Consider the following 54,978-nt stretch of genomic DNA (forward strand, 5'->3'; position numbering starts at 1 on the left):
TTTTGTCTTTGCAGGGTGTTAATTGGTACTGCCTGGCTGGGCCTTTGGCTGGCCAGGCCGGCGCCTGCAGTGCCTCAAACGCGGCGCAGTCTTGTAGGCGTCAGCCATGCTGACTAACGTCACAACCGCTACAGTGCGTTTGCCCCTACCCATAGCTGCACGAATCCCCACGCAGGTATGCAAGCCCTCGGCGCATAGCTATCATGCCTGCCTCATTGTGAGTCGAGATTGGCATGCTGAAGTTGTTGAAGCTCCTCAAGGATGGTCGATTCCATTCTGGCGAGGCTCTAGGGGCTGCCCTGGGCGTCAGTCGCAGTGCTGTGTGGAAACAGTTGCAGCACCTAGAAGCTGAATTGAATCTGCCTGTGCACAAGGTGCGAGGCCGCGGTTACCGCCTGGCTGCGCCATTGTCGCTGCTGGATGCCGAGGCGATCGCGCAGGGCGCTGGGACGCGCTGCTGGCCGGCAATGATCCATGACGAAATCGACTCCACCAATGCGCAAGCGCTGCGGGCCATCAGTGAGGGTCAGCAAGCGCCCTTCCTGGTATTGGCCGAGCGGCAGTCAGCCGGCCGTGGTCGTCGTGGGCGGAACTGGTCCAGCCCTTTCGCAGAGAATCTCTACTACAGCCTGGTGCTGCGTATCGAGGGGGGCATGCGCCAACTCGAAGGGCTGAGTCTGGTCGTCGGGCTTGCGGTCATGCAGACCCTGCGTGGCGTAGGTGTGGCGGCCGCTGGCCTCAAATGGCCGAATGACGTGTTGGTGAATGATCGCAAGATCGCCGGCATTCTGTTGGAGTTGGTCGGTGATCCGGCCGATGTCTGCCATGTGGTGCTCGGTATCGGCGTCAACGTTAACATGATGGTCAACAATGAAGTGAGCCAGGCCTGGACCTCGATCAGGCTCGAAACGGGACAGCAGGTGGATCGAAACCGGCTGGTAGCCCTGTTGAATGACAACTTGTACGCCTATCTGGAGCGCCATCGCGAGTCGGGCTTCACGGCGTTGCAGGCCGAGTGGGAGCAAGGGCATCTGTGGCAAGGGCGTTCAGTTTCATTGATTGCAGGTGCCAATGCTGTCGAGGGTGTTGTGCTGGGTATTGATCGTCAGGGTGCGCTGCGTCTTGAGGTCGAAGGTGTTGAGAAGATCTTTAGTGGTGGTGAGCTCAGTTTGAGGTTGCGCGATGATTCTTGAGCTCGATTGCGGTAACAGCTTTATCAAATGGCGGGTTATCCGCAGTCAGGATGCCTCCATCGTGGGCGGCGGCGTCGTCGACGCCGTAGCGGCATTGATTGACGCCGTGCGTGCGCTCCCGGGGGCGACGCCTGCCCGCTGCCGGCTGGTCAGTGTGCGCACCGAAGACGAAACGACGTCGCTCAGTCATGAGTTGATCGACGCCTTCGGCTTGACGATAGTGCGCGCGCGTCCGGCCAGGGCGTTGGCTGGTGTGACCAATGGCTATGAGGATTACGAGCGCCTTGGCCTGGATCGCTGGCTGGCGTTGCTGGGCGGCTATCACCTGGCCAGGCGGGCCTGTGTGGTCATCGACCTGGGCACTGCCGTGACGGCCGACTTTGTGTGTGCTGCAGGTGAGCACCTGGGCGGGTTCATTTGCCCCGGGATGCCGCTGATGCGCAACCAGTTGCGCACGCACACGCGGCGTATTCGCTACGATGACGTGTCGGCAGAGCGAGCCTTGTCGAGCCTTGTGCCAGGTCGCTCTACAGTCGAGGCTGTCGAAAGAGGGTGTACGCTGATGTTGCATGGCTTCGTGCTGACGCAACTTGAGCAGGCGCGAGCGCTGTGGGGTGAAGACTTTACCGTGTTCGTTACGGGGGGGGGATGCCGGCTTGGTGCATAAGGTGGTGCCCCAGGCTCGAATCGTTCCTGACCTGGTGTTCGTTGGCCTGGCGATGGCCTGTCCGCTGGATTGAGGTGTTTATGCGCTGGTTGTTTCTATTGTTGCTGGTCCTCAACGTCGTCTATTACGTCTGGCATCAGCAGGAGGCGCCGCTGCGAGCGAAGGAAGTGACGTCGTTGTCACTCTACAAGGGGAGCCAGCAGGGCATTCGCCTGCTGAGCGAATCGCGTTCTGCGGCTGCCGAGCAGGGTGCGGAGTGTCTCTATGTAGGGGGGCTTGCCAGCCCTGAGATGCTCGACAGCCTGCGCCAGCGCCTGATCAGTCTGGATATTCGGGCGCGCAAGGTCGTTGGCAAGCTCGCGGATAGCCCGGGTTGGTGGTTGCAGGTTTCGCCGCAGAGCCGGCGTTTGCTGGACCAGGCGCTGCTGTCAGGACTTTCCCATGATTTCAAAGACTTAAAAGATAAAATAATGTTGTGCGAAGGCGTTGCAACTATCGAATAGTTTGCATAGAATGGCGCCCGCTCCACAGCGAAGACCACTAGGTGGTGCAGCAGTGAAGCAGTTGTCAAATTAGCTAACCTCAAGATTTTAATGAGAAAAAGCTTGACAGCAGGACGGCAAGAGTAGAAAATGCCGGCCACATTGGAGGGGTTCCCGAGCGGCCAAAGGGATCAGACTGTAAATCTGACGTCTACGACTTCGAAGGTTCGAATCCTTCTCCCTCCACCAGTTTTAGCGAGAGCCGCAAGCTCCGCGGGTATAGTTTAGTGGTAGAACCTCAGCCTTCCAAGCTGATGATGCGGGTTCGATTCCCGCTACCCGCTCCAGGTTTGCTGTTTTTGCACCGTGTTACGCTCTTGTAGCTCAGTTGGTAGAGCACACCCTTGGTAAGGGTGAGGTCAGCGGTTCAAATCCGCTCAAGAGCTCCATTTGACAAGGCAGATATGAAAATATCTGCCTTTGTTTTAATGGTCGGCTTGTATTGCGATCATTGCGACTGAAGGCGGCCTGCGTTTTGCTCGTATAGGTTGTCGTTCCATCGGTGCAGGTGAAGCGTTCGATGGCTGTCGAATAAGTAGTTGATATATCTCAATCGGCTCGGCATAATGGTCGGCCTGATAAGCTTTTAGGTCAGTAGCTCAATTGGCAGAGCGACGGTCTCCAAAACCGTAGGTTGGGGGTTCGATTCCCTCCTGACCTGCCAGATCCACCTTGTGTGTCTGGCTTTCTTTTCACAGGATCCTCCTAGATGACCTCCAAGTCTGACGCCCAAGACTCTCGTTTTGATCTGCTCAAGTGGCTGGCTGTTGTCGCTTTGGTGGTGGTAGGTGTTGTCGGAAATCAATATTACTCCGCTTCGCCGATTCTGTATCGCGTTATTGCACTCCTCGCTCTCGCTGCTGTAGCTGCATTCGTTGCGCTGCAAACCGGCAAGGGCAAGTCGTTCTTTGCGCTGGCAAAGGAAGCTCGCACCGAGATTCGTAAAGTCGTATGGCCAACCCGCCAAGAGACCATGCAGACCACCCTGATTGTGGTGGCTGTTGTCCTGGTCATGGCGCTGCTGTTGTGGGGTCTTGATTCCCTGCTCGGCTGGTTGATTTCCTTGATTGTTGGCTAAGGGTGTCCTGTGGCTAAGCGTTGGTATGTTGTGCATGCTTACTCCGGTTACGAGAAGCATGTGATGCGCTCGCTGGTCGAGCGCGTAAAGCTGGCTGGCATGGAAGATGGCTTCGGCGAGATTCTGGTCCCCACTGAAGAAGTGGTGGAGATGCGCAATGGCCAGAAGCGCAAAAGCGAACGTAAATTCTTCCCGGGTTACGTGCTGGTTCAGATGGACATGAACGAAGGGACTTGGCACTTGGTCAAGGATACTCCTCGGGTCATGGGCTTTATCGGTGGTACTGCAGACAAGCCTGCACCCATCACCGACAAGGAAGCCGAGGCCATTCTGCGCCGCGTTGCCGATGGCAGCGACAAGCCGAAGCCCAAGACGCTGTTCGAGCCGGGTGAAGTGGTTCGTGTTGTCGATGGTCCGTTCGCAGATTTCAACGGTACTGTCGAAGAAGTTAACTACGAGAAGAGCCGGCTCCAGGTGGCGGTGCTCATTTTCGGTCGCTCTACCCCGGTGGAGCTTGAGTTCAGCCAGGTCGAAAAGGTCTAGCGGAACGACGCATCCCATACCCCGCAGCCCTATGTGCTGCGGGGTTTTGTCGTCACTGGGATAAAACGCAAGTAATCCGGGGAGCCTCATGGCGCTTGTACCCGATATTGGAGTAGCTCATGGCTAAGAAGATTCAGGCTTACATCAAGCTGCAAGTAAAGGCCGGCCAGGCCAACCCAAGTCCACCCGTCGGCCCAGCACTGGGTCAGCACGGCGTGAACATCATGGAATTCTGCAAGGCCTTCAACGCCCGTACTCAGGGTCAAGAAGCCGGCCTGCCGACTCCTGTGATCATCACTGTCTACAGTGACCGTAGCTTCACCTTCGAAACCAAAAGCACCCCAGCTTCGGTTCTGCTGAAGAAAGCAGCTGGCCTGACCAGCGGTTCTGCGCGTCCGAACACCGTTAAAGTCGGTACTGTGACCCGTGCTCAGCTGGAAGAGATCGCAAAAACCAAAACTGCTGATCTGACCGCTGCTGACCTGGATGCGGCCGTGCGTACCATCGCCGGTTCCGCTCGCAGCATGGGCCTCAACGTGGAGGGTGTGTAATGGCTAAGCTGACCAAGCGCCAAAAGGCTATCGCTTCGAAAATCGAAGCGGGCAAAGTCTACAACTTCGAAGAAGCAGCAGTGCTGCTGGCCGAACTGTCCACCGTGAAGTTCAGCGAATCCTTCGACGTAGCCGTTAACCTGGGCGTTGACCCACGTAAATCGGACCAGGTCGTTCGTAGCGCTACCGTGCTGCCACACGGCACTGGCAAGACCGTACGTGTTGCCGTGTTCACCCAGGGCCCAGCTGCCGAAGCCGCTCTGGCTGCCGGCGCTGACCGCGTAGGCATGGACGATCTGGCTGCCGAAATGAAAGGCGGCGACCTGAACTATGACGTCGTCATTGCTTCCCCGGACGCAATGCGTGTTGTAGGTCAACTGGGTCAGGTTCTGGGTCCTCGCGGCCTGATGCCTAACCCTAAAGTCGGTACCGTGACTCCAGACGTAGCCACCGCGGTTAAAAACGCCAAGGCTGGTCAGGTTCGTTATCGCACCGACAAAAACGGCATCATCCACACCTCCGTTGGCAAAATCGGTTTCGAAGCCGGCAAGCTGAAGGAAAACGTTGAAGCCCTGATCGCTGATCTGAAGCGTATCAAGCCAGCTTCCTCGAAAGGTATCTACGTCAAGCGCGTTACCCTGAGCACCACCATGGGCCCAGGTCTGGTAATCGATCAAGGTTCCCTGAACGCGTAAGACTGTGATGGGCGCAAGCAATTGCGCCTGTCGGCAAAAATTGGGGTCCCTGCCTGGCGGGGGCTATCCAAGACCGTAGGCGGCGCAAGCCTTAAACCACAAGCCTACGCAGATGGTGCCCCTGGTTCTTCATTGAGCCAGACACCAAAACGACATTCGGCCTCGGCTGGATGAAACGGTAACAAGCAGGAGTTTTACCCGTGGCAATTAAACTCGAAGACAAGAAGGCCATCGTCGCTGAAGTCAACGAGGCTGCCAAAGTCGCTCTGTCTGCTGTCGTGGCTGATGCCCGTGGCGTGACTGTAGGCGCAATGACCGGACTCCGTAAAGAGGCTCGTGAAGCTGGCGTTTACGTACGTGTTGTACGTAACACCCTGCTCAAGCGCGCTGTTGCTGACACTGAATTCAGTGTCCTCAACGACGTGTTCACCGGCCCTACTCTGATCGCGTTCTCCAACGAACACCCGGGCGCTGCTGCTCGTCTGTTCGCTGAATTCGCCAAAGGTCAGAAAGAGTTCGAGATCAAGGCAGCTGCGTTCGACGGCAAGTTCCTTGCCGCAAACCAGATCGACGTGTTGGCTTCCCTGCCGACCCGCGACGAGGCTATTGCGAAGCTGATGAGCGTGATCCAAGGCGCGACCAGCAAGCTGGCTCGTACCCTGGCAGCCGTTCGCGACCAGAAAGAAGCTGCTGCTGCCTAAGGCACCGCACGCCCTTTCAAAATCATACGTTTAATTTGATGGCTGCGTAGGCTGTCACCCCAATACAGGATTTAAGTCATGTCTCTGACTAACGAGCAAATCATCGAAGCAATCGGCCAGAAAACCGTTCTGGAAGTTGTTGAGCTGATCAAAGCAATGGAAGAAACCTTCGGCGTTACCGCTGCTGTTGCCGCTGCTGGCCCAGCTGCTGCCGCTGCCGTTGTTGAAGAACAAACCGAGTTCAACGTTGTTCTGAAAGCCGCTGGCGAGAAGAAAGTAAACGTGATCAAGGCTGTTCGTGAACTGACCGGTCTGGGCCTGAAAGAAGCCAAGGAGAAGGTTGATACCGCTCCTCAGGTGATCCTGGAAGGCGTCGCTAAAGACGCAGCTGAAAAAGCTGCAGCGACCCTGACCGAAGCAGGCGCTGAAGTCGAAGTTAAGTAACTTTCGACTGTGCGTCTCCAGCCCGAGCGATAAGCGAAAGGCTGATGGCTGGTGGCTCTTGCCACCGGCCTTTTTCCGTTATTGGCAGCCGATCAGGTCGGCGCTGGTGACGAGCGGTAACCACCGATGACGGTGGCGCAAACCATGGGGTTTGCACGATTTTCTGGCTGCTCCCGTCGGGAGAAGCCAAACAAGCAGGTGACCAAGCTGGGGAACGCTGATGGCTTACTCATACACTGAGAAAAAACGTATCCGCAAGGACTTTAGCAAGTTGCCGGACGTCATGGATGTGCCTTACCTCCTGGCCATCCAGCTGGATTCGTATCGTGAATTCTTGCAAGCGGGAGCGACTAAAGATCAGTTCCGCGACGTGGGCCTGCATGCGGCCTTCAAATCGGTTTTCCCGATCATCAGCTACTCCGGCAATGCTGCCCTGGAGTACGTTGGCTATCGTCTGGGCGAACCGGCCTTTGATGTCAAAGAATGCGTATTGCGCGGCGTGACCTACGCGGTACCGCTGCGGGTAAAAGTCCGCCTGATCATTTTCGACAAAGAATCGTCGAACAAAGCGATCAAGGACATCAAAGAGCAAGAAGTCTACATGGGTGAAATCCCCCTGATGACTGAAAACGGTACCTTCGTAATCAATGGTACCGAGCGTGTTATCGTTTCCCAGCTGCACCGTTCGCCAGGTGTGTTCTTCGACCACGACCGTGGCAAGACGCACAGCTCGGGCAAGCTGCTGTACTCGGCGCGGATCATTCCTTACCGCGGCTCGTGGCTGGACTTCGAATTCGATCCGAAAGACTGTGTATTCGTCCGTATCGACCGTCGTCGCAAGCTGCCAGCCTCGGTACTGCTGCGCGCGCTGGGCTACACCACCGAAGAAGTGCTGAACGCGTTCTACACCACCAACGTATTCCACGTGCAGGGCGAAACGCTCAGCCTGGAACTGGTGCCTCAGCGCCTGCGCGGTGAAATCGCGGTCATGGATATCCATGATGAAACCGGCAAGGTGATTGTCGAGCAGGGTCGTCGTATTACCGCTCGCCACATCAACCAGCTGGAAAAATCCGGCGTCAAGTCGCTGGACGTGCCGATGGAGTACGTCCTGGGCCGCACCACCGCCAAGGCGATCGTGCACCCGGCGACCGGCGAGATCCTGGCCGAATGCAACACCGAGCTGACCACCGAAGCACTGGTGAAGATCGCCAAGGCCCAGGTCGTTCGCATCGAGACCCTGTACACCAACGACATCGATTGCGGTCCGTTCATTTCGGACACCCTGAAGATCGACTCCACCAGCAACCAACTGGAAGCGCTGGTCGAGATCTATCGCATGATGCGTCCTGGCGAGCCGCCAACCAAGGATGCCGCAGAGACCCTGTTCAACAACCTGTTCTTCAGCGCCGAGCGTTACGACCTGTCGGCCGTTGGTCGCATGAAGTTCAACCGTCGTATCGGTCGTACCGAGATCGAAGGTTCGGGCGTACTGAGCAAGGAAGACATCGTCGAGGTCCTCAAGACCCTGGTCGACATCCGTAACGGCAAAGGCATCGTCGACGACATCGACCACCTGGGTAACCGTCGCGTGCGTTGTGTCGGCGAGATGGCCGAGAACCAGTTCCGCGTTGGCCTGGTGCGTGTAGAGCGCGCGGTCAAAGAGCGTCTGTCGATGGCTGAAAGCGAAGGCCTGATGCCGCAGGACCTGATCAACGCCAAGCCGGTTGCGGCGGCGGTGAAAGAGTTCTTCGGTTCGAGCCAGCTGTCCCAGTTCATGGACCAGAACAACCCGCTCTCCGAGATCACCCACAAGCGTCGTGTCTCTGCACTCGGCCCTGGCGGTCTGACCCGTGAGCGCGCAGGCTTCGAAGTCCGTGACGTACACCCGACCCACTACGGCCGTGTGTGCCCGATCGAGACCCCTGAAGGTCCGAACATCGGTCTGATCAACTCCCTGGCAGCCTATGCCCGCACCAACCAGTACGGCTTCCTCGAAAGCCCGTACCGCGTGGTGAAAGAGGGTGTGGTTACCGACGACATCGTGTTCCTGTCGGCGATCGAAGAAGCTGATCACGTCATCGCCCAGGCTTCGGCCACGATGGACGAGAAGAAGCACCTGATCGACGAACTGGTAGCGGTCCGTCACCTGAACGAATTCACCGTCAAGGCGCCAGAAGACGTCACCTTGATGGACGTTTCGCCGAAGCAGGTAGTTTCGGTTGCCGCGTCGCTGATTCCGTTCCTCGAGCACGACGACGCCAACCGTGCGTTGATGGGTTCGAACATGCAGCGTCAGGCTGTACCGACCCTGCGTGCCGACAAGCCGCTGGTAGGTACCGGCATGGAGCGCAACGTTGCGCGTGACTCCGGCGTTTGCGTCGTGGCACGTCGTGGCGGCGTCATCGACTCGGTCGATGCCAGCCGTATCGTGGTTCGTGTTGCTGATGATGAAGTTGAAACCGGCGAAGCTGGTGTCGACATCTACAACCTGACCAAGTACACCCGTTCGAACCAGAACACCTGCATCAACCAGCGTCCGCTGGTGAGCAAGGGTGACGTGGTTCAGCGCAGCGACATCATGGCCGACGGCCCGTCCACCGATATGGGTGAGCTGGCTCTGGGTCAGAACATGCGCATCGCGTTCATGGCATGGAACGGCTTCAACTTCGAAGACTCCATCTGCCTGTCCGAGCGTGTGGTTCAGGAAGACCGCTTCACCACGATCCACATCCAGGAACTGACCTGTGTGGCCCGTGACACCAAGCTTGGCCCGGAAGAGATCACCGCGGACATTCCGAACGTCGGTGAAGCTGCGCTGAACAAGCTGGACGAAGCCGGTATCGTCTACGTAGGCGCTGAAGTCGGCGCTGGCGACATTCTGGTCGGCAAGGTCACGCCAAAAGGCGAAACCCAGCTGACGCCAGAAGAAAAACTGCTGCGTGCGATCTTCGGTGAGAAGGCCAGCGACGTCAAAGACACCTCCCTGCGTGTGCCTACCGGCACCAAGGGTACCGTCATCGACGTACAGGTCTTCACCCGTGATGGCGTCGAGCGCGACAGCCGTGCGCTGTCCATCGAGAAGATGCAGCTGGACGAGATCCGCAAGGACCTGAACGAAGAGTTCCGCATCGTTGAAGGCGCGACCTTCGAACGTCTGCGTAGCGCCCTGAACGGTCAGGTCGTCGAAGGTGGTGCTGGCCTCAAGAAAGGTTCGGTCATCTCCAACGAAGTCCTGGACGGTCTGGAGCACGGCCAGTGGTTCAAACTGCGCATGGCCGAAGACGCGCTGAACGAGCAACTCGAGAAGGCCCAGGCCTACATCGTTGATCGTCGCCGTCTGCTCGACGACAAGTTCGAAGACAAGAAGCGCAAGCTGCAGCAGGGCGATGACCTGGCACCGGGCGTACTGAAGATCGTCAAGGTCTACCTGGCAATCCGTCGTCGCATCCAGCCGGGCGACAAGATGGCCGGTCGTCACGGTAACAAGGGTGTGGTCTCCGTGATCATGCCGGTCGAAGACATGCCGCACGACGCCAACGGTACGCCGGTGGACGTGGTACTGAACCCGTTGGGCGTACCTTCGCGTATGAACGTCGGTCAGATCCTCGAAACCCACCTGGGCCTGGCGGCCAAGGGTCTGGGCGAGAAGATCAACCGCATGCTCGAAGAGCAGCGCAAGGTCATCGAGCTGCGCAAGTTCCTCACCGAGATCTACAACGAGATCGGTGGTCGTCAGGAAAGCCTTGAAGACTTCACCGACCAGGAGATCCTGGACCTGGCGAAGAACCTCAAAGGCGGTGTGCCAATGGCCACTCCAGTCTTCGACGGTGCCAAGGAAAGCGAAATCAAGGCCATGCTGAAACTGGCAGACATGCCAGAAAGCGGTCAGATGCAGCTGTTCGACGGCCGTACCGGCAACAAGTTCGAGCGTCCAGTGACCGTTGGTTACATGTACATGCTCAAGCTGAACCACTTGGTGGACGACAAGATGCACGCGCGTTCCACTGGTTCTTACAGCCTGGTTACCCAGCAGCCGCTGGGTGGTAAGGCGCAGTTCGGTGGTCAGCGTTTCGGGGAGATGGAAGTGTGGGCGCTGGAAGCATACGGCGCGGCATACACCCTGCAAGAAATGCTCACAGTGAAGTCGGACGATGTGAACGGTCGGACCAAGATGTACAAGAACATCGTGGACGGCGATCACCGTATGGAGCCGGGCATGCCCGAGTCCTTCAACGTGTTGATCAAAGAGATTCGTTCGCTCGGTATCGATATCGATCTGGAAACCGAATAACACGTGACGCGAATCGGGAGCGTGGCTGAAAAGCCCGCTCCCTGCTCCGCCAGGAGGAAAGGCCTTGAAAGACCTACTGAATTTGCTGAAAAACCAGGGTCAAGTCGAAGAGTTCGACGCCATCCGTATCGGATTGGCCTCGCCTGAGATGATCCGTTCGTGGTCGTTCGGTGAAGTAAAAAAGCCGGAAACCATCAACTACCGTACGTTCAAGCCTGAGCGTGACGGCCTGTTCTGCGCCAAGATCTTTGGCCCAGTCAAGGACTACGAGTGCCTGTGCGGCAAGTACAAGCGCCTGAAGCACCGTGGCGTGATCTGCGAGAAGTGCGGCGTTGAAGTCGCCCTGGCAAAAGTTCGTCGTGAGCGCATGGCGCACATCGAACTGGCCTCTCCGGTTGCCCACATCTGGTTCCTGAAATCGCTGCCGTCGCGTATCGGCCTGCTGATGGACATGACCCTGCGTGATATCGAACGCGTTCTCTACTTCGAGAGCTATGTCGTTATCGACCCAGGCATGACCACCCTCGAAAAAGGTCAGCTGCTGAACGACGAGCAGTACTTCGAAGCGCTGGAAGAGTTCGGCGATGACTTCGACGCCCGCATGGGTGCCGAGGCTGTCCGCGAGCTGCTGCACGCTATCGACCTGGAGCACGAGATCGGTCGCCTGCGTGAAGAGATTCCGCAGACCAACTCGGAAACCAAGATCAAGAAGCTGTCCAAGCGTCTGAAACTGATGGAAGCCTTCCAGGGCTCGGGCAACCTGCCTGAGTGGATGGTCCTGACCGTTCTGCCGGTACTGCCGCCAGACCTGCGTCCATTGGTTCCGCTGGATGGCGGTCGTTTCGCGACCTCCGACCTGAACGACCTGTATCGTCGGGTGATCAACCGTAACAACCGTCTGAAGCGCCTGCTCGACCTGTCCGCGCCGGACATCATCGTGCGCAACGAAAAGCGCATGCTGCAGGAAGCGGTCGACGCACTGCTCGACAACGGCCGTCGTGGCCGCGCCATCACTGGCTCGAACAAGCGTCCTCTGAAATCCCTGGCCGACATGATCAAGGGTAAGCAAGGTCGTTTCCGTCAGAACTTGCTCGGTAAGCGCGTTGACTACTCCGGCCGTTCGGTAATTACCGTAGGTCCGACCCTGCGTCTGCACCAGTGCGGTCTGCCGAAGAAGATGGCCCTCGAGCTGTTCAAACCGTTCATTTTCGGCAAGCTGGAAATGCGTGGTCTGGCGACCACCATCAAGGCCGCCAAGAAGATGGTCGAGCGCGAGCTGCCAGAGGTGTGGGACGTTCTCGCCGAAGTGATTCGCGAACACCCCGTACTGCTCAACCGTGCACCGACCCTTCACCGTCTGGGTATCCAGGCGTTTGAGCCGGTACTGATCGAAGGCAAGGCTATCCAGCTGCACCCGCTGGTGTGTGCTGCGTACAACGCCGACTTCGACGGTGACCAGATGGCCGTGCACGTGCCGCTGACGCTGGAAGCCCAGCTCGAAGCGCGCGCGCTGATGATGTCGACCAACAACATCCTGTCGCCAGCCAACGGTGAGCCAATCATCGTTCCGTCGCAGGACGTTGTACTGGGTCTGTACTACATGACCCGTGAAGCCATCAACGCCAAGGGCGAAGGCCGTATCTTCGCTGACCTGCAGGAAGTCGACCGCGTATTCCGCGCCGGCGAGGCTGCCCTGCACGCCAAGATCAAGGTTCGTATCAACGAAACCGTCAACGATCGTGATGGCGGCAGCGTCAAGAACACCCGTATCGTCGACACCACCGTCGGCCGTGCGCTGCTGTTCCAGGTTGTACCACCAGGTCTGTCGTACGACGTGGTCAACCAGCCGATGAAGAAGAAGGCGATCTCCAAGCTGATCAACCAGTGCTATCGCGTGGTCGGTCTGAAAGAGACCGTTATCTTCGCTGACCAGCTGATGTACACCGGTTTCGCTTACTCGACCATCTCCGGCGTTTCCATCGGTGTTAACGACTTCGTTATCCCGGATGAGAAAGCCCGCATCATCGGTTCTGCAACCGATGAAGTGAAAGAGATCGAGAGCCAGTACGCCTCCGGCCTGGTAACCCAGGGCGAGAAGTACAACAAGGTCATCGACTTGTGGTCCAAGGCGAACGACGAAGTGTCCAAGGCGATGATGGCCAACCTCTCGAAAGAGAAGGTCATCGACCGCAATGGCGACGAAGTCGAGCAAGAATCCTTCAACTCGATGTACATGATGGCTGACTCCGGTGCCCGGGGTTCGGCCGCTCAGATCCGTCAGTTGGCCGGTATGCGTGGCCTGATGGCCAAGCCGGACGGCTCGATCATCGAGACGCCGATCACCGCGAACTTCCGTGAAGGCCTGAGCGTACTTCAGTACTTCATCTCGACTCACGGTGCGCGTAAGGGTCTTGCCGATACCGCGTTGAAAACCGCCAACTCCGGTTACCTGACCCGTCGTCTGGTAGACGTGGCGCAGGACCTGGTGGTTACCGAGATCGATTGCGGTACCGAGCAGGGTCTGTTGATGACTCCGCACATCGAAGGCGGCGACGTGGTCGAGCCGCTGGGTGAGCGCGTACTGGGCCGTGTAATCGCCCGTGACGTGTTCAAGCCAGGCACCGACGACGTCATCGTGCCGGCCGGTACCCTGGTCGACGAGAAGTGGGTCGAGTTCATCGAGCTGAACAGCATCGACGAAGTGATCGTGCGTTCGCCGATCAGCTGCGAAACCCGCTACGGCATCTGCGCCAAGTGCTACGGTCGCGACCTGGCTCGCGGTCACCAGGTGAACATCGGTGAAGCTGTCGGCGTTATCGCTGCACAGTCGATCGGTGAGCCGGGTACCCAGCTGACCATGCGTACGTTCCACATCGGTGGTGCTGCAAGCCGGACCTCGGCTGCCGACAGCGTCCAGGTGAAGAACGGCGGTATGGTACGTCTGCACAACCTCAAGCAGGTTGAGCGTGCCGACGGTAACCTGGTTGCCGTGTCGCGCTCCGGTGAGTTGGCGATTGCCGACGAATTCGGTCGTGAGCGTGAGCGTTACAAGCTGCCTTACGGCGCCGTGATTTCGGTGAAGGAAGGCGACAAGGTCGACGCTGGCGCCATCGTCGCCAAGTGGGACCCGCACACCCACCCGATCGTTACCGAAATGAAAGGTACCGTGACCTTCGTGGGCATGGAAGAAGGCATCACGATCAAGCGTCAGACCGACGAATTGACCGGCCTGACCAACATCGAGGTGCTGGACGCTAAAGACCGTCCGGCTGCAGGCAAGGAAATCCGTCCTGCAATCAAGATGGTCGACGCCAATGGCAAGGATCTGCTGCTGCCAGGTACCGACGTACCGGCTCAGTACTTCCTGCCGGCAAACGCCCTGGTCGGTGTGGCCGACGGTTCGCAGATCGGTGTCGGTGACGTTATCGCGCGTATCCCGCAAGAAACGTCCAAGACCCGTGACATCACCGGTGGTCTGCCGCGTGTTGCCGACCTGTTCGAAGCCCGTCGTCCGAAAGAGGCTTCGATTCTGGCGGAAGTCAGCGGTACCATCGCCTTCGGTAAAGAGACCAAGGGCAAGCGCCGTCTGGTCATTACCCCGAACGATGGCAGCGATCCGTACGAAGAGCTGATTCCTAAGTGGCGCCACCTGAACGTCTTCGAAGGCGAACAAGTGAACCGCGGCGAAGTCATCTCCGACGGCCCGAGCGATCCGCACGATATCCTGCGTCTGCTGGGTGTGAGCGCGCTGGCCAAGTACATCGTCAACGAGATCCAGGACGTCTACCGTCTGCAAGGCGTGAAGATCAACGACAAGCACATCGAAACCATCCTGCGTCAGATGCTGCGCAAGGTCGAGATTGCCGAGTCGGGTGATTCCAGCTTCATCAAGGGCGACCAGATGGAACTGACCCACGTACTGGTAGAGAACGAGCGCCTCGGCGCAGACGACAAGTTCGTCTCCAAGTTCACTCGTGTACTGCTGGGTATCACCAAGGCCTCGCTGTCCACCGAATCGTTCATCTCGGCGGCTTCCTTCCAGGAAACCACCCGTGTACTGACCGAGGCGGCGGTAACCGGCAAGCGCGACTACCTGCGCGGCCTGAAAGAAAACGTGGTCGTGGGTCGTCTGATCCCGGCCGGTACCGGTCTGGCATACCACAGCGAGCGCAAGCGTCGCCGTGATGCCGACAAGCCGTTGCGTGTTAGCGCCAGTGAAGTGGAAGCTGCACTGACTGAAGCGCTGAACTCCAGCGGCAACTGAGCGTAGGGCCCTGGCGGCCCTCGCCCCACTCTCGTGACATATCTTGTTGCGTAGGGGAGGGGGGGGGGAAGTCGGGGCCTTGCCTTGACGAGGGGCAAGATCCTCTTTAGACTCTTGTACCCCTAAATTTGGTGGGACTTCGTCCTGCCATTTTGCTTTTCTTGCAAGACAATAGCGTCGCAAGACAACAGTGGAGCTAGTAGATGGCAACTATCAACCAGCTGGTACGTCAGCCGCGTAAGCGTATCGTCGAGAAATCCGACGTTCCTGCGCTGCAGAACTGCCCGCAACGTCGTGGCGTGTGCACCCGTGTGTACACCACCACGCCGAAAAAACCTAACTCGGCACTGCGTAAAGTATGCCGTGTGCGCCTGACCAACGGTTTCGAGGTTTCCTCGTACATCGGCGGTGAAGGCCACAACCTGCAAGAGCACAGCGTGGTACTGATCCGCGGCGGTCGTGTAAAAGACTTGCCAGGTGTTCGTTACCACACCGTTCGCGGCTCCCTGGATACCTCCGGCGTCAAAGGTCGTAACCAAGGTCGTTCGAAGTACGGTACCAAGCGTCCGAAGTAATCGGCCGTTTGCAGCACATTGCAGTTATCAATTTTATTGAGTCGATAAGAGTAAGGTCGGGCACGCAACCCCTGGGTTCCCTGTCCCGAGCTAACCTGAAGACCGTTTGAGGGCTTATCAATGCCAAGACGTCGTGTAGCAGCCAAGCGTGAGATTCTGGACGATCCAAAATACGGGTCGCAGATTCTCGCCAAGTTCATGAACCACGTGATGGAAAGCGGCAAGAAGGCCGTTGCCGAGCGTATCGTTTACGGTGCGCTGGACAAGGTCAAAGAGCGCAAGAACAGCGACCCCCTGGAAATCTTCGAGAAAGCTCTCGACGCCATCGCTCCGCTGGTCGAAGTGAAGTCGCGCCGTGTTGGCGGTGCTACTTACCAGGTTCCGGTTGAAGTTCGTCCGTCCCGTCGTAACGCCCTGGCAATGCGCTGGTTGGTAGACTACGCCCGCAAGCGCGGCGAGAAGTCTATGGCCCTGCGCCTGGCCGGCGAGTTGCTGGATGCTGCTGAAGGCAAGGGTGCTGCAGTCAAGAAGCGTGAAGACGTACACCGTATGGCTGAAGCCAACAAAGCGTTCTCGCACTACCGCTTCTAATTCTGGCATCAATCATTTTGCGAGGGCTTTATGGCTCGTACTACAGCAATTAACCGCTACCGTAACATTGGTATTTGCGCGCACGTTGATGCGGGTAAAACTACCACTACCGAGCGGATCCTGTTCTACACAGGCCTGAGCCACAAGATGGGCGAGGTGCATGATGGCGCCGCGACCACCGACTGGATGGTGCAGGAGCAGGAGCGGGGTATTACCATTACCTCTGCTGCCGTTACCACCTTCTGGAAGGGTTCTGTCGGTCAGTACGACAACTACCGCGTAAACGTCATCGATACCCCCGGCCACGTTGACTTCACCATTGAAGTTGAGCGTTCGCTGCGTGTACTCGACGGCGCGGTCGTTGTGTTCTGCGGTACTTCCGGTGTAGAGCCACAGTCCGAAACCGTATGGCGTCAAGCCAACAAGTACGGCGTTCCACGTGTTGTTTACGTGAACAAGATGGACCGTGCCGGCGCCGACTTCCTGCGCGTTATCGGCCAGATCAAGAACCGCCTGGGTCACACCCCGGTTCCGATCCAGCTGGCAATCGGTTCGGAAGACAACTTCCAGGGTCAGATCGATCTGATCAAGATGAAGGCTGTCTACTGGAACGACGACGACAAGGGTACTTCGCCGCGCGAGGAAGAAATTCCTGCCGACATGCTTGAGATGGCTCAAGAGTGGCGCTCCAACATGGTTGAAGCGGCTGCCGAGTCCAGCGAAGAGCTGATGAACAAGTACCTGGAAGGCGAAGAGCTGACCATCGACGAAATCAAGGCCGGTCTGCGTGCGCGCACCCTGGCAAGCGAAATCGTCCCGGCGGTCTGCGGTTCGTCGTTCAAGAACAAGGGTGTTCCCCTGGTTCTCGACGCCGTGATCGACTTCCTGCCTGCTCCTACCGAAATCCCGGCGATCAAAGGTATCCACCCTGATCTGATCGAGAAGTCGAAAGAAGAGCTGGTCGAGGCTGACTACGACGAGCGTCACGCTTCCGACGAAGAGCCGTTCTCGGCTCTGGCGTTCAAGATTGCCACCGACCCGTTCGTGGGTACTCTGACTTTCGTGCGCGTCTACTCGGGCTTCCTGAGCTCGGGCGACTCCGTGATCAACTCGGTCAAGGGCAAGAAAGAGCGCGTTGGTCGTATGGTGCAGATGCACGCCAACCAGCGTGAAGAGATCAAGGAAGTACGCGCAGGCGACATCGCTGCTCTGATCGGCATGAAGGACGTCACCACCGGTGACACCCTGTGCAACGCCGACAAGCCGATCATCCTCGAGCGTATGGATTTCCCGGAGCCTGTGATTTCGGTTGCTGTTGAGCCGAAAACCAAGCAGGACCAGGAAAAGATGGGTATCGCACTGGGCAAGCTGGCTCAGGAAGACCCGTCGTTCCGCGTCAAGACCGATGAAGAAACCGGTCAGACCATCATCTCGGGTATGGGTGAGCTGCACCTGGACATCCTCGTTGACCGCATGAAGCGCGAGTTCAACGTCGAAGCCAACATCGGCAAGCCGCAGGTTTCGTACCGCGAGAAGATCACCAAGTCCAACGTTGAGATCGAAGGCAAGTTCGTTCGTCAGTCGGGTGGACGTGGTCAGTTCGGTCACTGCTGGATCCGTTTCTCGGAGCCGGACGTGGACGACAAAGGCAACATCACCGAAGGTCTGGTGTTCGCCAACGAAGTCGTTGGTGGTGTGATTCCTAAGGAATTCATCGCCCCGATCCAGAAGGGTATCGAAGAGCAGATGAAGAACGGCGTCGTTGCCGGTTATCCTCTGATCGGCCTCAAGGCCACGGTATTCGACGGTTCGTACCACGACGTCGACTCCAACGAAATGGCGTTCAAGGTCGCTGCTTCGATGGCAACCAAGCAACTGGCCCAGAAGGGCGGTGGCGTGGTTCTCGAGCCGATCATGAAGGTTGAAGTTGTTACCCCGGAAGACTACATGGGTGACGTGATGGGTGACCTGAACCGTCGTCGTGGTCTGATCCAGGGTATGGATGATTCGGTCTCCGGCAAGGTTGTCCGTGCTGAAGTGCCGCTCGGGGAGATGTTCGGTTATGCGACCGACGTTCGTTCCATGTCTCAGGGTCGCGCGAGCTACTCTATGGAATTCTCCAAATACGCCGAAGCTCCGTCGAATATCGTCGAAGCTCTCGTTAAAAAACAAGGCTAATCCAGTCCTTTAGGCTAGGAGTTTATTGTCGTGGCTAAAGAAAAATTTGATCGTTCCCTTCCGCACGTCAACGTTGGCACCATCGGTCACGTTGACCACGGTAAAACCACTCTGACCGCAGCTCTGACTCGCGTCTGCTCCGAAGTTTTCGGTTCGGCAGTCGTTGATTTCGACAAGATCGACAGCGCTCCAGAAGAGAAAGCTCGCGGTATCACCATCAACACCGCGCACGTCGAGTACAACTCGAAGATCCGTCACTACGCTCACGTCGACTGCCCAGGTCACGCTGACTACGTGAAGAACATGATCACCGGTGCTGCGCAGATGGACGGCGCTATCCTGGTTTGTTCGGCCGCTGATGGTCCGATGCCACAAACCCGTGAGCACATCCTGCTGTCCCGTCAGGTTGGCGTTCCGTACATCGTGGTCTTCCTGAACAAGGCTGACCTGGTAGACGACGCTGAGCTGCTGGAACTGGTCGAGATGGAAGTTCGTGACCTGCTGAACACCTATGAGTTCCCAGGCGACGACACTCCGATCATCGTCGGTTCGGCTCGTATGGCGCTGGAAGGCAAAGACGACAACGAAATGGGCACCACCGCTGTCAAGAAGCTGGTTGAGACTCTGGACAGCTACATCCCAGAGCCTGAGCGTGCTATCGACAAGCCGTTCCTGATGCCAATCGAAGACGTATTCTCGATCTCGGGTCGTGGTACCGTTGTTACCGGTCGTATCGAGCGTGGTATCGTCCGCGTTCAAGACGCTCTGGAAATCGTTGGTCTGCGTGACACCACCACCACTACCTGCACCGGTGTTGAGATGTTCCGCAAGCTGCTCGACGAAGGTCGTGCTGGCGAGAACTGCGGCGTGCTGCTGCGCGGCACCAAGCGTGACGACGTTGAGCGTGGCCAGGTTCTGGTCAAGCCAGGTTCGGTCAAGCCGCACACCCAGTTCACCGCAGAAGTCTATGTTCTGAGCAAAGAAGAAGGCGGTCGCCACACTCCGTTCTTCAAAGGCTACCGTCCTCAGTTCTACTTCCGTACTACTGACGTGACTGGTAACTGCCAGCTGCCAGAAGGCGTTGAAATGGTAATGCCAGGTGACAACGTCCAGATGGAAGTCACCCTGATCAAGACCATCGCAATGGAAGACGGTCTGCGTTTCGCTATCCGTGAAGGCGGTCGTACCGTCGGCGCCGGCGTCGTAGCCAAAATCATCGCGTAATCGTTGATCGTTTAAAAAGGCCCCCGCTTTTGCGGGGGCTTTTTTATTGGGTTGACACTCAGTGGGGGTGTCTATAGAATCACGCCTCCTTTTAACGGGCGTAGTGCGCCCGGTGGGAATAGCAGCCTGGAGTCTGAAATCCAATGCAAAATCAGCAAATCCGTATCAGGTTGAAGGCTTTTGACCATCGCCTGATCGACCAATCCACCCAGGAAATCGTGGAAACCGCGAAACGTACTGGTGCTCAAGTGCGTGGTCCAATTCCACTGCCTACCCGTAAAGAGCGGTTCACCGTTCTGGTCTCTCCGCACGTCAACAAAGACGCGCGCGACCAGTACGAGATCCGTACTCATAAGCGCGTTCTGGACATCGTCCAGCCAACGGATAAAACCGTTGATGCTCTTATGAAGCTTGATCTTGCGGCCGGTGTGGAAGTGCAGATCAGCCTCGGCTAAGACACGGTCTTAGTCGTGTAACGCTCTGAAATGGGCGGCCATAGCGGGTGAAAGCCCCGTACACTCATGAGGTTTACAACATGACTATTGGTGTAGTCGGTCGTAAATGCGGTATGACCCGTATTTTCACCGAAGAAGGTGTCTCCATTCCGGTCACGGTCATTGAGATCGAGCCGAATCGCGTCACCCAGTTCAAAACCGAAGAAACTGATGGCTATCGTGCAGTGCAAGTCACTGTCGGTGAGCGTCGCGCTTCGCGTGTGACTGCTGCTCAGGCAGGTCACTTCGCTAAAGCGAACGTTGCCGCTGGTCGCGGTGTCTGGGAGTTCCGCCTTGAAGAAGGCGAGTACCAGGCTGGCGACTTGATCAATGCAGAAATCTTCGCTGCTGGCCAAATGGTAGATGTTACCGGTCAGTCGAAAGGTAAAGGCTTTGCCGGTACCATCAAGCGTTGGAATTTCCGCGGTCAAGACAATACCCACGGTAACTCCGTTTCCCACCGCGTCCCGGGCTCTATCGGCCAGTGCCAGACTCCTGGTCGTGTATTCAAGGGCAAAAAAATGTCCGGTCACATGGGCGCCGAGCGCGTGACCGTTCAGTCCCTCGAAGTAGTGCGCGTCGACGCTGAACGCAATCTGTTGCTGGTCAAGGGTGCCGTTCCTGGCGCAACTGGCGGCAATCTGGTTGTGCGTCCGGCTGCCAAGGCTCGCGGTTAAGGGGAAGCTGACATGCAACTAAATGTAAATGACGCTCAAGCGATCGAAGTTTCCGAACTGACTTTCGGCGGCGAATTCAACGAGACGCTGGTACACCAAGCAGTCGTGGCCTACATGGCCGGCGGCCGTCAGGGCACCAAGCAGCAGAAAACCCGTTCCGACGTATCCGGTGGCGGTAAGCGCCCATGGCGTCAGAAAGGCACTGGCCGCGCTCGTGCCGGTACCATCCGTAGCCCAATCTGGCGTGGCGGCGGTACCACTTTCGCAGCTCGTCCTCAAGATCACTCGCAAAAGCTCAACAAGAAGATGTACCGCGCAGCAATGCGTTCCATCCTCGCCGAGCTGGTGCGTACCGACCGTCTGGTCGTGGTTCAGGACTTCGCTGTTGAAGCACCGAAAACCAAAGATCTGCTGAACAAGCTGAATGGCATGGGTCTGAGCGACGTACTGATCGTTTCTGACGCTGTTGATCAGAATCTGTACCTGGCTGCTCGCAACCTGCCGCACGTCGACGTACGTGACGTACAGGGTTCCGATCCGGTCAGTCTGATCGCATACGACAAGGTGTTGATCACCGTGTCGGCCGTGAAGAAATTCGAGGAGCTGCTGGGATGAACCAGGAACGCGTATTTAAAGTTCTACTTGGCCCGCACGTTTCCGAGAAGGCCACGGTTCTGGCTGACAAGAAAGGCCAGTTCGTTTTCAAGGTTGCTACTGATGCAACCAAGCTGGAAATCAAGAAGGCCGTCGAAAGCCTGTTCAGCGTGAAAGTGGAAAGCGTGACTACCCTGAACGTTCTGGGTAAGACCAAGCGTACCGCTCGCGGTCTGGGCAAGCGTAATGACTGGAAGAAGGCGATCATCTCCCTTCAACCCGGCCAAGATCTCGATTTCAGCAGCAGTGCTGAGTAAGGAAGGGGTGCATCATGGCAATCGTTAAATGCAAACCGACTTCCCCTGGCCGCCGTTTCGTGGTCAAGGTGGTCAACAAGGAGCTGCATAAAGGCGCTCCTCACGCACCGCTGCTCGAGAAGAAATCGAAGTCTGGTGGTCGTAACAACAATGGCCGCATCACTACGCGTCACGTAGGTGGTGGTCATAAGCAGCATTACCGTATGGTCGACTTCCGTCGCAACGACAAGGACGGCATCGTCGCCACTGTCGAGCGTATCGAATACGACCCGAACCGTACTGCTCACATCGCACTGCTCTGCTACGCAGACGGCGAGCGCCGCTACATCATCGCCCCTAAAGGCGTGAGTGCTGGCGACCAACTGATTGCAGGTGCTCTGGCTCCAATCAAGCCAGGCAACTCCCTGCAACTGCGCAACATCCCAGTGGGTAGCACCATTCACGGCATCGAACTGAAGCCGGGCAAAGGTGCGCAGATCGCTCGTTCCGCTGGTGCTTCGGCTCAGCTGATCGCTCGCGAAGGTGTCTATGTGACCCTGCGTCTGCGCTCTGGTGAAATGCGTAAAGTCCTGGCTGAATGCCGTGCGACCCTGGGTGAAGTCTCGAACTCCGAGCACAGCCTGCGTTCGCTGGGTAAAGCTGGTGCCAAACGCTGGCGTGGCGTTCGCCCAACCGTTCGTGGTGTTGCCATGAACCCGGTTGACCACCCACATGGTGGTGGTGAAGGTCGTACCTCCGGTGGTCGTCATCCGGTATCGCCATGGGGCTTCCCGACTAAGGGCGCGAAGACTCGTGGTAATAAGCGTACCGACAAAATGATCGTCCGTCGTCGCAAGTAAATAGAGGGATACGACAGTGCCACGTTCTCTGAAAAAAGGTCCTTTTATCGATCTTCACCTACTGAAGAAGATCGAAGTGGCGGCGGAAAAGAACGATCGCAAACCAGTTAAGACCTGGTCGCGTCGTTCGATGATCCTGCCACAAATGGTCGGTCTGACCATCGCGGTACACAACGGTCGCCAACACGTCCCAGTTCTCGTGAACGAAGACATGGTCGGCCATAAACTGGGCGAGTTCGCCGGTACCCGCACCTACCGCGGGCACGTGGCTGACAAGAAAGCCAAGCGTTAAGGGGTAAGGAAATGGAAGTAGCCGCTAAGTTGTCGGGCGCTCGCATATCCGCCCAGAAAGCCCGCTTGGTCGCCGACCAGATCCGCGGGAAGAAGGTGGGCGAAGCGCTCAACCTGTTGGCCTTCAGCAGCAAGAAAGCCGCTGAAATCATGAAGAAAGTCCTCGAGTCGGCCGTTGCCAACGCCGAACACAACGAAGGCGCAGACGTTGATGACCTGAAGGTCAGCACCGTTTTCGTCAACGAAGGGCGTTCGCTGAAGCGAATCATGCCGCGTGCCAAAGGCCGCGCTGATCGCATCGTCAAGCGGTCTTGCCATATCACTGTCAAGGTTGCGGACAAGTAACGGAGTCGATCAGATGGGTCAGAAAGTACATCCCACTGGCATTCGCCTGGGAATCGTCAAGGAGCACACCTCCGTCTGGTACGCAGACGGTCGGACTTATGCGGACTATTTGCTCGCAGATCTGAATGTGCGTGAGTACCTCCAAGACAAACTAAAAAGCGCGTCCGTTAGCCGTATCGATATCCATCGTCCGGCTCAAACTGCACGCATCACCATCCACACCGCTCGTCCAGGTATCGTTATCGGGAAGAAAGGTGAGGATGTTGAGAAACTGCGTCAGGACCTGACCAAGCAAATGGGTGTGCCTGTGCACATCAATATCGAAGAGATCCGCAAGCCGGAACTCGACGGTATGCTGGTAGCTCAGAGCGTAGCTCAGCAGCTGGAGCGTCGTGTGATGTTCCGTCGCGCCATGAAGCGCGCCGTACAGAACGCCATGCGTATTGGTGCCAAGGGCATCAAGATCCAGGTGAGCGGTCGTCTCGGCGGTGCTGAAATCGCACGTACTGAATGGTATCGCGAAGGTCGTGTGCCTCTGCACACCCTGCGTGCCGACATCGACTATGCCACTTACGAAGCTCACACCACTTACGGTGTGATCGGTGTGAAGGTTTGGATTTTCAAAGGCGAAGTTATTGGTGGTCGCCAAGAAGAACTGAAACCACAAGCACCAGCGCCTCGTAAAAAAGCTGCTAAGTAAGGGGTACGCCAAATGTTGCAACCTAAGCGTACAAAATTCCGCAAGCAGATGACTGGCCACAACCGTGGTCTGGCACTGCGCGGTAGCAAAGTCAGCTTCGGCGAATTTGCTCTTAAAGCTGTTGCTCGCGGTCGTCTCACCGCTCGCCAGATCGAATCGGCACGTCGTGCCCTGACCCGTCACGTAAAACGTGGCGGCAAGATCTGGATCCGTGTATTCCCGGACAAGCCGATCTCCAAGAAGCCTCTCGAAGTGCGGATGGGTAAAGGTAAGGGTTCCGTGGAGTACTGGGTTGCCCAGATCCAGCCAGGCAAAGTCCTGTACGAGATCGAGGGTGTTTCTGAAGAGCTGGCGCGTGAGGCTTTCGCCTTGGCGGCTGCAAAGCTGCCTCTCGCCACCTCCTTTGTTAAGCGGACGGTGATGTGATGAAAGCGAATGAACTTCGTGAACAATCAGCACAGCAGCTGAACGAGCAACTGCTCGGCTTGCTGCGCGACCAGTTCAATCTGCGTATGCAGAAAGCAACTGGCCAGTTGGGGCAGTCGCACCTGCTCTCGCAAGTTAAGCGTGACATCGCTCGCGTGAAAACTGTGCTCAACCAGCAGGCAGGTAAGTAATCATGGCTGAAGCTGAAAAAACCGTCCGTACGCTGACTGGCCGTGTCGTCAGCGACAAGATGGACAAAACCATTACCGTTCTGATCGAGCGTCGCGTAAAGCACCCGATCTACGGTAAATACGTTAAGCGTTCCACTAAGCTGCACGCGCACGACGAAACCAACCAGTGCCATATCGGCGACAAGGTCTCCATCCGCGAGACCCGTCCGCTGGCCAAGACCAAGTCCTGGGCACTGGTTGAAGTTCTCGAACGCGCTGTTGAAGTCTAAGGGCTAGGGGTCGGAGAAATTTTATGATTCAGACTCAATCCATGCTCGATGTGGCCGATAACAGCGGCGCTCGTCGCGTCATGTGCATCAAGGTGCTCGGCGGTTCGCACCGTCGCTACGCCGGTATCGGTGACATCATCAAGGTAACCGTCAAGGAAGCAATTCCTCGCGGTAAAGTGAAGAAAGGCCAAGTGATGACTGCTGTTGTAGTCCGCACTCGCCACGGTGTCCGTCGTGCTGACGGCTCCATCATCCGCTTTGATGGCAATGCTGCTGTTCTGCTGAACAACAAGCAAGAGCCGATCGGCACCCGTATCTTTGGGCCAGTGACCCGTGAACTTCGTACTGAGAAGTTCATGAAGATCGTCTCGCTCGCCCCAGAAGTGCTGTAAGGAGATCCGACATGCAAAAGATTCGTCGTGACGACGAGATCATCGTGATCGCCGGCAAAGACAAAGGTAAGCGCGGTAAGGTGCTCAAGGTTCTCGCTGATGACCGTCTGGTCGTTGGTGGGATCAACCTGGTGAAGCGTCATACCAAGCCTAACCCTATGTCGGGCGTACAAGGCGGTATCGTCGAGAAAGAAGCGCCACTGCACGCTTCCAACGTCGCCATTTTCAACGGCGAAACCAACAAGGCTGACCGCGTTGGTTTCAAAGTAGAAGAAGGCAAAAAAATTCGTGTCTTCAAGTCGACCCAAAAAGCGGTTGATGCTTGAACACTGCTAGGTAGAAGACCATGGCACGACTGAAAGAGATTTACCGGAAGGAAATTGCTCCCAAGCTTAAGGAAGAACTTAAGCTGGCGAACGTGATGGAAGTTCCGCGCGTTACCAAGATCACCCTGAACATGGGTCTGGGCGAAGCTGTCGGCGACAAGAAAGTCATCGAGCACGCTGTAGCTGACCTGGAAAAGATCACCGGTCAAAAAGCCGTTGTGACTTTCGCTCGGAAATCCATCGCGGGCTTCAAAGTCCGTGAGGGCTGGCCGATTGGCGTCAAAGTCACTCTGCGCCGTGATCGTATGTACGAGTTCCTGGACCGCCTGCTGGCGATCTCCCTGCCTCGGGTTCGCGACTTCCGCGGCCTGAATGCCAAGTCCTTCGATGGTCGTGGCAACTACAGCATGGGCGTGAAAGAGCAGATCATCTTCCCGGAAATCGACTACGACAAGATCGATGCTCTGCGCGGTCTGGACATTACCCTGACCACCACTGCTCGTACGGATGACGAAGGCCGCGCTCTGCTGCGTGCTTTCAAATTCCCGTTCCGCAACTGATTGGAGTAGGAAAATGGCCAAGAAGAGCATGAAAAACCGCGAGCTGAAGCGTCAGCTCACGGTTGCTAAATACGCCAAGAAGCGTGCTGAGCTCAAAGCTACCATCGTTGATCTGAATGCAACTCCAGAAGAACGTTGGGCAGCCTCTGTTGCTCTGCAGAAGCAGCCACGTGACGCAAGCGCCTCGCGCATGCGTAACCGCTGCCGCATCACCGGCCGTCCACACGGCGTTTACCGCAAGTTCGGCCTCGGCCGTAACAAGCTGCGTGAAGCGGCAATGCGCGGTGACGTTCCAGGTCTGGTCAAAGCCAGCTGGTAAGACGTGCCGGCAGGGCGCCGGCGGCGGGGGAGCAATCTTCCGACCGCCGGTGATCTTGCAACGAAACAAGCCCCTTATGGGGCTTGTTTCGTTTCTGGGATGTGTCTAGAATGACCGGCTCACCTGAGCCCGGGTTTTTTGCCCGTTGCGTCCAGGTGACTGTAGTAGCCGAAAGGCTAATTTTTCTTGTATCAGGAGCGTCTAGCCCATGAGTATGCAGGACCCGTTAGCGGACATGCTAACTCGAATCCGTAATGCCCAGATGGCTGAAAAGTCCGTCGTAAGCATGCCGTCCTCGACCCTGAAGGTGGCTGTAGCCAAAGTTCTGAAAGACGAAGGCTATATCGCGGGTTATCAGGTCAGCAGTGAAGTCAAACCTTCGCTGTCCATCGAGCTGAAATACTTCGAAGGCCGTCCGGTCATCGAGGAAGTCAAGCGCGTAAGTCGTCCAGGCCTGCGTCAGTACAAGTCCGTCGAAGAACTGCCGAAAGTACGTGGCGGTCTTGGCGTGTCTATCGTCTCCACCAACAAAGGTGTGATGACGGATCGTGCTGCGCGCGCTGCCGGTGTCGGCGGCGAAGTACTCTGCACAGTGTTCTAAGGGGGGATAAGCATGTCTCGCGTCGCTAAGAACCCCGTTAAGCTGCCAGCCGGTGTCGAAGTCAAATTCGTCGGCCAACAGCTTTCGGTGAAGGGTGCCAAGGGCACTCTCGAACTGAACGTTCACTCGTCCGTTGAAGTTGTTGAAGAAGCTGGTGAGCTGCGTTTTGCTGCTCGCAATGGCGACCAACAAACTCGCGCAATGGCCGGCACTACCCGTGCACTCGTGAACAACATGGTCCAAGGCGTAAGCCAAGGCTTCGAGCGCAAGCTCCAGCTGGTCGGTGTTGGTTACAAGGCGCAAGCCAAGGGCACCGTGCTGAACCTGGCGCTCGGCTTCTCGCACCCAGTGGATTATGAACTGCCTGAGGGCATCACCGCTGAGACCCCTAGCCAGACCGATATCCTGATCAAGGGCATCGACAAGCAGCTGGTAGGTCAGGTGGCCGCTGAAATCCGCGACTTCCGTCCACCAGAGCCGTACAAAGGCAAGGGTGTGCGTTACGCGGACGAAGTCGTCCGTCGTAAAGAAGCCAAGAAGAAGTAGGGCATAGCAAATGACCGACAAAAAAGTTACTCGACTGCGTCGCGCTCGCAAAGCACGCCTGAAAATGCACGAACTCGAAGTCGTGCGTCTCTGCGTGTTCCGCTCCTCGCAGCACATCTATGCCCAGGTCATTTCGGCCGACGGCAGCAAAGTCCTGGCCAGCGCCTCGACTTTGGACAAAGACCTGCGTGATGGCGCCACTGGCAACATCGACGCGGCCACTAAGGTTGGCAAGCTGGTAGCTGAGCGCGCGAAAGCCGCCGGTGTATCTCAAGTTGCCTTTGACCGTTCTGGCTTCAAGTATCACGGCCGCGTTAAAGCGCTGGCTGATGGTGCTCGTGAAGGCGGACTGGAGTTCTAAGTTATGTCAAATAACGATCAAAAGCGCGACGAAGGCTACATCGAGAAGCTGGTTCAAGTTAACCGCGTAGCCAAAACCGTCAAAGGCGGCCGTATCTTCACCTTCACCGCGTTGACCGTGGTAGGTGATGGCAAGGGTCGCGTTGGTTTCGGCCGTGGCAAATCGCGCGAAGTACCTGCAGCGATCCAGAAAGCCATGGAAGCTGCTCGTCGCAACATGATTCAGGTAGACCTGAACGGTACCACGCTGCAGTACGCCACCAAGTCCGCCCATGGCGCGTCGAAGGTGTACATGCAGCCTGCTTCCGACGGTACCGGTATCATTGCCGGTGGCGCGATGCGTGCTGTCCTGGAAGTTGCTGGCGTTCAGAACGTTCTGGCCAAGTGCTACGGCTCGACCAACCCAGTGAACGTGGTTCATGCCACTTTCAAGGGTCTGAAGGCTATGCAATCTCCTGAATCCATTGCTGCCAAGCGCGGCAAGAGCGTCGAGGAGATCCGCTGATCATGGCTACCGTCAAAGTAACGCTGATCAAAAGCATGACCGGCCGCATCCCTAACCACAAACTGTGTGTTAAGGGTCTGGGTCTGCGTCGCATCGGTCACACTGTAGAAGTCCTGGATACTCCCGAGAATCGCGGGATGATCAACAAGGCTTACTACATGCTGCGCGTCGAGGGTTAATCGATGAAACTCAATGATCTGAGTCCTGCGCCGGGTTCCCGTCGCGAGAAGCATCGCCCGGGTCGTGGTATCGGTAGTGGTTTGGGCAAGACCGGTGGCCGCGGCCACAAAGGTCAGACCTCCCGCTCCGGTGGCACCATCGCTCCTGGCTTTGAAGGCGGTCAACAGCCGCTGCACCGTCGTCTGCCGAAGTTCGGCTTCGTTTCGCTGAAAGCCATGGACCGCGCAGAAGTGCGTCTGTCCGAGCTGGCCAAAGTGGAAGGCGACGTTGTCACCGTGCAATCCTTGAAGGATGCCAACGTGATTAACCAAAGCGTACAGCGTGTGAAAATCATGCTGTCCGGCGAAGTTACTCGCGCGGTCACCATCAAGGGTATCGCAGCCACCAAAGGTGCGCGTGCGGCTATCGAAGCAGCTGGCGGCAAGTTCGAGGAATAAATGGCTAAGCAAGGTGCTCTCTCTTCGCTCGGTAAAGGCGGGATGTCTGAACTTTGGGCTCGTCTGCGTTTTCTGTTTCTGGCGATCATCGTCTATCGGATAGGCGCACACATCCCAGTTCCAGGCATCAACCCGGACCGGCTGGCGGAACTGTTTCGACAGAATGAGGGGACCATTCTTAGCTTGTTCAACATGTTTTCCGGCGGTGCGCTGGAGCGGATGAGCATCTTTGCACTGGGGATCATGCCGTATATTTCGGCATCGATCATCATGCAGCTGATGACCGCCGTCAGCCCGCAGCTGGAGCAGTTGAAGAAGGAAGGTGAAGCTGGCCGTCGCAAGATCAGCCAGTACACCCGCTACGGCACCGTTATCCTGGCGCTGGTCCAGGCTGTTGGCATGTCCATCGGCCTGGCCGGTCAGGGTGTAGCGTTTTCTGCTGACTTTGGCTTCCATTTCGTCGCGGTTTCCACGTTTGTGGCAGGCGCGATGTTCATGATGTGGCTGGGTGAGCAAATCACGGAGCGCGGTGTAGGCAACGGTATCTCGATGTTGATTTTCGCAGGTATCGTCGCCGGTCTTCCGAGAGCAATCGGGCAGTCTTTCGAGTCTGCACGTACGGGCGATATCAACATTTTCGCTCTGGTCGCTATCGGTTTGCTGGCAGTAGCGATTATCGGTTTTGTGGTGTTCATTGAGCGTGGTCAGCGTCGAATCGCCGTTCACTACGCCAAGCGTCAGCAGGGTCGCAAGGTCTTCGCTGCGCAGACTAGCCACTTGCCGCTGAAAGTGAACATGGCAGGTGTAATTCCGGCCATTTTCGCAAGCAGCATTTTGCTGTTCCCGGCTTCGCTGGGTGCCTGGTTCGGTCAGTCTGAAGGTATGGGCTGGTTGCAGGACATCTCGCAGTCGATCGCTCCTGGTCAGCCGTTGAATATTCTGCTGTTTAGTGCAGGGATTATTTTCTTCTGCTTCTTCTATACGGCGTTGATGTTCAATCCGAAAGACGTAGCGGAAAACCTGAAGAAGTCCGGTGCCTTTATTCCGGGTATCCGTCCAGGTGAGCAGTCGGCACGCTACATTGATGGCGTTCTGACCCGCTTGACCATGTTCGGTGCTCTTTATATGACGGCCGTGTGTCTGTTGCCCCAGTTCCTGGTGGTGGCGGCCAACGTTCCGTTCTACCTTGGCGGGACCTCGTTGCTGATCGTGGTAGTGGTTGTGATGGACTTCATGTCCCAAGTACAATCGCACCTCGTTTCACACCAGTACGAATCCCTGATGAAGAAAGCCAACCTGAAAGGCTACGGTGGCAGCAGCATGCTGCGCTGAGAGACCCTTAAGGTTCGAGGAGTTGGTGATGAAAGTTCGTGCATCGGTGAAAAAGCTGTGCCGTAACTGCAAAATTATTCGCCGCGAAGGTGTTGTGCGAGTGATTTGCAGCGCGGAACCACGTCACAAGCAGCGCCAAGGCTGAGTGTGATCTGTGCTTCAAACCCAGCAGCTAGTGCGCTGCTGGGTTGATTATTTGTTTCTACAGCGATATTATCTCGCGCCCTATTTCTTGGCTTCCGGGGCGTAGGTAGCTGTCAATTGGAGTCCCACTGAATGGCCCGTATTGCAGGCGTCAACATTCCAGATAACAAGCACACTGTTATCTCGCTGACCTACATCTATGGTGTTGGTCGCACTACTGCGCAGAAAATCTGTGCAGACACTGGGGTCAACCCAGCCGCAAAGATCAAGGATCTGAGCGACGAGCAGGTTGAATCGCTGCGTACTGAAGTCGCGAAGTACATCACCGAAGGTGATCTGCGTCGTGACATCAACATGAAAATCAAGCGGTTGATGGACCTGGGTTGCTACCGTGGCCTGCGTCATCGTCGGGGTCTGCCAGTACGCGGTCAGCGTACCAAGACCAACGCGCGTACCCGTAAAGGTCCGCGTAAGCCGATCCGCAAGTAATCGCACCAGCGAATCGACAGGAATTTAGAAATGGCAAAACCTGCTGCTCGTCCTCGTAAAAAAGTTAAAAAGACAGTGGTTGATGGCATCGCCCACATCCATGCATCTTTTAACAACACCATCGTGACCATTACCGATCGTCAAGGTAACGCCCTGTCCTGGGCTACCTCCGGCGGTTCGGGTTTCCGCGGTTCCCGCAAGTCCACCCCGTTCGCTGCTCAAGTAGCTGCTGAACGTGCTGGTCAAGCTGCGCTGGAATATGGTCTGAAGAACCTCGACGTCAACGTCAAGGGTCCAGGTCCAGGTCGTGAGTCCGCTGTTCGTGCTCTGAACGGCTGTGGCTATAAGATCGCCAGCATCACCGACGTGACGCCAATCCCGCATAACGGGTGCCGTCCGCCGAAGAAGCGCCGCGTGTAATCAGGAGACAGATAAATGGCACGTTACATTGGTCCAAAATGCAAACTGTCTCGTCGTGAAGGCACTGATCTGTTCCTGAAGAGCGGCGTTCGCGCTCTGGAATCGAAGTGCAACATCGAAGCAGCCCCAGGTATTCACGGTCAGCGCCGCGGTCGTCAGTCCGACTACGGCACCCAGCTGCGTGAAAAGCAAAAAGTCCGTCGTATCTACGGCGTGCTCGAGCGTCAGTTCAGCGGTTACTACAAGCAAGCGGCCTCCTCGAAGGGCGCTACTGGTGAGAACCTGCTGCAACTGCTCGAATGCCGTCTGGATAACGTCGTTTATCGTATGGGCTTTGGCGCTACTCGTGCCGAATCCCGTCAGCTGGTTTCGCACAAAGCGATCAGCGTTAACGGCAAGACTGTAAACGTTCCGTCCTACCAAGTTCGTCCGGGTGACGTGGTCGCGGTTCGCGAGAAGTCGCTGAACCAGCTGCGCATTGTTCAAGCCCTTGAACTGTGCGCCCAGCGTGGCCGCGTTGAGTGGGTAGATGTAGACACCGCGAAGAAGTCGGGCGTTTTCAAGAACGTTCCTGCTCGCAGTGATCTGTCTGCCGACATCAACGAAAGCCTGATTGTCGAGCTCTACTCCAAGTAAGGGCTAGAAAATAGGTGCATCCATGCAGATTTCGGTAAATGAGTTCCTGACGCCCCGCCACATTGATGTGCAGGTCGTCAGTCCAACCCGCGCTAAAATCACGCTCGAGCCTCTCGAGCGCGGTTTCGGCCATACCCTGGGCAACGCGCTGCGCCGCATCCTGTTGTCCTCCATGCCTGGCTGTGCAGTAGTCGAGGCCGAGATTGACGGTGTGCTCCACGAGTACTCCGCCATCGAAGGTGTACAGGAAGATGTCATTGAAATCCTGTTGAACCTGAAAGGCCTGGCTATCAAGCTGCACGGTCGTGACGAAGTTACGCTGACCTTGTCGAAGAAGGGTTCGGGGGTGGTTACCGCTGCCGATATTCAGCTGGATCATGATGTCGAGATCGTTAACCCCGATCACGTAATCGCTAACCTGGCGTCGAATGGCGCCTTGAACATGAAGCTCACCGTAGCTCGTGGTCGTGGTTATGAACCGGCCGATTCGCGTCAGAGCGATGAAGACGAAAGCCGCAGCATTGGTCGCTTGCAGCTCGACTCTTCGTTCAGCCCGGTTCGCCGTATCGCATACGTGGTGGAAAACGCCCGTGTCGAGCAGCGTACTAACCTGGACAAGCTGGTTATTGATCTGGAAACCAACGGTACTCTGGATCCTGAAGAGGCAATCCGTCGTGCTGCAACCATCCTGCAACAGCAGTTGGCTGCATTCGTCGACCTCAAGGGTGACAGCGAACCAGTGGTAGTCGAACAGGAAGACGAGATCGATCCGATCCTGCTTCGTCCGGTTGACGATCTGGAATTGACCGTGCGTTCGGCCAACTGCCTTAAGGCGGAGAACATTTACTACATCGGCGACCTGATTCAGCGTACCGAAGTAGAACTGTTGAAGACTCCGAACCTGGGCAAGAAATCCTTGACCGAAATCAAGGACGTTCTGGCCTCCCGTGGTCTGTCCCTCGGCATGCGCCTCGACAACTGGCCGCCTGCAAGTCTTAAGAAGGACGACAAGGCGACTGCCTGATCGTCGTAATCACCGAACGTAGTGTTTGGTAAGGAATGAACCCATGCGTCATCGTAAAAGTGGACGTCACCTGAGCCGTACCAGCTCTCACCGTAAGGCCATGTTCCAGAACATGGCGGTGTCGCTGTTCGAGCACGAGCTGATCAAAACTACTCTGCCAAAAGCCAAGGAACTGCGCCGCGTTGCCGAGCCGCTGATCACCCTGGCCAAGGAAGACAGCGTTGCTAACCGTCGTCTGGCTTTCGACCGTACGCGTTCGAAAGAAATCGTCGGTAAGCTGTTCAACGATCTGGGCAAGCGCTATGCCACCCGTCAGGGCGGCTACCTGCGTATCCTCAAGTGCGGCTTCCGCGCTGGCGATAACGCACCTATGGCGTACGTCGAGCTGGTTGATCGTCCTGTTGGTGGCTCGGTTGAAGCTGCTGAGTAAGGCGAACAGTCTGTAACAAGAAGCCGGGCCTAGTGCCCGGTTTTTTGTGCCTGATTGAATTGAAATAATCTATTGATCTCAATCATCTAATGAATTTGATGGTGTCATGTTCCTGAGCAATACTCCCTCCTAGCCGATTAGCCGGCCGCATCAGTCTGATAAGGGAGAAAGTACATGAGCCAGAACACAACGTTGACCACCGCCAGTGGCGCACCGGTCGCCGACAATCAGAATTCGCGCTCTGCCGGTCCGCGTGGCCCGTTGTTGCTGGATGATTTTCACCTGATTGAAAAGCTCGCCCACTTCAACCGCGAGAACATCCCTGAGCGCCGCGTGCACGCCAAGGGCTCGGGCGCCTACGGTACCTTCACCGTCAGCCGCGATATCACTCAGTACACCAGTGCCAGGCTGTTCAGCAGCGTCGGCAAGCAGACCGAGACCTTCCTGCGCTTCTCCACCGTGGGCGGCGAGCGTGGTTCGGCCGATACCGAGCGTGACCCGCGTGGTTTCGCCCTGAAGTTCTACACCGAGGAAGGCAACTGGGACATTGTTGGCAACAACACTCCGGTATTCTTCATTCGCGACCCGCTGAAGTTCCCCGATTTCATTCATACGCAAAAGCGTTTGCCGCAGAGCAACCTGAAGAGCCCGCAAGCCATGTGGGACTTCTGGTCGCATTCGCCGGAGGCGCTGCACCAGGTCACTATCCTGTTCTCGGACCGCGGCATCCCTGACGGCTACCGACATATGCACGGCTTTGGCAGCCATACCTACAGCCTGATCAATGCGCAAGGCCAGCGCACCTGGGTCAAATGGCACTTCAAGACCAAGCAGGGCATCAAGAACCTGGCGCCGGCCGATGCTGCGCGCCTGGCAGGTACCGACCCCGACTACGCCCAGCGCGACCTGTTCGAGGCCATCGAACGCGGTGACTTCCCCAAGTGGAGCGTGTGCATTCAGGTCATGAGCGAAGCCGAGGCCGCCAGTCGCGCCGAGAACCCGTTCGATGTGACCAAGACCTGGTCGCAGAAGGACTACCCGCTGATCGAGGTCGGTGAGCTGGAGCTCAACCGCAACCCGCTCAACTACTTTGCCGAGGTGGAGCAGGCCGCGTTCGGTCCGAGCAACATGGTGCCGGGTGTGGGCCTGTCGCCTGACCGCATGCTGCAGGGGCGCGTGTTCGCCTACGCAGACGCGCACCGCTACCGTGTGGGTACCAATCACCAGCAACTGCCGGTGAACGCCCCACGCAGCCCGGTGAACAGCTACCAGCGCGATGGTTCGATGGCCTTTGGCAGCAATGGCGGCGCTGCGCCGAACTACGAGCCCAACAGCTATGCCACGGCGCCCAAGCAGGCCCCGCAGTACGCCGAGCCGGCCTTGGCCCTGGGCGGCGCTGCAGACCGCCACGACCATCGGGAAGACACCGACTACTACAGCCACGCCGGTGCACTGTTCCGCTTGATGAATGATGAACAGAAGGCCCTGCTGATCAGCAACATTGCCGGCACCATGGTCAGTGTGTCGGCTGACGTGGTAGAGCGTCAGTTGCAGCACTTTTTCAAGGCCGATCCGGCCTATGGCGGTGGAATTGCAAAGGCATTGGGTCTGAATCTGGCCTAAGTCGAAGTGATAAGGAGAACCGCCCGCATCCGGGCGGTTTTTCAATGCAATTGACTACTGTTTACCCACTTTTTTAGCGGTTTTAGCGTAATTTGCAGTGACCTGTCAGTCATCCTGGTTCACACTATGGCTTTCAAACAGGGAGAGTCAGGGCAATGCAAGGTCACCCGGACGTAATCGATTACCTCAACACGTTGCTGACGGGCGAACTGGCAGCACGCGACCAATATTTCATTCACTCGCGGATGTACGAAGACTGGGGCTTGAGCAAGCTCTTCGAACGTATCAACCACGAGATGGAAGAAGAGGCGCAACACGCCGACGCCCTGATGCGCCGTATCCTCATGCTGGAAGGCACTCCGCGCATGCGCCCGGACGACCTCGATATCGGCACCACCGTGCCGGAGATGATCGCTGCCGATCTGCGCCTGGAGTACAAGGTGCGCGCCGCGTTGTGCAAGGGTATCGAGCTGTGCGAGCTGCACAAGGACTACATCAGCCGTGACATCCTGCGCGTTCAGTTGGCCGACACCGAAGAAGATCACACCTACTGGCTGGAGAAGCAGCAGGGCCTGATCAAGTCGCTCGGCCTGGAGAACTACCTGCAGTCGCAGATGTAATCGGTCTTGCAATGAAAAAGGCCATCGGGTTCGCCCGATGGCCTTTTTTTTGTTCCTGCCGCACACTGCTTTCGCAGGAGCCGGCCTCAGGCGCGGTCGCGAATCAGCAGCGGCTTGAGGTAATACCCCGTGTGCGACTGTTTCATCTCGGCCAGCTCCTCAGGCGTACCGCAGGCGATGATCTGACCGCCCTTGGAACCACCCTCAGGTCCAAGGTCCACCAGCCAGTCGGCGGTCTTGATCACGTCCAGGTTGTGCTCGATCACCACCACCGTGTTGCCGTGGTCGCGCAGGCGGTGCAGCACGTCCAGCAACTGCTGGATGTCCGCGAAGTGCAGGCCGGTGGTCGGTTCATCGAGGATATACAGCGTCTTGCCGGTATCACGCTTGGACAGCTCGCGTGACAGCTTGACCCGCTGCGCTTCGCCACCGGACAGCGTGGTCGCCGACTGCCCCAGCTTGATGTACGACAGCCCCACATCCATCAGGGTCTGCAGCTTGCGCGCCAGCGCCGGTACCGCATCGAAGAACTCGCGGGCTTCCTCGATGGTCATTTCCAGCACCTCGTGGATGTTCTTGCCCTTGTACTTGATCTCCAGGGTCTCGCGGTTGTAGCGCTTGCTCTTGCACACGTCGCACGGCACGTAGATATCCGGCAGGAAGTGCATCTCGACCTTGATCAGGCCATCGCCCTGGCACGCCTCGCAGCGCCCGCCCTTGACGTTGAACGAGAAGCGCCCTGGCCCGTAGCCACGCGAGCGCGACTCCGGCACGCCGGAGAACAGTTCGCGGATCGGCGTGAACAGCCCGGTATAGGTTGCCGGGTTGGAGCGCGGCGTACGGCCGATCGGGCTCTGGTCGATGTCGACCACCTTGTCCAGGTGCTGCAGGCCGTCACAGCTGTCGTGAGCGGCTGCCTCCAGGGTGCTGGCACCATTGAGCGCCGTGGCGGCCAGCGGGAACAGGGTGTTGTTGATCAACGTCGACTTGCCTGATCCCGACACGCCGGTGACGCAGGTCAGCAGGCCGATCGGGATTTCCAGGTCGACGTTCTGCAGGTTGTTGCCACGCGCGCCCTTGAGTTTGAGCGAGAGCTTCTTGTTGCGCGGGGTACGCTTGGCCGGCACGGCAATCTTGACCCGTCCCGAGAGGTACTTGCCGGTCAGCGAGTCCGGGTGCGCCATCACTTCGGCCGGGGTCCCCTCGGCAACGATCTGGCCACCGTGCACGCCGGCGCCCGGGCCGATATCGACCACGTAGTCGGCCATGCGAATGGCATCCTCGTCATGCTCCACCACGATCACCGTGTTGCCGATATCGCGCAGGTGGTTGAGGGTGCCGAGCAGGCGATCGTTGTCGCGCTGATGCAGGCCGATGGACGGCTCGTCGAGGATGTACATCACCCCCACCAGCCCCGCGCCGATCTGGCTGGCCAGACGGATACGCTGGGCTTCGCCGCCGGACAAGGTGTCGGCACTGCGGTCCAGGGTCAGGTAGTCCAGGCCCACGTTGACCAGGAACTGCAGGCGTTCGCAGATCTCCTTGAGGATCTTGTCGGCGATCTCGCCGCGTCGCCCGGTCAGCTTGAGGCCGCCAAAATAGTCGCTGGCATCGCCGATCGGCAGGTTGGTCACCGCCGGCAGGGTTTTCTCGCCCACCCACACGTGCCGCGCCTCGCGACGCAAGCGGGTGCCACGGCAATCAGGGCAGGGCTGGGTGCTGAGGAACTTGGCCAGTTCTTCACGCACGGTGGCCGACTCGGTTTCGCGGTAGCGTCGCTCCAGGTTCGGCACGATGCCTTCGAACGGGTGCGATCGCTTGACGATATCGCCACGGTCGTTGAGGTACTTGAAATCGACGTTCTGCTTGCCGCTGCCGCTGAGGATGACCTTCTGCTGTTCGGCCGGCAGTTCGTTGAACGGCACCTCGAGGCTGAAGCCATAGTGCGCAGCCAGTGAGCCGAGCATCTGGAAGTAGTAGACGTTGCGCCGGTCCCAGCCACGGATCGCACCCTCGGCCAGGGTCAGCTCGCCATTGACCAGGCGCTTGATGTCGAAGAACTGCTTGACCCCCAGACCGTCGCAGGTCGGGCAGGCGCCAGCGGGGTTGTTGAACGAGAACAGCTTGGGTTCCAGTTCGCTGATCGCATGGCCGCAGATCGGGCAGGCGAAGCGCGCGGAGAAGATCATCTCTTCGCCAGGCTCGTCGTCCATCGGCGCCACCAGGGCGATGCCGTCGGCCAGCTTCAGCGCGGTCTCGAACGACTCGGCCAGGCGCTGCTGCAGGTCTTCGCGCACCTTGAAGCGGTCCACCACCACATCGATGCTGTGCTTCTTCTGCTTGTCCAGCTTGGGCAACTCGTCCAGCTCGAACAGCTTGCCGTTGACGCGGGCGCGCACGAAGCCCTGCGCGCGCAGCTCTTCGAACACCGCCAGGTGCTCGCCCTTGCGCTCGCGGATCACCGGGGCCAGCAGCATGAGCTTGCTGCCCTCGGGCTGGGCCAGCACCAGGTCGACCATCTGGCTGACGGTCTGGGCCTCCAGCGGGATGTCGTGGTCCGGGCAGCGTGGGGTGCCCACCCGCGCATACAGCAGGCGCAGGTAGTCGTAGATCTCGGTAATGGTGCCCACGGTCGAGCGCGGGTTGTGCGACGTCGATTTCTGCTCGATGGAAATGGCCGGCGACAGGCCTTCGATGGTGTCGACGTCGGGCTTTTCCATCATCGAGAGGAACTGGCGAGCATAGGCCGACAGCGACTCCACATAACGGCGCTGGCCTTCGGCGTACAGGGTGTCGAACGCCAGCGATGACTTGCCGGACCCGGACAGGCCGGTGATGACGATCAGCTTGTCCCGGGGCAGGGTCAGGTCGATGTTCTTAAGGTTGTGGGTACGTGCCCCACGAATCAGGATCTTGTCCACTGCGGCCTCGCTCGGCGGGCATAAACGGAGGAGTATACGGCGCGCTGCCATCACGCGGCAAAGCGTCGCGTATATGCCGTTAACCGATGGGACTGGTAGAATCGCCGCCGGTTCACACGAGGTTTATCCATGCACGATCCCCACAGCGAACGCATGAGCGGCAGCGAGACGCGCGCCGCAGGCGGCCTGGCCCTGGTGTTCGCCTTCCGTATGCTGGGCATGTTCATGGTGCTGCCGGTACTGGCCACCTATGGCATGGACCTGGCCGGTGCCACGCCCGCACTGATCGGCCTGGCCATCGGCGCCTACGGCCTGACCCAGGCGGTGCTGCAGATTCCGTTCGGGGTCGTTTCCGATCGCATCGGCCGGCGCCCGGTGATCTACCTGGGGTTGGTGATCTTTGCCCTGGGCAGTGTGCTGGCGGCCCAGGCGGACTCGATCTGGGGTGTGATTGCCGGGCGTATCCTGCAGGGCGCCGGCGCGATTTCGGCGGCGGTGATGGCGCTGCTGTCGGACCTGACCCGCGAGCAGCACCGCACCAAGGCCATGGCCATGATCGGCATGAGCATCGGCCTGTCGTTTGCCGTGGCGATGGTGGTGGGGCCGCTGGTGACCCGTGCCTTCGGGCTGTCGGGGCTGTTCCTGGCCACGGCGGCGATGGCGCTGGTGGGTATCGGCCTGATCGCCTTTGTGGTGCCGGCCTCCAACGGCCCCTTGGCGCACCGCGAGTCGGGCGTGGCCAGGCAGGCGCTGGGGCCGACCTTGCGCCATCCCGACCTGTTGCGCCTGGACGCGGGCATCTTCGTGCTGCACGCGATCCTGATGGCCAGCTTCGTTGCCTTGCCGCTGGCGTTCGTCGAGCGCGGCGGCCTGCCCAAGGAAGAGCACTGGTGGGTCTACCTGACCGCCTTGCTGGTTTCATTCTTCGCAATGATTCCGTTCATCATCTACGGTGAAAAAAAGCGCAAGATGAAACGTGTCCTGCTGGGTGCGGTCAGTGTGCTGATGCTGACCGAGCTGTTCTTCTGGGAGTTCGGCCGCAGCTTGCAGGCGCTGGTGATCGGCACGGTGATCTTCTTCACCGCCTTCAACCTGCTGGAGGCGTCGTTGCCGTCGCTGATCAGCAAGGTGTCGCCTGCGGGGGGCAAGGGCACGGCAATGGGGGTGTACTCCACCAGCCAGTTCCTGGGCGCGGCGCTGGGCGGCATCATGGGTGGCTGGCTGTTCCAGCACGGTGGTTTGAGCGTGGTTTTCCTGGGGTGCGCAGGCCTCTGTGCCCTTTGGTTGGCCATAGCTGTTACTATGCGCGAACCACCTTACGTGACGAGCCTGCGCCTGCCGTTATCGCCTGAAGCGATTCGTGAAGCGGGCTTGACCGAGCGCCTCAAGGCCGTGCCGGGTGTGACCGACGCAGTGGTGGTGGCAGATGAAGCCGCCATCTATATCAAACTGGATACACAAATTTTGGATCGTACGACCCTGGAGCTGCTGGTAAACCCGGCGCCCGCGGCGTGCCAAGCCTAGGAGAACGTTATGGCCCGTGGGGTTAACAAAGTCATTTTGGTCGGCACTTGCGGCCAGGACCCTGAAGTTCGCTACCTGCCCAACGGCAACGCGGTGACCAACCTCAGCCTGGCCACCAGCGAGCAGTGGACCGACAAGCAGAGCGGCCAGAAGGTCGAGCGTACCGAGTGGCACCGTGTGTCGATGTTCGGCAAGGTGGCCGAGATTGCCGGCGAGTACCTGCGCAAGGGTTCGCAGGTGTACATCGAAGGCAAGCTGCAGACCCGCGAGTGGGAAAAAGACGGCATCAAGCGTTACACCACCGAGATCGTGGTCGACATGCAGGGCACCATGCAACTGCTGGGCGGTCGCCCGCAGAACCAGGACGGCTCGCAGCAGGGCGGTGGCGGCAACAACTACAACCAGGCCCCGCGTCAGCAGGCCCCTCAGCAGCAGCGCCCGCAGCAGGCCCCTCAGCAGCGCCAGGCGCCGCAACAGGCTGCGCCACAGCCAGCACCGGATTTCGACAGCTTTGATGACGATATCCCGTTCTGAGCCCTGGCATCTGCCTGGCTTGAACTCAAACGCCCGATGCCTTGCATCGGGCGTTTTGCGTCATGAGGGACTGCTTCTCATCAGGTGTCGTAGTACCCACTGTCCCACGGCGCGAAAAACGCCATGTAATGCCCCGGCACCACATCCACTGCCCAATCGTCATCCGGCGCTTCGGGTTCGCGCAATTCGAAGCCGAACACCGTGCCTTCCCGTTCGACGGTAAACGGCGCCACTTCGATGCGCTCGAATGTCACCTCGCCAAGGTCATCCAGGCGTTGGTCGTAGCGTGCCCTGGCGGCATCTCTGTCAAAGCTGGCGCGCGGCCCCAGGCTGTCGATCTGTGCACTGCGCAAAGAACCGTCCGCATTGAACAGGTACAGCGCGATGTACTCGCAGCCAGGTTCATCCCCTTGGGCTGAGCAGAACGGGGTGGTGAGGAAGAACTGCAAGCCATCCTTGGTCCGGCCCACATGCCGGGCGTAATAGTCATCATGGTCCAAGGCGATCAACTGCGGGGCCGTGTTCATGCCTGCTTGCCCCCCAGTGCCAGTGCAGTCAGCGCCCTGAGCATCGGTGTGCGATAGTCCATATCTTTTTCGTTCCAGTAGATGAGCCCATCGGGCAGGTTGACGTTGAAAAAGCTCTCGTAATACCGCCCGGCGTCCGCCGCATCGGCGTCCTGGCCAAACAGCTTCAGGCGCATCGGCCCATCGGTCAGGCCGGTGGGCGCTTGCTGCAGCGCTACCACGGTGAGCGCCTCGGTGGTGGTGGGCGCCACCTCGCTCACCGGCATCTCGTACAAGCCGGCCAGCGCGCTGATGAAGCGCTCGGTTTCGACACCCAGCGACGACAGTACCACCCCTTCGCGGTACACGTGCGCCTGTAGCAATTGCATGTCGGCATCGAAGCCCGGCCCCACCTCGCTGATGAGCCTGACCTTCAGCCCCACGGGTTGCTCGGCGAATGAGGCGCGCAGGTCGAAGTGATAATGCCCGGCGTGGTGTTCCAGGTTCTGCACCTTGAACACGCAGTCGACAAAGCCGTCTTCACTAAACTGCGCCAGGCAGGGGAGTCCGTTTCTATCCAGTTCCATCCAGGTGCTCCGGTACGTCCAACGATGTGCTGTCAGTAAAACAGGCGTGGCTCCGGCGCGGCCAGCAGGCTCGCCAGTTTGGTCAAGGCAAAGCGCAGTTCGTTGCGCCCTGGTGTCATCAGGGCGATACGTACCCCGCAGGTGCTGCTGCTGCGCTGGGCGAGAAACTGGCTGCCACTGACCACCGCCACGCCGTTGGCTCGTGCCAGGTTGGCGAACTCGTCGCTGGTCCACGGCTCGGGCAGTTCCAGCCACAAGTGGAAGCTGTTGGGCTGCGAGCGAATACGGTAGCTGCCCAGAATCTCGCTGGCCATCTGCTGGCGTGCCGCGGCTTCCTGTTGCTGAACCTTCACCAGGTGTTCTGCCAGATCGCTGTTGATCACATTGCTGGCCAACTGCGCCATCAGCGGGGAGGGCATCCACACACTGCTGCGCACCATCGACGAAAGGCGCGACAGGGTATCGGGTGGTGCATGCAGGTAACCGATGCGCAGCGCCGGCAGAATGCTCTTGGACAGGCTGGTCAGGTAGATCGAGCGTTCCGGCGCATAGGCAGAAATCGGCTTGTGCTGCGGGCTGGGCTGCAGGAAACCGTAGATGTCATCGTCCACGATGAACACGTCGAACTCGCGGGCGATCTGCGCGATCGCCTCCCGGCGTGCGGCCGGCATGATCGAGTTGGTCGGGTTCTGGTAGGTGGTCACGCAGACCAGCAGGGCAGGGCGATGTTCGATGCAGGCGGCGCGTAACGCGTCGGGCACCAGGCCGTGTTCATCGATGCGTACCCCATGCAGGCGTCGGCCCAGGCCGTGGGCAAGGGAGATGATGCCGGGATAGCAGTACTCCTCGCACAGGATCACATCGTTGGCCTTGGACAGGCTGCTCAGGGTCACCAGCAACCCGTGTTGTGCACCTGAGGTCAGCACGATCTGTTGCCAGTTGGCCTCTGGCAGGCTGCGCTGCACCCAGCGTGCCCCGGCCTGCTTGTGCAGGGCATGGCCGCCGTCGGTGGTGTAGTCGAGCACCTGGCTCAGGTCTGGCGCATGGGCCAGCTCAGCGATCGACTGGCGCAGCCAGTCGGTGGTGTTGGCATCGTTGGGTTTGATGATCGACAGGTCGATCGGTCCGTGCTCGGCCTTGTCGCCAGCATGCCTGGCGTCCAGCGGCTGCGGGCTGTTGCCTTTTTGTTGCAGTACGAACGTGCCGCGCCCGACTTCACCGACCACCAGCGCGCGCTTGGCGGCTTCGTCGTAGGCGCGGCCGATTGTGCCGGGCGTGACATTCAGGGCCTGGGCCAGGTCCTTGAGGGTGGGCAAGCGCTCACCGGCCGCGAGGCGCCCGGCGGCGATGTCGTGCTCCAGGGCGTCGGCAATCATCAGATAGACCGGCTGCCCCTGGCCGCTGTATTGAGGAACCCACATAGGTAGCACACCAGAATTTACTGAAGCGCGAGAGCGTAGCATGAAAGCGGATTCCAGTGTAATCGAGCCAATTTTTGGCTATTGAATCGATTGAAGTGGGCCGCGTCCGGCGGGGTAGGGGGTCGATTTCCCATTGGTATGCCGCGAGCATGCCTTGCACGTCCCTGTTTGCTGGGTTTTATGCCGTCCGTCAGTCAAGGTTCAGAAATAAATTGAATCGAATTTATTTTCAAGATTACAATCATTGAGTCGATTCAATTGCGTGATGGGGTCGACGTATTGCTGTGCCCGATGTTGCGCCTGGCGTTGCCAGCGTGTGATTGGGCTCACAAAAAACAGTCGGGCCGATACGCCTGGCCTTGAATTCTGCGAATGGCATCGCGCCTGGCAACATGGAAGTCTTGTCGAAATGGAAAGTGCACACCTCAAGCCCGCCGTTGCGGCGGCCAGCACCCTGGAAATACGATTGCCCTGGGTTGTCTCCAGTGCCTGGCAGACGGTACTGAAGCAGACGCCCCTGGACTTCGAAGCCAACAAGGACATCTACTTCCAGCTCAAAGAGCAAGCGCAGGACGTGTTGGGTAACGTACTGACCCAGCAGGTGCGTGACTTCGTGCTGGACCCGCAACTGACCTCGATGGTCATCCGCAACTGTCCGCGCGACGCCGACACACCGCCCACGCCATACTCCGGCGTACTCAGCCCGCAGAGCACGCCGATTGCCTGCCTGGTCAGCCTGTCGCTGCAGAGCCTGCTGGGCATCCACCCGGTGGTGTACGAAGGCGAGAACGGTGGGCGCCTGTTCCGCCACGTGATCCCGGCGCGTACGTCCTCCAGCCAGAAAAGCTCACACGGTTCGCGCCTGCGGTTTTCCTACCATGTGGACAACCCTGACCTGCCGCTGTCGTCCGAGCGCGTCGACAACCTGTCGTGCTGCCCGGAGTACCTGTCGTTCGTGGGAATGCGCTGCGACCCGCGTATCAATACCACCCTGGTCAACCTGGATGACGTGGTCCAGGCCTTGCCGGCCGCCACCGTACGTGAACTGAGCCTGCCCCAGTTCGAGGTGCGCCGCCCCGACTCCTTCGCCAGCAATCGCCGCAGTACCCCGGGCTTGCCGGTGCTGGTGCGTGGCCTGGCCAACGAGTGGCTGTGCCGCTTCGACAGCGAAAACACCCACGGCATGAACGCCGGTGCCGAATGCGCGTTGAACACGCTGCGGGCGCTGCTGGAGTCGCGCCGCTTCGACGAGCCGCACCTGCTGCTGCCGGGCGACTTCATGATCTTCAAGAACCAGCGCGTGCTGCATGCGCGCGACGGTTTCGAACCGCACAACGATGGCGCCGATCGCTGGCTGATTCGCCTGTTCGCGGTCAACGACCTCAACCGTGTGCACTACGCACGCGCCGACCATCTGTACGAAGTTCGTTCGTAACGATTTCTCTGGTTCAACCTCGGGTAACACTATGGAACTGCTGGGCGCGTATTGGGCTGAACATTGGGTATTGGCGATCCTGCTGCTGGGGGCGATTGCCTTCATTGCAGGTTTCGTCGACAGCATCGCAGGTGGCGGTGGCCTGTTTCTGGTGCCGGGCTTCCTGCTGGTGGGCTTGCCACCGCAGGTCGCCCTGGGCCAGGAAAAACTGGTCAGTACCCTGGGTACCCTGGCGGCCATCCGCAATTTCCTGGCCAACAGCAAGATGGTCTGGAAGGTCGCGCTGGTGGGCGTGCCGTTTTCACTGATCGGTGCCTACCTCGGCGCGCACCTGATCGTCTCGATTCCGCAGGAGACCGTCGGCAAGATCATTCTGGCGTTGATACCGGTGGGCATCCTGATTTTTCTGACGCCCAAGGACCGCCCCGTGCAAGAGCACGAACTGTCCAGCCGCATGCTGTTCACCGTGGTGCCCCTGACCTGCCTGCTCATCGGTTTCTACGACGGGTTCTTTGGCCCGGGCACCGGCAGCATGTTCATCATCGCCTTTCACTACCTGCTGAAGATGGATCTGGTGTCCAGTTCGGCCAACTCCAAGACCTTCAACTTTGCCTCCAATATCGGTGCGCTGGTGGCCTTCGTCATCGCGGGCAAGGTGGCCTATCTGCTGGCGCTGCCGCTGGTGGCCTGCAACATCCTGGGCAATCACATGGGCAGCGCCCTGGCCATTCGCAAGGGCAGCGAAGTGGTGCGCAAGGTGCTGGTGCTGTCGATGCTGTGTCTGTTCGCCAGCCTTGGCGTGAAATACCTGGCTTGATCCTATTCAGTGGAGACTCTATGAAAACAGCATTTGTGACCGGCGCTTCCGCAGGTTTTGGTCGTGCTATCTGCCGCACCCTGATCGCGGCGGGCTATCGCGTGATCGGTGGCGCACGGCGCCTGGACAAACTCGTCGAGCTCGAGCGCGAACTGGGCCCTGAGTTCATTGCGCTGGCACTGGATGTCACGGACATGGCCTCGCTCGATGCGGCGGTGGGGCAGATTCGCGAGGCCGCGCTGAACATCGACGTGCTGGTCAACAACGCCGGGCTGGCGCTGGGCATCGATCGGGCGCCGGCCTGCAGTACGCAGAACTGGCAGCGCATGATCGACACCAACATCACCGGGCTGGCCATGGTCACCCACCGCATATTGCCGGGCATGGTCGCGGCCAACAGTGGCCTGATCATCAACATCGGCTCGATCGCCGGCACCTATCCCTATCCGGGCGGCAACGTGTACGGCGCCAGCAAGGCATTCGTCAAACAGTTCAGCCTGAACCTGCGGGCGGACCTTGCCGGCACCCGCGTACGCGTCAGCAACATCGAGCCGGGCCTGTGTTCGGGCACCGAGTTCTCGCTGGTGCGTCTGGACGGTGACACGCAGGCGGTGGCGTCGCTGTACAAGGATGTCGAAGCCATCCTGCCTGAGGATGTGGCCAATACCGTGGCCTGGATCGCGCAATTGCCCGAGCATGTGAACATCAACTCGATCGAGATCATGCCGGTTGCGCAAAGCAGTGCCGGCCTGAGTATTGCGCGCAATCTGTGAGGGCCTGGCGGGTTACTGCGCCGCCTCGCCGCACAGGTCCAGGGCGAACCAATGCTCGGCAGTGGCGGCGTCAAGGCCGGCGCCGAGCAAGGCGAACAGCTTGCCCAGCGCCGCCTCGCGGGTCATGCCGCCGGCGCTGACCAGCCCGGCATCACGCAAGCGACTGCCGGCGGCGTAGGTGTCGAACACCACGCTGCCCTGCGGGCACTGACTGATCGCCACCAGCACGACGCCACGTTCGCGGGCGTGCTCCAGCACATGCAGCAGCGCCTCGTCGTCGGAGGGCCCGGTGCCACTGCCGTAGCACTCCAGCACCAGGCCTTGCACCCCGCTGTCCAGTATCCCGCGCAGATGGGCGGCCTGCAGGCCGGGGAACACCGGCATCACGGCCAGGTTCACAAGCTGGCGTGGCTGGCAGTAACTCAGCGCGGCAGGCAGCGTTTCGGCGTGGGCGGCCTCGCGCTGGCGTGGCTGTGCGGCAAACGCATCGAAGGCTTCGCTGCGCAGCTTGCTGGTGCGCGCGCCATGCAGCAGTTGGCCGTTGAAATACACCTGCACTCCGGCTGCAATGCCGTCATCGAACATGCGCAAGGCGCCTCCCAGGTTGGCCCAGGCATCGCTGCCTGGCAGCCCGGCTGGCAGCATCGAGCCGGTCAGCAATACCGGTACCTCCAGGCCCAGCAACAGGAATGACAGCGCTGCGGCGCTGTAGGCCAGGGTATCGGTACCGTGCAGCAGCAGGATGGCGTCGTGTCCGTCGCGCTCTACCGCCTCGACGATGGCGTCACGCATGGCCAGCCAGTTGGCCTGCTGCATGTTGGCGCTGTCCAGCAGCGGCGACAGTTCGCGCAGGTGCCACTGCACCTTGGGGGCATCGGCCTGTTGCGCCAGCCAGTCGCGCATGCGTGCTTCGAAGCCGCCGGCCGGCGCCAGGCCTTGAGGGGTTTGCAGCATGCCGATGGTGCCGCCGGTATAGAGCACGAGGAGGTTCTTGACTGCGTGCATGGTGAGCCTTCCGGGCAGGTAAAAAGAAGAGTGTACTGGAAATGAAAAAGCCGCCCGCAGAAGGGGCGGCTTGTGGCTGGCGACTCAGCGTTGCGCTTGAGCTTGGCCTACCGTCACGGTGCTGGCGCTGTCGGCTTTGTTGCCTGCAGGCCAGGCGTTGGTGTCCAGGTCCAGGTCGGCGAACTTGGCCGAGTCGAACACCGGTTGCTGGATACCGGCCTTGCGCTGCTCGTCATAGTCGCGCATGACCCGCAGGCCGATCTTGAACAGCATGGCCAGGGCGATCAGGTTGACGAAGGCCAGGCACGTCATGGTGATGTCGGCGAAGGCGAACACGGTCGACAGGTTCTGCACCGAGCCCCACACGATCAGCGCCAGCACCAGAGCGCGGTAACCCATCAGCACGGCGCGGTTACGGGTCAGGAACTGCAGGCTGGTTTCGCCCAGGTAGTAGTTGTAGAGGATGCAGGTGAACACGAACAGCGACAGCGCGACGCTGACGAACAGGCGGCCCCAGTCACCGACCACGGCGGCGAGTGAGTTCTGGGTCAGGACGATGCCGTCACCTTCGAAGCCCGGGGTGTAGAAGCCCGACAGCAGAATCAGCAGCGCGGTGCAGGTGCAGATCACGAAGGTGTCGAGGAACACGCTGAACGCCTGTACCACGCCCTGCGCGCCAGGGTGCTTCACGGCCGCCACGGCGGCCACGTTTGGTGCACTGCCCAGGCCTGCTTCGTTGGCGAACACGCCGCGCTTCACGCCCATGACGATGGCGCTGCCGAGCAGGCCGCCGAAGGCCGGGTCGAGGCCGAAGGCGCTCTTGAAGATGGTTTCCAGCATGGCCGGCACGTGGTCGATCTGGCTGCCGATCACGTACAGGGTCACGCCGATGTAGGCCAGGGTCTTGACCGGAACCAGCAGGTCGGAAACCGACGCGATGCGTTTGATGCCGCCCAGGAACACAATGGCCAGCAGCACCGCCAGTGCCAGGCCGGTGTGCTCCGGTGCGAAACCGAAGGCGTTCTGCAGCGAGTGGGTCACGGTGTACGACTGCAGGCCGTTGAAGGCGAAACCGTAGGTCACCAGCAGCAGCACCGAGAACACCACGGCCATCTTGCGCAGCTTCAGGCCGTGCAGGATGTAATAGGCCGGGCCGCCACGGTACAGGCCGTCACCGTCGGCGCGCTTGTAGACCTGAGCCAGGGTACATTCGAAGAAGCTGCTGGACATGCCGACCAGCGCGGTCACCCACATCCAGAACACCGCACCCGGGCCACCCAGGGTCACGGCAATGCCGACGCCAGCGATGTTGCCGGCGCCCACGCGCCCTGCCAGGCTGAGCATCAGCGCCTGGAACGAACTCAGTTGGCCAGCCTGGCCGCGCAACGATTCCTTGAACACACCGAACATGTGGCCGAAATGGCGAAATTGGACAAAGCGGGAGCGGATAGTGAAATAGCTACCCAGTCCGACGATAAGCACGATAAGGAGTTTCCCCGAGAGGAAATCGTTGAGCACTTCGAGCATGGCGTGACCTCGATTCTTGTTCTTGGTTTGAAAGACGTTTGGCCGGCGTCGACGCGCCGTGTCCATGGGGCGAATGGTTGGCCATGACAAACAACGTTACAATTTCGCGGGTTGCTCTCAGTTGATGCGAGTTGATGCTAAAATTGCGTCTATCGCATCAATCGGTACCTGGTCATGAGTGAACACCTGGGCATCAATCTCAAGCTGGCGTGCAGCCATTACCGCTCTATTTCGGAGGTTTGCCGGCAGCTCTCGATCAACCGGGCGCAGTTCAACAAGTACCTGAGTGGCCAGAGCCAGCCGACGGCCTACAACCTCAAGCGCATCGGCGACTTCTTCGGTGTGGAGGATTACGAGTTGGGCTTGCCGCCGGAGCAGTTCGCGCGGCTGATCGGTGCGCGCAGTTCGGCGCTTTCCAGCCCTGCCCAGGCCGACCCGTTGCTGGAGCTGCTGCGCCCGTTGCGCGAGCATGCCGGCAATCTTTCGCGCTATTGCGGCTACTACTTCGAATACTCCAACTGCATGTCGGTGCCTGGTGCGATCCTGTTGTCGCTGGTGCACCTGCGCGAGGAGCGCGGCAGTTTCCTGTTCGAGCGCCAGGAGCGCCAGGAGCGTTCCAGCAGCACCGACGTGCAGGCCGAGGACTGGGTGCGTTGCCGTTACCTGGGGGCGGCGTTCCAGTTGCAGGACCGACTGTTCCTGATGGACTACGAGTCGCTGACCGTCAACGAGATGAGCCAGACCATCCTGATCCCCAGCTTCAAAAGCCGCATCACCCGGCTCAACGGGCTCAAGACCGGCGTGTCCAGCGGGGACCGGCGTACTCCGGCCTGTACCCGGGTGGTGTGGGAATACCTGGGCACTGAGATCAACCGCATCAATGCGTTCCGTCAGGTCAAGTTGTACCGTCCGGACGATCCGCGCATCGACGACGATGTACGCGAACGTCTCAATGTCGGGCCAATCCGCAATGGCCTGTTCGAGATCGAGTGAGGCGCTGCCTCCTCACGCCTGGATAAAGGTCGCCACCTGCCGTGCCAGCGCATCCGCCAGCACGGGCTGTGCGCGCAGGTGCGCGGCGATGCCATGGTCGCAGTCCTCCAGGCGTACGAGCTCCAGCTGGCCCGGGCGCAGCGCAGCGCGCAGACCGTCGACGACCTCTTCAGGGATCGGGCTGTAGCGCTGCCCCCCGTCGATGTCCACATACCCTGCCGAGGTGCCGGCCGGGCGCCCGAAGTCGGCGGCCTGCAGGCCGTCGTATTGCCCCAGCAACAACAGCACACGGCCCTGGAACCGGCGCAGGAACGCGAAGCTGTCACTGTCCATGAACCCGTGGGGCGCGCTGATCGCGCGGGTGAAGTCCGGGCCGAACGGCGCGGGGTACGCACTGTCGGCATACACCGCCGGGCAGATCAGGATCAGCCGTTGCACCTGGCGGGCATGCTGGGCGGCGACCTTGAGCGCCAGCGCGCCCCCCAGGCTATGGCCGATCACCGTGGTGCAGCGGTGCTCCACATGCCGGAAGAACCGCAGGGCCTCGTCCAGGTTGGTGCGCAGCGACGGCACGCCGGCGCCGGGCAGGCTGGCCCTGCTATGTCCCGACAGGTTGCCGGTCAGCGAGCCGATACCCAGCGCCTGCAGGCGATACAGCAACGGGTTGAAGTGGGTAAAGTCGCTGCGCGCCCCGCTCAGCATGAACAGCGGTGGGGCGTGTTCGATGTCTGGAATCAGCAGGCGAGCTTCCTGGGTGTAGCCGTCGAACGCCTCCACCACCAGGCACTCGCGGCCCGGGCTGGGTTCGTCGAATTGCCAGCGTTCGCGTCCGTGTGCAGCCGTTCTGATCGGCATGAAAGCGTCCTCTTGCCTGCGGATTAAGGTCGACAAGTCGAGATAGCACCTATGAAGCTGAATTTTTACAGTAGATGCAGTCAGGCATTTCTGGTTGGCGTATAGGCTATTTCTTGAACTGCGTGAAACCCCTCACACCGATTCGGCCGTGGCATTAGACTTTGGCGGCCAACTTCCCTGCGTTGGACTTCCCTTGCCGGAAGCCGCAAAATATCGGCTTTCCTTCAATTATCTGACCGGACCTGCTGACTCTATGCGAATGCGCCTGATGCTGTTGGGTGGTGGAAATGCCCTTGGGCAAGCGCTGATTCGCTTGGGGGCCGAGGAAGATATCGGCTTTCTGGCACCGCGCCCACCGGACCAGGGTTGGGATGCGGCGAGCCTGACCCAGTTGCTCGACGATACCCGCCCCGACGCCGTGGTCAACCTGGCCTACTACTTCGACTGGTTCCAGGCCGAGTCGGTCAGCGAGCAGCGTCTGGCCTCGCAAGAGCGTGCAGTCGAGCGTCTGGCCGAGCTGTGCCAGCATCACAATATTGTGCTCTTGCAGCCGTCCAGCTACCGCGTGTTCGACGGGTCGCGGGCCACTGCGTACAGCGAAAAAGACGAGCCGGTACCCCTGGGGCTGCGCGGCCAGGCGTTGTGGCGCATCGAGCAGAGTGTCCGCGCCACCTGCCCGCAGCATGTGCTGCTGCGCTTTGGCTGGGTGCTCGATGACAGTGTCGACGGCGTGCTGGGGCGTTTTCTGACGCGCGCCGAACAGCCGCAGGAACTGCTGCTGGCCGACGACCGGCGAGGTAACCCTACGCCGGTCGACGATGCCGCGCGGGTCATTCTGGCGGTGCTCAAGCAACTCGATTGTGGCGCGCCGCTGTGGGGCACCTATCATTATGCTGGCAATGAGGCCACCACGCCGCTGGCGCTGGGGCAGGCGCTTCTGAGCGAGGCGGGGCAATTGCATGCGCTGGCGGTGCAGGCGCCGACCGCGCAGGCCCACGCCGCTCGCCCGGACGCCGCTGAAGAGCCGCAGCATGCGGTGCTGGCGTGCAAGAAAATTCTCCATACCTTCGGCATCAAGCCACGTGCCTGGCGCGCCGGCCTGCCGACCTTACTGGACCGATTCTATCGTCATGGCTGATGCTCCTATCCTGATTACCGGGGGTGCCGGCTTCATCGGCTCCCACCTGAGCGACGCGCTGCTGGCCAAGGGTTACGGGGTGCGGGTGCTCGACGACCTGTCCACCGGCAAGCGCAGCAACCTGCAACTGGACCATCCGCACCTGCAGCTGGTGCAGGGAGATGTGGCCGATGCTGCCCTGGTCGCCAAGGTGGCCGAGGGGTGCCAGGCCGTGGTGCACCTGGCGGCGGTGGCCTCGGTGCAGGCGTCGGTGGATGACCCGGTCAGGACCCACCAGAGCAACTTCATCGGCACCCTGAATGTCTGCGAGGCAATGCGTCTGGCGGGTATCCGGCGGGTGTTGTTTGCCTCGAGCGCGGCGGTGTACGGCAACAATGGCGAAGGCCAGGCGATCGACGAAGAGACGCCCAAGGCACCGCTGACACCGTATGCCGTGGACAAGCTGGCCAGCGAGCAATACCTGGACTTCTACCGTCGCCAGCATGGGCTGGAGCCGGTGGTATTCCGCTTCTTCAACATCTTTGGGCCACGCCAGGACCCATCGTCTCCGTATTCGGGCGTGATCAGCATTTTCAGCGAACGTGCTGTCAACGGGACGCCGATCAGCCTGTTTGGCGATGGCGAGCAGACCCGTGACTTCCTCTACGTGGGAGATCTGGTAACGGTGATGGTGCAGGCGCTGGAGCAGTCGCAGGTGCAAGAGGGTGCAGTGAATGTGGGCTTGAACCAGGCCACCTCGCTGAACCAGTTGCTGGAGGCGCTGCGTGCCGTGGTGGGGGCGTTGCCGCCGGTGAGCTACGGGCCGGCGCGTTCAGGCGATATCCGTCACTCGCGCGCGAACAATCGGCGCTTGCTGGAGCGTTTTGAATTCCCCGAGCCGACGCCTTTGGCCCAGGGCTGGCGCGCCTGCTGGGGCGCTGAGGTCTGCAGCAGACCCAAAAAAGCCCCGACTGATCGGGGCTTTTTTGTTTTAGAACTTGTAACCGATACCCACCATGTAGACCCACGGGTCCACTTCCACGTCCACCTTGGTCTTGCGCACGCCCAGTGCGCTTGGGCCGTCGATGGTGGCTTCGGTGTTGATATCGATGTACCACACGGCGGCGTTCAGCAGCAGGTTGTCGGTCAGCATGTAGTCCATGCCCAGTTGCCCGGCCAGGCCCACCGAGTCCTTCAATTTGATGTTGCTGAAGCCTTGCGCCTTGCGGTTGCTGCTCAGGTCTTCATCGAAGAACAGGGTGTAGTTCAGGCCGATACCGGCATACGGCTGGAATTTGGAGGTCGGCTCCATCGGGTAGTACTGCAGCGACAGGGTCGGTGGCAGTTGCTTGATGTCCGCCAGCTTGCCATCCAGGCCGGCGCCCAGGCCCTTGACCCCGACTTCGTGCTGGAATGGCGTGGCCGCCAGCAGCTCCAGGCCAACGTGATCGGTGATCATGTAGGCAAAGGCCAGGCCCAGTTGGGTGTCGCTGGTCAGCGTCGCTTTGGTGCCGCTCTGCTTGGCGCCATCGAGCTTGATTTCGCCGCTGTCTTCATTCGGTGCGGTGGTGATGGAACCGGCACGCAGGATGAAATCACCCGCCTGGTGGGCGTGGGCAACAGGGGCTGCAAGCGCCAGGGCAATGAGCGAGGCGCTGAGCAAGGACGTGTTCATGGAAGCTCCCAAAGGACGTTTAGAATTTAATGAGTCCAATGGTAAGGAGCTGACAGGCGGTAACTGTTGACGCAGCTCAATGAAACGGCAAACGCCTCAGCGCGGCCAATTATTGTAGTTCATAGGCATAGATCTTCTCGGCATCCATCTGATAACCGGCCTCGGCCAGCTCACTGCTGGAGGCCTTGACCTGCATCGGCCCCTCGATCCAGTAGGGCTGGTAAAGCTCCTCGACCTTGACGCCGATTTCACTGAACACATGCACGATCTGGTTCGACGGCGGCGGCGGCACATGGATGCACGCGCCGTAGTAGGGCACCAGCAGAAACTCGGTGGTGCGGCCTTGCTCGCTGACTTCCAGCGGCACGATGTAGCCGGGCAGCTTCACCTGCTGCCCGTCGAGTGTCTTCACCACCGGTGCGTCGGGCGCCTGCTGCTGCGCCGCCGGGCCGCTTTCGCCGGCCAGCGCGCTGCTCAGTTGCGACAGGTCGTGCAGCGGTGTCAGCTGCGGCTCGATCACCGGCGCGCCCTCGGGTATCAGTTGGGGCCATTCCAGGGTACGCGGCTCCTCCGCCCACAGCGGCGGGGCAATCAACAGCAACAGCAGCAGGGCACGACGAATCAAGGGCATTCTCACAGGTGGATGGACAAACCGTCGGCCAGCGACTGGCGATAGGCGCGCCAGGCCGGGATGCTGCCCATCAGCACGGCGGCGCCCAGGATGATCCCGAGCAGCGACCATTCGTGGCCGCTGGGCAACGCCAGCGGCAGGTACAGGCCGTAGTTGGCCTGCACATAGCCCTGGGCCAGCGCGATGCCAAGGTAAAGCAGGCCCAGGCCGCTCGCAATACCCGCCAGCGCCAGGGCGAAGGCTTCCACTACCAGCAGGCCGGCGATATGCCAGGGGCGCGCGCCCACCGAACGCAGGATCGCCATCTCGCGCCGGCGTTCGTTGAGGCTGGTAAGAATCGCCGTGAGCATACCGATCAGGCCGGTCAGCACCACGAACAGCGACACCACGAACAGTGCCTGTTCAGCCGTGCCCATCAGGCTCCACAACTCCTGCAGCGCCACCCCCGGCAGGATCGCCAGCAGCGGTTCGCCGCGAAACTCGTTGATCTCGCGTTGCAGCGTGAAGGTGCTGATCTTGTTGTTCAGGCCCAGCATGAACGCGGTGATCGCCTTGGGCGTGAGGTCCATGCTGCGCGCCTGCTCGGCACTCACGCGCCCCGCGCCCCTTGCGGGCATGCCGTTCTGCCAGTCGACGTGGATCGCCTCCATGCCGCCCAGACTGATGTGCAGGGTACGGTCCACCGGGGTGCCGGTACGTTGCAGAACGCCCACCACGGTGAACGGCTTGTCGTCATGCTTGACCAGGCTGATGGCCGCAACACCGTGCGCCAGCACCAGCTTGTCGCCCAGCGTGTAATGCAGCGCCTCGGCCACCTCGGCACCCAGCACCACCTCGAACGGGTCGCTGGCGAATGCGCGGCCGCTGGCCAGTTGCAGGTGCTGCTTGCGCCCGTACTGGTAGTGTTCGAAATAGGCCGTGGTGGTGCCCATTACCCGGTAGCCGCGGTGCGAGTCGCCCAGCGACATCGGGATCGCCCACTTCACCCGCGGGTTGCGGGCGTAGTGCTCGAAGCTGTCCCAGCGGATGT

Annotated in this window: 61 protein-coding genes, 4 tRNA genes and 2 pseudogenes (1 of these 67 only partly in view); 57 read left to right on the top strand and 10 right to left on the bottom strand. The window is 59.3% G+C overall.

All coding sequences use genetic code 11. The features are described from left to right. Positions 1 to 233 precede the first annotated feature (233 nt). From birA to bfr, 49 genes and pseudogenes are all read left to right on the top strand, one after another. Entirely contained in the window at positions 234 to 1,193 is a 960-nt protein-coding gene (birA, locus tag KUO17_RS05940; RefSeq protein ID WP_217974265.1) for a bifunctional biotin--[acetyl-CoA-carboxylase] ligase/biotin operon repressor BirA, read from the top strand. Then, positions 1,183 to 1,933: pseudogene (locus KUO17_RS05945) on the top strand (pantothenate kinase). The gene birA and the pseudogene KUO17_RS05945 overlap by 11 nt, the downstream one beginning before the upstream one ends. A gap of 7 nt (positions 1,934 to 1,940) precedes the next feature. Continuing rightward, on the top strand, positions 1,941 to 2,363 hold the full coding sequence (locus KUO17_RS05950) for a hypothetical protein (RefSeq protein WP_217974267.1): 423 nt from the start codon (positions 1,941 to 1,943) through the stop codon (positions 2,361 to 2,363). A 143-nt stretch (positions 2,364 to 2,506) separates the two neighbouring features. Then, positions 2,507 to 2,591, top strand: a tRNA-Tyr gene (locus KUO17_RS05955). Between the two features lie 24 nt (positions 2,592 to 2,615). Continuing rightward, positions 2,616 to 2,689, top strand: a tRNA-Gly gene (locus KUO17_RS05960). A gap of 26 nt (positions 2,690 to 2,715) precedes the next feature. Further along, positions 2,716 to 2,791: transfer RNA gene (locus KUO17_RS05965), tRNA-Thr, on the top strand. A gap of 199 nt (positions 2,792 to 2,990) precedes the next feature. Next, positions 2,991 to 3,066 (top strand) — tRNA-Trp (locus tag KUO17_RS05970). 45 nt (positions 3,067 to 3,111) lie between these two features. Continuing rightward, positions 3,112 to 3,480, top strand: coding sequence for a preprotein translocase subunit SecE (secE, locus tag KUO17_RS05975; protein WP_217974269.1), 369 nt, complete (start codon positions 3,112 to 3,114; stop codon positions 3,478 to 3,480). A 9-nt stretch (positions 3,481 to 3,489) separates the two neighbouring features. Next, a complete protein-coding gene (gene nusG / locus KUO17_RS05980; protein WP_163942114.1) occupies positions 3,490 to 4,023 on the top strand; it encodes a transcription termination/antitermination protein NusG in 534 nt (177 codons plus the stop codon). A 119-nt stretch (positions 4,024 to 4,142) separates the two neighbouring features. Next, a complete protein-coding gene (rplK, locus tag KUO17_RS05985) occupies positions 4,143 to 4,574 on the top strand; it encodes a 50S ribosomal protein L11 (protein WP_163942111.1) in 432 nt (143 codons plus the stop codon). Further along, positions 4,574 to 5,269, top strand: a complete 696-nt coding sequence (rplA, locus tag KUO17_RS05990) for a 50S ribosomal protein L1 (RefSeq protein ID WP_217974271.1) — start codon at positions 4,574 to 4,576, stop codon at positions 5,267 to 5,269. Before rplK ends, rplA begins: the two co-directional genes overlap by 1 nt. A gap of 200 nt (positions 5,270 to 5,469) precedes the next feature. Continuing rightward, entirely contained in the window at positions 5,470 to 5,970 is a 501-nt protein-coding gene (gene rplJ / locus KUO17_RS05995; RefSeq protein WP_217974272.1) for a 50S ribosomal protein L10, read from the top strand. A gap of 78 nt (positions 5,971 to 6,048) precedes the next feature. Continuing rightward, positions 6,049 to 6,414 carry a 50S ribosomal protein L7/L12 gene (rplL, locus tag KUO17_RS06000; RefSeq protein ID WP_217974274.1) on the top strand — a complete coding sequence of 122 codons (366 nt, stop codon included), beginning with the start codon at positions 6,049 to 6,051 and terminating at the stop codon, positions 6,412 to 6,414. Positions 6,415 to 6,634: 220 nt separating this feature from the next. Further along, the gene (rpoB, locus tag KUO17_RS06005; protein WP_217974276.1) at positions 6,635 to 10,708 is read left to right on the top strand and encodes a DNA-directed RNA polymerase subunit beta; all 4,074 of its coding nucleotides are present in this window, start codon (positions 6,635 to 6,637) and stop codon (positions 10,706 to 10,708) included. Positions 10,709 to 10,772: 64 nt separating this feature from the next. Then, complete coding sequence (rpoC, locus tag KUO17_RS06010) at positions 10,773 to 14,972, top strand: DNA-directed RNA polymerase subunit beta' (protein WP_217974278.1); 4,200 nt, start codon at positions 10,773 to 10,775, stop codon at positions 14,970 to 14,972. A 203-nt stretch (positions 14,973 to 15,175) separates the two neighbouring features. Beyond that, the gene (gene rpsL / locus KUO17_RS06015; RefSeq protein WP_003186084.1) at positions 15,176 to 15,547 is read left to right on the top strand and encodes a 30S ribosomal protein S12; all 372 of its coding nucleotides are present in this window, start codon (positions 15,176 to 15,178) and stop codon (positions 15,545 to 15,547) included. A gap of 120 nt (positions 15,548 to 15,667) precedes the next feature. Further along, positions 15,668 to 16,138 carry a 30S ribosomal protein S7 gene (gene rpsG / locus KUO17_RS06020; RefSeq protein ID WP_008089143.1) on the top strand — a complete coding sequence of 157 codons (471 nt, stop codon included), beginning with the start codon at positions 15,668 to 15,670 and terminating at the stop codon, positions 16,136 to 16,138. Positions 16,139 to 16,168: 30 nt separating this feature from the next. Then, positions 16,169 to 18,316 carry an elongation factor G gene (gene fusA, locus KUO17_RS06025; protein WP_217974279.1) on the top strand — a complete coding sequence of 716 codons (2,148 nt, stop codon included), beginning with the start codon at positions 16,169 to 16,171 and terminating at the stop codon, positions 18,314 to 18,316. Positions 18,317 to 18,346: 30 nt separating this feature from the next. Next, entirely contained in the window at positions 18,347 to 19,540 is a 1,194-nt protein-coding gene (gene tuf / locus KUO17_RS06030; protein WP_217974281.1) for an elongation factor Tu, read from the top strand. A gap of 143 nt (positions 19,541 to 19,683) precedes the next feature. Further along, positions 19,684 to 19,995: a 30S ribosomal protein S10 gene (gene rpsJ / locus KUO17_RS06035; RefSeq protein ID WP_003186070.1), complete on the top strand. Its 312-nt coding sequence runs from the start codon at positions 19,684 to 19,686 to the stop codon at positions 19,993 to 19,995. Between the two features lie 80 nt (positions 19,996 to 20,075). Continuing rightward, the gene (gene rplC / locus KUO17_RS06040; RefSeq protein ID WP_043861931.1) at positions 20,076 to 20,711 is read left to right on the top strand and encodes a 50S ribosomal protein L3; all 636 of its coding nucleotides are present in this window, start codon (positions 20,076 to 20,078) and stop codon (positions 20,709 to 20,711) included. Positions 20,712 to 20,723: 12 nt separating this feature from the next. Next, positions 20,724 to 21,326 carry a 50S ribosomal protein L4 gene (gene rplD / locus KUO17_RS06045; protein ID WP_163942092.1) on the top strand — a complete coding sequence of 201 codons (603 nt, stop codon included), beginning with the start codon at positions 20,724 to 20,726 and terminating at the stop codon, positions 21,324 to 21,326. Next, the gene (rplW, locus tag KUO17_RS06050; protein ID WP_009397515.1) at positions 21,323 to 21,622 is read left to right on the top strand and encodes a 50S ribosomal protein L23; all 300 of its coding nucleotides are present in this window, start codon (positions 21,323 to 21,325) and stop codon (positions 21,620 to 21,622) included. Before rplD ends, rplW begins: the two co-directional genes overlap by 4 nt. Before the next feature lie 14 nt (positions 21,623 to 21,636). Then, entirely contained in the window at positions 21,637 to 22,461 is an 825-nt protein-coding gene (rplB, locus tag KUO17_RS06055; RefSeq protein WP_078481646.1) for a 50S ribosomal protein L2, read from the top strand. Between the two features lie 16 nt (positions 22,462 to 22,477). After that, the gene (gene rpsS / locus KUO17_RS06060) at positions 22,478 to 22,753 is read left to right on the top strand and encodes a 30S ribosomal protein S19 (protein WP_002555486.1); all 276 of its coding nucleotides are present in this window, start codon (positions 22,478 to 22,480) and stop codon (positions 22,751 to 22,753) included. An 11-nt stretch (positions 22,754 to 22,764) separates the two neighbouring features. Next, a complete protein-coding gene (gene rplV, locus KUO17_RS06065; protein ID WP_003103908.1) occupies positions 22,765 to 23,097 on the top strand; it encodes a 50S ribosomal protein L22 in 333 nt (110 codons plus the stop codon). Positions 23,098 to 23,110: 13 nt separating this feature from the next. Continuing rightward, a complete protein-coding gene (gene rpsC, locus KUO17_RS06070; RefSeq protein WP_010220308.1) occupies positions 23,111 to 23,797 on the top strand; it encodes a 30S ribosomal protein S3 in 687 nt (228 codons plus the stop codon). Positions 23,798 to 23,809: 12 nt separating this feature from the next. Continuing rightward, positions 23,810 to 24,223 (top strand): 50S ribosomal protein L16, encoded by a 414-nt coding sequence (gene rplP / locus KUO17_RS06075; RefSeq protein WP_003255479.1) that lies wholly within the window; start codon positions 23,810 to 23,812, stop codon positions 24,221 to 24,223. Next, on the top strand, positions 24,223 to 24,414 hold the full coding sequence (gene rpmC / locus KUO17_RS06080; RefSeq protein ID WP_042123524.1) for a 50S ribosomal protein L29: 192 nt from the start codon (positions 24,223 to 24,225) through the stop codon (positions 24,412 to 24,414). Before rplP ends, rpmC begins: the two co-directional genes overlap by 1 nt. Before the next feature lie 2 nt (positions 24,415 to 24,416). Then, positions 24,417 to 24,683 (top strand): 30S ribosomal protein S17, encoded by a 267-nt coding sequence (gene rpsQ, locus KUO17_RS06085; RefSeq protein ID WP_008374160.1) that lies wholly within the window; start codon positions 24,417 to 24,419, stop codon positions 24,681 to 24,683. 23 nt (positions 24,684 to 24,706) lie between these two features. Then, complete coding sequence (rplN, locus tag KUO17_RS06090) at positions 24,707 to 25,075, top strand: 50S ribosomal protein L14 (RefSeq protein ID WP_002555479.1); 369 nt, start codon at positions 24,707 to 24,709, stop codon at positions 25,073 to 25,075. A gap of 11 nt (positions 25,076 to 25,086) precedes the next feature. After that, entirely contained in the window at positions 25,087 to 25,401 is a 315-nt protein-coding gene (gene rplX / locus KUO17_RS06095; RefSeq protein WP_008374158.1) for a 50S ribosomal protein L24, read from the top strand. 20 nt (positions 25,402 to 25,421) lie between these two features. Continuing rightward, the gene (gene rplE, locus KUO17_RS06100; RefSeq protein WP_043861930.1) at positions 25,422 to 25,961 is read left to right on the top strand and encodes a 50S ribosomal protein L5; all 540 of its coding nucleotides are present in this window, start codon (positions 25,422 to 25,424) and stop codon (positions 25,959 to 25,961) included. Positions 25,962 to 25,974: 13 nt separating this feature from the next. Next, entirely contained in the window at positions 25,975 to 26,280 is a 306-nt protein-coding gene (gene rpsN, locus KUO17_RS06105) for a 30S ribosomal protein S14 (RefSeq protein WP_217974283.1), read from the top strand. Positions 26,281 to 26,488: 208 nt separating this feature from the next. Next, a complete protein-coding gene (gene rpsH / locus KUO17_RS06110; protein WP_010220313.1) occupies positions 26,489 to 26,881 on the top strand; it encodes a 30S ribosomal protein S8 in 393 nt (130 codons plus the stop codon). A gap of 12 nt (positions 26,882 to 26,893) precedes the next feature. Beyond that, a complete protein-coding gene (gene rplF, locus KUO17_RS06115; RefSeq protein ID WP_043861928.1) occupies positions 26,894 to 27,427 on the top strand; it encodes a 50S ribosomal protein L6 in 534 nt (177 codons plus the stop codon). Positions 27,428 to 27,437: 10 nt separating this feature from the next. Next, positions 27,438 to 27,788: a 50S ribosomal protein L18 gene (rplR, locus tag KUO17_RS06120; protein ID WP_043861927.1), complete on the top strand. Its 351-nt coding sequence runs from the start codon at positions 27,438 to 27,440 to the stop codon at positions 27,786 to 27,788. A gap of 3 nt (positions 27,789 to 27,791) precedes the next feature. Further along, positions 27,792 to 28,292, top strand: a complete 501-nt coding sequence (gene rpsE, locus KUO17_RS06125) for a 30S ribosomal protein S5 (protein ID WP_043861926.1) — start codon at positions 27,792 to 27,794, stop codon at positions 28,290 to 28,292. Between the two features lie 2 nt (positions 28,293 to 28,294). Beyond that, positions 28,295 to 28,471: a 50S ribosomal protein L30 gene (rpmD, locus tag KUO17_RS06130; RefSeq protein WP_003186033.1), complete on the top strand. Its 177-nt coding sequence runs from the start codon at positions 28,295 to 28,297 to the stop codon at positions 28,469 to 28,471. A gap of 3 nt (positions 28,472 to 28,474) precedes the next feature. Then, a complete protein-coding gene (gene rplO, locus KUO17_RS06135; RefSeq protein ID WP_115085069.1) occupies positions 28,475 to 28,909 on the top strand; it encodes a 50S ribosomal protein L15 in 435 nt (144 codons plus the stop codon). Beyond that, positions 28,910 to 30,241, top strand: a complete 1,332-nt coding sequence (gene secY / locus KUO17_RS06140; protein ID WP_163942086.1) for a preprotein translocase subunit SecY — start codon at positions 28,910 to 28,912, stop codon at positions 30,239 to 30,241. Between the two features lie 28 nt (positions 30,242 to 30,269). After that, positions 30,270 to 30,386, top strand: a complete 117-nt coding sequence (rpmJ, locus tag KUO17_RS06145) for a 50S ribosomal protein L36 (protein WP_002555468.1) — start codon at positions 30,270 to 30,272, stop codon at positions 30,384 to 30,386. A gap of 131 nt (positions 30,387 to 30,517) precedes the next feature. Then, the gene (gene rpsM / locus KUO17_RS06150) at positions 30,518 to 30,874 is read left to right on the top strand and encodes a 30S ribosomal protein S13 (RefSeq protein WP_038998488.1); all 357 of its coding nucleotides are present in this window, start codon (positions 30,518 to 30,520) and stop codon (positions 30,872 to 30,874) included. Between the two features lie 30 nt (positions 30,875 to 30,904). After that, the gene (gene rpsK / locus KUO17_RS06155) at positions 30,905 to 31,294 is read left to right on the top strand and encodes a 30S ribosomal protein S11 (protein WP_002555466.1); all 390 of its coding nucleotides are present in this window, start codon (positions 30,905 to 30,907) and stop codon (positions 31,292 to 31,294) included. Positions 31,295 to 31,309: 15 nt separating this feature from the next. After that, entirely contained in the window at positions 31,310 to 31,930 is a 621-nt protein-coding gene (gene rpsD, locus KUO17_RS06160; protein ID WP_043861923.1) for a 30S ribosomal protein S4, read from the top strand. Positions 31,931 to 31,952: 22 nt separating this feature from the next. Beyond that, complete coding sequence (locus tag KUO17_RS06165; RefSeq protein WP_003186012.1) at positions 31,953 to 32,954, top strand: DNA-directed RNA polymerase subunit alpha; 1,002 nt, start codon at positions 31,953 to 31,955, stop codon at positions 32,952 to 32,954. 43 nt (positions 32,955 to 32,997) lie between these two features. Next, the gene (rplQ, locus tag KUO17_RS06170) at positions 32,998 to 33,384 is read left to right on the top strand and encodes a 50S ribosomal protein L17 (RefSeq protein ID WP_002555463.1); all 387 of its coding nucleotides are present in this window, start codon (positions 32,998 to 33,000) and stop codon (positions 33,382 to 33,384) included. Positions 33,385 to 33,558: 174 nt separating this feature from the next. Then, positions 33,559 to 35,007, top strand: a complete 1,449-nt coding sequence (locus tag KUO17_RS06175; RefSeq protein WP_217974285.1) for a catalase — start codon at positions 33,559 to 33,561, stop codon at positions 35,005 to 35,007. Positions 35,008 to 35,162: 155 nt separating this feature from the next. Then, positions 35,163 to 35,627: a bacterioferritin gene (bfr, locus tag KUO17_RS06180; RefSeq protein ID WP_217974286.1), complete on the top strand. Its 465-nt coding sequence runs from the start codon at positions 35,163 to 35,165 to the stop codon at positions 35,625 to 35,627. An 86-nt stretch (positions 35,628 to 35,713) separates the two neighbouring features. Here bfr and uvrA read toward each other — a convergent pair whose 3' ends face one another. Continuing rightward, positions 35,714 to 38,548 carry an excinuclease ABC subunit UvrA gene (uvrA, locus tag KUO17_RS06185; RefSeq protein WP_217974288.1) on the bottom strand — a complete coding sequence of 945 codons (2,835 nt, stop codon included), beginning with the start codon at positions 38,546 to 38,548 and terminating at the stop codon, positions 35,714 to 35,716. 129 nt (positions 38,549 to 38,677) lie between these two features. On the opposite strand from uvrA, the gene KUO17_RS06190 reads away from it, so the two are divergent. Both KUO17_RS06190 and KUO17_RS06195 read left to right on the top strand, forming a co-directional pair. Next, positions 38,678 to 40,072, top strand: coding sequence for an MFS transporter (locus KUO17_RS06190; protein ID WP_217974290.1), 1,395 nt, complete (start codon positions 38,678 to 38,680; stop codon positions 40,070 to 40,072). A gap of 9 nt (positions 40,073 to 40,081) precedes the next feature. After that, entirely contained in the window at positions 40,082 to 40,606 is a 525-nt protein-coding gene (locus KUO17_RS06195; protein WP_217974291.1) for a single-stranded DNA-binding protein, read from the top strand. A gap of 80 nt (positions 40,607 to 40,686) precedes the next feature. On the opposite strand, the gene KUO17_RS06200 is transcribed toward KUO17_RS06195, so the two are convergent. From KUO17_RS06200 to KUO17_RS06210, 3 genes are read right to left on the bottom strand one after another with little or no spacing between them, the layout of a single operon-like run. Next, the gene (locus tag KUO17_RS06200) at positions 40,687 to 41,133 is read right to left on the bottom strand and encodes a hypothetical protein (RefSeq protein WP_217974293.1); all 447 of its coding nucleotides are present in this window, start codon (positions 41,131 to 41,133) and stop codon (positions 40,687 to 40,689) included. Then, on the bottom strand, positions 41,130 to 41,699 hold the full coding sequence (locus KUO17_RS06205) for a hypothetical protein (protein ID WP_217974295.1): 570 nt from the start codon (positions 41,697 to 41,699) through the stop codon (positions 41,130 to 41,132). The genes KUO17_RS06200 and KUO17_RS06205 overlap by 4 nt, the downstream gene beginning before the upstream one ends. Positions 41,700 to 41,731: 32 nt before the next feature. Continuing rightward, entirely contained in the window at positions 41,732 to 43,120 is a 1,389-nt protein-coding gene (locus tag KUO17_RS06210) for an aminotransferase-like domain-containing protein (protein WP_217974297.1), read from the bottom strand. Between the two features lie 409 nt (positions 43,121 to 43,529). Between KUO17_RS06210 and KUO17_RS06215 the strand changes: the two genes are divergently transcribed. The 3 genes from KUO17_RS06215 to KUO17_RS06225 are packed head-to-tail and all read left to right on the top strand — an operon-like array spanning position 43,530 to position 46,145. Next, positions 43,530 to 44,555, top strand: a complete 1,026-nt coding sequence (locus tag KUO17_RS06215) for a TauD/TfdA family dioxygenase (protein WP_217974298.1) — start codon at positions 43,530 to 43,532, stop codon at positions 44,553 to 44,555. A 31-nt stretch (positions 44,556 to 44,586) separates the two neighbouring features. Then, entirely contained in the window at positions 44,587 to 45,372 is a 786-nt protein-coding gene (locus tag KUO17_RS06220) for a sulfite exporter TauE/SafE family protein (RefSeq protein ID WP_217974300.1), read from the top strand. A 20-nt stretch (positions 45,373 to 45,392) separates the two neighbouring features. Further along, positions 45,393 to 46,145, top strand: coding sequence for an SDR family NAD(P)-dependent oxidoreductase (locus tag KUO17_RS06225; protein WP_217974302.1), 753 nt, complete (start codon positions 45,393 to 45,395; stop codon positions 46,143 to 46,145). A 12-nt stretch (positions 46,146 to 46,157) separates the two neighbouring features. On the opposite strand, the gene KUO17_RS06230 is transcribed toward KUO17_RS06225, so the two are convergent. Both KUO17_RS06230 and KUO17_RS06235 read right to left on the bottom strand, forming a co-directional pair. Next, entirely contained in the window at positions 46,158 to 47,150 is a 993-nt protein-coding gene (locus KUO17_RS06230) for an asparaginase (RefSeq protein WP_217974304.1), read from the bottom strand. Between the two features lie 84 nt (positions 47,151 to 47,234). After that, entirely contained in the window at positions 47,235 to 48,677 is a 1,443-nt protein-coding gene (locus tag KUO17_RS06235; protein ID WP_217974306.1) for an alanine/glycine:cation symporter family protein, read from the bottom strand. Positions 48,678 to 48,851: 174 nt separating this feature from the next. Here KUO17_RS06235 and KUO17_RS06240 point away from each other — a divergent pair, with 174 nt between their 5' ends. Beyond that, on the top strand, positions 48,852 to 49,670 hold the full coding sequence (locus KUO17_RS06240) for a helix-turn-helix domain-containing protein (protein ID WP_217974307.1): 819 nt from the start codon (positions 48,852 to 48,854) through the stop codon (positions 49,668 to 49,670). 12 nt (positions 49,671 to 49,682) lie between these two features. On the opposite strand, the gene KUO17_RS06245 is transcribed toward KUO17_RS06240, so the two are convergent. After that, positions 49,683 to 50,525, bottom strand: a complete 843-nt coding sequence (locus KUO17_RS06245; protein WP_217974309.1) for an alpha/beta hydrolase — start codon at positions 50,523 to 50,525, stop codon at positions 49,683 to 49,685. Positions 50,526 to 50,778: 253 nt separating this feature from the next. Between KUO17_RS06245 and KUO17_RS06250 the strand changes: the two genes are divergently transcribed. After that, a complete protein-coding gene (locus KUO17_RS06250) occupies positions 50,779 to 51,663 on the top strand; it encodes a sugar nucleotide-binding protein (protein WP_217974311.1) in 885 nt (294 codons plus the stop codon). Further along, positions 51,656 to 52,584 (top strand): annotated as a pseudogene (locus KUO17_RS06255) (NAD-dependent epimerase/dehydratase family protein). Before KUO17_RS06250 ends, KUO17_RS06255 begins: the two are co-directional and overlap by 8 nt. Before the next feature lie 49 nt (positions 52,585 to 52,633). Here the strand turns inward: KUO17_RS06255 and KUO17_RS06260 are convergent. The 3 genes from KUO17_RS06260 to KUO17_RS06270 form a co-directional block, all read right to left on the bottom strand. Then, positions 52,634 to 53,317, bottom strand: a complete 684-nt coding sequence (locus tag KUO17_RS06260; RefSeq protein ID WP_217974312.1) for an OmpW/AlkL family protein — start codon at positions 53,315 to 53,317, stop codon at positions 52,634 to 52,636. Between the two features lie 109 nt (positions 53,318 to 53,426). After that, on the bottom strand, positions 53,427 to 53,939 hold the full coding sequence (locus KUO17_RS06265; protein ID WP_217974388.1) for a DUF3299 domain-containing protein: 513 nt from the start codon (positions 53,937 to 53,939) through the stop codon (positions 53,427 to 53,429). Positions 53,940 to 53,950: 11 nt separating this feature from the next. After that, positions 53,951 to 54,978, bottom strand: the 3' portion of a protein-coding gene (locus KUO17_RS06270; RefSeq protein ID WP_217974314.1) for an ABC transporter permease. The gene runs 238 nt beyond the window's last position; 1,028 of the gene's 1,266 nt are visible here — the last part of the coding sequence; the start codon falls outside the window, past its right edge; the stop codon is at positions 53,951 to 53,953.

The sequence above is a fragment of the Pseudomonas aegrilactucae genome (assembly GCF_019168305.1).
Taxonomy (GTDB): Bacteria; Pseudomonadota; Gammaproteobacteria; order Pseudomonadales; family Pseudomonadaceae; genus Aquipseudomonas; species Aquipseudomonas aegrilactucae.

Coding starts and splice junctions, on each gene's coding strand:
- KUO17_RS06260 (WP_217974312.1), bottom strand. CDS start 53,317: ATGAACACGTCCTTGCTCAGCGCCTCGCTCATTGCCCTGGCGCTTGCA.
- birA (WP_217974265.1), top strand. CDS start 234: ATGCTGAAGTTGTTGAAGCTCCTCAAGGATGGTCGATTCCATTCTGGC.
- rpsG (WP_008089143.1), top strand. CDS start 15,668: ATGCCAAGACGTCGTGTAGCAGCCAAGCGTGAGATTCTGGACGATCCA.
- rplR (WP_043861927.1), top strand. CDS start 27,438: ATGACCGACAAAAAAGTTACTCGACTGCGTCGCGCTCGCAAAGCACGC.
- KUO17_RS05950 (WP_217974267.1), top strand. CDS start 1,941: ATGCGCTGGTTGTTTCTATTGTTGCTGGTCCTCAACGTCGTCTATTAC.
- KUO17_RS06190 (WP_217974290.1), top strand. CDS start 38,678: ATGCACGATCCCCACAGCGAACGCATGAGCGGCAGCGAGACGCGCGCC.
- KUO17_RS06235 (WP_217974306.1), bottom strand. CDS start 48,677: ATGCTCGAAGTGCTCAACGATTTCCTCTCGGGGAAACTCCTTATCGTG.
- rplE (WP_043861930.1), top strand. CDS start 25,422: ATGGCACGACTGAAAGAGATTTACCGGAAGGAAATTGCTCCCAAGCTT.
- rplD (WP_163942092.1), top strand. CDS start 20,724: ATGCAACTAAATGTAAATGACGCTCAAGCGATCGAAGTTTCCGAACTG.
- bfr (WP_217974286.1), top strand. CDS start 35,163: ATGCAAGGTCACCCGGACGTAATCGATTACCTCAACACGTTGCTGACG.
- secY (WP_163942086.1), top strand. CDS start 28,910: ATGGCTAAGCAAGGTGCTCTCTCTTCGCTCGGTAAAGGCGGGATGTCT.
- rplN (WP_002555479.1), top strand. CDS start 24,707: ATGATTCAGACTCAATCCATGCTCGATGTGGCCGATAACAGCGGCGCT.
- rpsH (WP_010220313.1), top strand. CDS start 26,489: ATGAGTATGCAGGACCCGTTAGCGGACATGCTAACTCGAATCCGTAAT.
- KUO17_RS06210 (WP_217974297.1), bottom strand. CDS start 43,120: ATGTGGGTTCCTCAATACAGCGGCCAGGGGCAGCCGGTCTATCTGATG.
- rpsC (WP_010220308.1), top strand. CDS start 23,111: ATGGGTCAGAAAGTACATCCCACTGGCATTCGCCTGGGAATCGTCAAG.
- KUO17_RS06165 (WP_003186012.1), top strand. CDS start 31,953: ATGCAGATTTCGGTAAATGAGTTCCTGACGCCCCGCCACATTGATGTG.
- rpsN (WP_217974283.1), top strand. CDS start 25,975: ATGGCCAAGAAGAGCATGAAAAACCGCGAGCTGAAGCGTCAGCTCACG.
- rpsL (WP_003186084.1), top strand. CDS start 15,176: ATGGCAACTATCAACCAGCTGGTACGTCAGCCGCGTAAGCGTATCGTC.
- KUO17_RS06245 (WP_217974309.1), bottom strand. CDS start 50,525: ATGCCGATCAGAACGGCTGCACACGGACGCGAACGCTGGCAATTCGAC.
- secE (WP_217974269.1), top strand. CDS start 3,112: ATGACCTCCAAGTCTGACGCCCAAGACTCTCGTTTTGATCTGCTCAAG.
- KUO17_RS06225 (WP_217974302.1), top strand. CDS start 45,393: ATGAAAACAGCATTTGTGACCGGCGCTTCCGCAGGTTTTGGTCGTGCT.
- rplX (WP_008374158.1), top strand. CDS start 25,087: ATGCAAAAGATTCGTCGTGACGACGAGATCATCGTGATCGCCGGCAAA.
- rpoB (WP_217974276.1), top strand. CDS start 6,635: ATGGCTTACTCATACACTGAGAAAAAACGTATCCGCAAGGACTTTAGC.
- KUO17_RS06230 (WP_217974304.1), bottom strand. CDS start 47,150: ATGCACGCAGTCAAGAACCTCCTCGTGCTCTATACCGGCGGCACCATC.
- rpsD (WP_043861923.1), top strand. CDS start 31,310: ATGGCACGTTACATTGGTCCAAAATGCAAACTGTCTCGTCGTGAAGGC.
- rpmC (WP_042123524.1), top strand. CDS start 24,223: ATGAAAGCGAATGAACTTCGTGAACAATCAGCACAGCAGCTGAACGAG.
- rpsJ (WP_003186070.1), top strand. CDS start 19,684: ATGCAAAATCAGCAAATCCGTATCAGGTTGAAGGCTTTTGACCATCGC.
- KUO17_RS06175 (WP_217974285.1), top strand. CDS start 33,559: ATGAGCCAGAACACAACGTTGACCACCGCCAGTGGCGCACCGGTCGCC.
- KUO17_RS06215 (WP_217974298.1), top strand. CDS start 43,530: ATGGAAAGTGCACACCTCAAGCCCGCCGTTGCGGCGGCCAGCACCCTG.
- rplL (WP_217974274.1), top strand. CDS start 6,049: ATGTCTCTGACTAACGAGCAAATCATCGAAGCAATCGGCCAGAAAACC.
- rplK (WP_163942111.1), top strand. CDS start 4,143: ATGGCTAAGAAGATTCAGGCTTACATCAAGCTGCAAGTAAAGGCCGGC.
- KUO17_RS06200 (WP_217974293.1), bottom strand. CDS start 41,133: ATGAACACGGCCCCGCAGTTGATCGCCTTGGACCATGATGACTATTAC.
- rplO (WP_115085069.1), top strand. CDS start 28,475: ATGAAACTCAATGATCTGAGTCCTGCGCCGGGTTCCCGTCGCGAGAAG.
- KUO17_RS06250 (WP_217974311.1), top strand. CDS start 50,779: ATGCGAATGCGCCTGATGCTGTTGGGTGGTGGAAATGCCCTTGGGCAA.
- KUO17_RS06240 (WP_217974307.1), top strand. CDS start 48,852: ATGAGTGAACACCTGGGCATCAATCTCAAGCTGGCGTGCAGCCATTAC.
- rplW (WP_009397515.1), top strand. CDS start 21,323: ATGAACCAGGAACGCGTATTTAAAGTTCTACTTGGCCCGCACGTTTCC.
- rplA (WP_217974271.1), top strand. CDS start 4,574: ATGGCTAAGCTGACCAAGCGCCAAAAGGCTATCGCTTCGAAAATCGAA.
- rpsE (WP_043861926.1), top strand. CDS start 27,792: ATGTCAAATAACGATCAAAAGCGCGACGAAGGCTACATCGAGAAGCTG.
- rpmD (WP_003186033.1), top strand. CDS start 28,295: ATGGCTACCGTCAAAGTAACGCTGATCAAAAGCATGACCGGCCGCATC.
- KUO17_RS06220 (WP_217974300.1), top strand. CDS start 44,587: ATGGAACTGCTGGGCGCGTATTGGGCTGAACATTGGGTATTGGCGATC.
- rplB (WP_078481646.1), top strand. CDS start 21,637: ATGGCAATCGTTAAATGCAAACCGACTTCCCCTGGCCGCCGTTTCGTG.
- rpsM (WP_038998488.1), top strand. CDS start 30,518: ATGGCCCGTATTGCAGGCGTCAACATTCCAGATAACAAGCACACTGTT.
- rplV (WP_003103908.1), top strand. CDS start 22,765: ATGGAAGTAGCCGCTAAGTTGTCGGGCGCTCGCATATCCGCCCAGAAA.
- rplP (WP_003255479.1), top strand. CDS start 23,810: ATGTTGCAACCTAAGCGTACAAAATTCCGCAAGCAGATGACTGGCCAC.
- rplQ (WP_002555463.1), top strand. CDS start 32,998: ATGCGTCATCGTAAAAGTGGACGTCACCTGAGCCGTACCAGCTCTCAC.
- KUO17_RS06205 (WP_217974295.1), bottom strand. CDS start 41,699: ATGGAACTGGATAGAAACGGACTCCCCTGCCTGGCGCAGTTTAGTGAA.
- rpsK (WP_002555466.1), top strand. CDS start 30,905: ATGGCAAAACCTGCTGCTCGTCCTCGTAAAAAAGTTAAAAAGACAGTG.
- rpmJ (WP_002555468.1), top strand. CDS start 30,270: ATGAAAGTTCGTGCATCGGTGAAAAAGCTGTGCCGTAACTGCAAAATT.
- fusA (WP_217974279.1), top strand. CDS start 16,169: ATGGCTCGTACTACAGCAATTAACCGCTACCGTAACATTGGTATTTGC.
- rpsQ (WP_008374160.1), top strand. CDS start 24,417: ATGGCTGAAGCTGAAAAAACCGTCCGTACGCTGACTGGCCGTGTCGTC.
- rplF (WP_043861928.1), top strand. CDS start 26,894: ATGTCTCGCGTCGCTAAGAACCCCGTTAAGCTGCCAGCCGGTGTCGAA.
- rplC (WP_043861931.1), top strand. CDS start 20,076: ATGACTATTGGTGTAGTCGGTCGTAAATGCGGTATGACCCGTATTTTC.
- KUO17_RS06195 (WP_217974291.1), top strand. CDS start 40,082: ATGGCCCGTGGGGTTAACAAAGTCATTTTGGTCGGCACTTGCGGCCAG.